Source organism: Herpetosiphon llansteffanensis (assembly GCF_003205875.1).
GTDB lineage: Bacteria > Chloroflexota > Chloroflexia > Chloroflexales > Herpetosiphonaceae > Herpetosiphon > Herpetosiphon llansteffanensis.
The window spans coordinates 1-47,513 of record NZ_PUBZ01000106.1 but is presented as its reverse complement, the minus strand read 5'-3'; the positions used below and the strand labels follow the sequence as shown (position 1 = coordinate 47,513).

General features: G+C 49.9%; 37 protein-coding genes. 28 read left to right on the top strand and 9 right to left on the bottom strand.

The window, feature by feature from the left end; genetic code table 11:
* Nucleotides 1–531: 531 nt before the first annotated feature.
* Together C5S61_RS16390 and C5S61_RS16385 are read right to left on the bottom strand one after the other, a co-directional pair.
* Nucleotides 532–1,509, bottom strand: a complete 978-nt coding sequence (locus C5S61_RS16390) for an ADP-ribosylglycohydrolase family protein (protein ID WP_110516519.1) — start codon at nucleotides 1,507–1,509, stop codon at nucleotides 532–534.
* Between the two features lie 415 nt (nucleotides 1,510–1,924).
* A complete protein-coding gene (locus tag C5S61_RS16385) occupies nucleotides 1,925–2,659 on the bottom strand; it encodes a DUF7873 family protein (protein WP_110516517.1) in 735 nt (244 codons plus the stop codon).
* A 210-nt stretch (nucleotides 2,660–2,869) separates the two neighbouring features.
* Here C5S61_RS16385 and C5S61_RS16380 point away from each other — a divergent pair, with 210 nt between their 5' ends.
* From C5S61_RS16380 to C5S61_RS16345, 8 genes are all read left to right on the top strand, one after another.
* Nucleotides 2,870–3,394 (top strand): DUF4405 domain-containing protein, encoded by a 525-nt coding sequence (locus tag C5S61_RS16380; RefSeq protein WP_110516515.1) that lies wholly within the window; start codon nucleotides 2,870–2,872, stop codon nucleotides 3,392–3,394.
* 2 nt (nucleotides 3,395–3,396) lie between these two features.
* A complete protein-coding gene (locus tag C5S61_RS16375) occupies nucleotides 3,397–3,732 on the top strand; it encodes a hypothetical protein (RefSeq protein WP_110516513.1) in 336 nt (111 codons plus the stop codon).
* Between the two features lie 75 nt (nucleotides 3,733–3,807).
* A complete protein-coding gene (locus tag C5S61_RS16370; RefSeq protein ID WP_110516511.1) occupies nucleotides 3,808–4,503 on the top strand; it encodes a response regulator in 696 nt (231 codons plus the stop codon).
* Nucleotides 4,503–5,879: a sensor histidine kinase gene (locus tag C5S61_RS16365; protein ID WP_240614530.1), complete on the top strand. Its 1,377-nt coding sequence runs from the start codon at nucleotides 4,503–4,505 to the stop codon at nucleotides 5,877–5,879. The genes C5S61_RS16370 and C5S61_RS16365 overlap by 1 nt, the downstream gene beginning before the upstream one ends.
* Before the next feature lie 53 nt (nucleotides 5,880–5,932).
* Entirely contained in the window at nucleotides 5,933–6,316 is a 384-nt protein-coding gene (locus C5S61_RS16360; RefSeq protein ID WP_110516507.1) for a VOC family protein, read from the top strand.
* Nucleotides 6,317–6,495: 179 nt separating this feature from the next.
* Nucleotides 6,496–6,948, top strand: coding sequence for a macro domain-containing protein (locus C5S61_RS16355; RefSeq protein WP_110516506.1), 453 nt, complete (start codon nucleotides 6,496–6,498; stop codon nucleotides 6,946–6,948).
* Nucleotides 6,949–7,128: 180 nt separating this feature from the next.
* A complete protein-coding gene (locus C5S61_RS16350) occupies nucleotides 7,129–8,595 on the top strand; it encodes an SNIPE associated domain-containing protein (protein ID WP_110516503.1) in 1,467 nt (488 codons plus the stop codon).
* A gap of 68 nt (nucleotides 8,596–8,663) precedes the next feature.
* Nucleotides 8,664–9,485 carry a nucleotidyltransferase domain-containing protein gene (locus C5S61_RS16345; protein ID WP_110516501.1) on the top strand — a complete coding sequence of 274 codons (822 nt, stop codon included), beginning with the start codon at nucleotides 8,664–8,666 and terminating at the stop codon, nucleotides 9,483–9,485.
* On the opposite strand, the gene C5S61_RS16340 is transcribed toward C5S61_RS16345, so the two are convergent.
* Both C5S61_RS16340 and C5S61_RS16335 read right to left on the bottom strand, forming a co-directional pair.
* Nucleotides 9,482–10,297 (bottom strand): hypothetical protein, encoded by an 816-nt coding sequence (locus tag C5S61_RS16340; protein ID WP_110516499.1) that lies wholly within the window; start codon nucleotides 10,295–10,297, stop codon nucleotides 9,482–9,484. The genes C5S61_RS16345 and C5S61_RS16340 overlap by 4 nt on opposite strands.
* Nucleotides 10,294–10,845: a sigma-70 family RNA polymerase sigma factor gene (locus C5S61_RS16335; protein ID WP_110516497.1), complete on the bottom strand. Its 552-nt coding sequence runs from the start codon at nucleotides 10,843–10,845 to the stop codon at nucleotides 10,294–10,296. The genes C5S61_RS16340 and C5S61_RS16335 overlap by 4 nt, the downstream gene beginning before the upstream one ends.
* 524 nt (nucleotides 10,846–11,369) lie before the next feature.
* Between C5S61_RS16335 and xylB the strand changes: the two genes are divergently transcribed.
* Nucleotides 11,370–12,869: a xylulokinase gene (gene xylB, locus C5S61_RS16330; protein ID WP_110516495.1), complete on the top strand. Its 1,500-nt coding sequence runs from the start codon at nucleotides 11,370–11,372 to the stop codon at nucleotides 12,867–12,869.
* Between the two features lie 45 nt (nucleotides 12,870–12,914).
* On the opposite strand, the gene C5S61_RS16325 is transcribed toward xylB, so the two are convergent.
* Nucleotides 12,915–13,409 (bottom strand): hypothetical protein, encoded by a 495-nt coding sequence (locus tag C5S61_RS16325; RefSeq protein ID WP_110516493.1) that lies wholly within the window; start codon nucleotides 13,407–13,409, stop codon nucleotides 12,915–12,917.
* Between the two features lie 376 nt (nucleotides 13,410–13,785).
* On the opposite strand from C5S61_RS16325, the gene C5S61_RS16320 reads away from it, so the two are divergent.
* The 10 genes from C5S61_RS16320 to C5S61_RS16270 all read left to right on the top strand — a co-directional run bounded on the left by C5S61_RS16320 (nucleotide 13,786) and on the right by C5S61_RS16270 (nucleotide 26,706).
* On the top strand, nucleotides 13,786–14,412 hold the full coding sequence (locus C5S61_RS16320; protein WP_110516491.1) for an NADPH-dependent F420 reductase: 627 nt from the start codon (nucleotides 13,786–13,788) through the stop codon (nucleotides 14,410–14,412).
* A gap of 572 nt (nucleotides 14,413–14,984) precedes the next feature.
* Complete coding sequence (locus C5S61_RS16310) at nucleotides 14,985–17,054, top strand: peptide ABC transporter substrate-binding protein (RefSeq protein WP_110516487.1); 2,070 nt, start codon at nucleotides 14,985–14,987, stop codon at nucleotides 17,052–17,054.
* A 152-nt stretch (nucleotides 17,055–17,206) separates the two neighbouring features.
* Nucleotides 17,207–18,193 (top strand): ABC transporter permease, encoded by a 987-nt coding sequence (locus tag C5S61_RS16305; protein WP_110516485.1) that lies wholly within the window; start codon nucleotides 17,207–17,209, stop codon nucleotides 18,191–18,193.
* Nucleotides 18,194–18,229: 36 nt separating this feature from the next.
* Nucleotides 18,230–19,123 (top strand): ABC transporter permease, encoded by an 894-nt coding sequence (locus tag C5S61_RS16300; protein WP_110516483.1) that lies wholly within the window; start codon nucleotides 18,230–18,232, stop codon nucleotides 19,121–19,123.
* Complete coding sequence (locus tag C5S61_RS16295; RefSeq protein ID WP_110516481.1) at nucleotides 19,123–20,166, top strand: ABC transporter ATP-binding protein; 1,044 nt, start codon at nucleotides 19,123–19,125, stop codon at nucleotides 20,164–20,166. The genes C5S61_RS16300 and C5S61_RS16295 overlap by 1 nt, the downstream gene beginning before the upstream one ends.
* On the top strand, nucleotides 20,141–20,998 hold the full coding sequence (locus tag C5S61_RS16290; protein WP_110516479.1) for an ATP-binding cassette domain-containing protein: 858 nt from the start codon (nucleotides 20,141–20,143) through the stop codon (nucleotides 20,996–20,998). Before C5S61_RS16295 ends, C5S61_RS16290 begins: the two co-directional genes overlap by 26 nt.
* 58 nt (nucleotides 20,999–21,056) lie before the next feature.
* A complete protein-coding gene (locus C5S61_RS16285; RefSeq protein WP_164689557.1) occupies nucleotides 21,057–22,136 on the top strand; it encodes a glycoside hydrolase family 5 protein in 1,080 nt (359 codons plus the stop codon).
* Between the two features lie 143 nt (nucleotides 22,137–22,279).
* Complete coding sequence (locus C5S61_RS16280) at nucleotides 22,280–23,497, top strand: cytochrome P450 family protein (protein ID WP_110516476.1); 1,218 nt, start codon at nucleotides 22,280–22,282, stop codon at nucleotides 23,495–23,497.
* Between the two features lie 59 nt (nucleotides 23,498–23,556).
* Entirely contained in the window at nucleotides 23,557–26,004 is a 2,448-nt protein-coding gene (locus tag C5S61_RS16275; protein WP_164689555.1) for an ABC transporter permease, read from the top strand.
* Between the two features lie 21 nt (nucleotides 26,005–26,025).
* A complete protein-coding gene (locus C5S61_RS16270) occupies nucleotides 26,026–26,706 on the top strand; it encodes an ABC transporter ATP-binding protein (RefSeq protein ID WP_110516472.1) in 681 nt (226 codons plus the stop codon).
* A gap of 55 nt (nucleotides 26,707–26,761) precedes the next feature.
* Here C5S61_RS16270 and C5S61_RS16265 read toward each other — a convergent pair whose 3' ends face one another.
* Nucleotides 26,762–27,784: a COG1470 family protein gene (locus tag C5S61_RS16265; RefSeq protein ID WP_110516470.1), complete on the bottom strand. Its 1,023-nt coding sequence runs from the start codon at nucleotides 27,782–27,784 to the stop codon at nucleotides 26,762–26,764.
* Nucleotides 27,775–28,920, bottom strand: coding sequence for an N-acetylmuramoyl-L-alanine amidase (locus C5S61_RS16260; RefSeq protein WP_164689554.1), 1,146 nt, complete (start codon nucleotides 28,918–28,920; stop codon nucleotides 27,775–27,777). The genes C5S61_RS16265 and C5S61_RS16260 overlap by 10 nt, the downstream gene beginning before the upstream one ends.
* 578 nt (nucleotides 28,921–29,498) lie before the next feature.
* Between C5S61_RS16260 and C5S61_RS16250 the strand changes: the two genes are divergently transcribed.
* From C5S61_RS16250 to C5S61_RS16225, 6 genes are all read left to right on the top strand, one after another.
* Nucleotides 29,499–30,890: an ethanolamine ammonia-lyase subunit EutB gene (locus tag C5S61_RS16250; RefSeq protein WP_110516464.1), complete on the top strand. Its 1,392-nt coding sequence runs from the start codon at nucleotides 29,499–29,501 to the stop codon at nucleotides 30,888–30,890.
* Nucleotides 30,890–31,666 carry an ethanolamine ammonia-lyase subunit EutC gene (gene eutC, locus C5S61_RS16245; protein WP_110516461.1) on the top strand — a complete coding sequence of 259 codons (777 nt, stop codon included), beginning with the start codon at nucleotides 30,890–30,892 and terminating at the stop codon, nucleotides 31,664–31,666. The genes C5S61_RS16250 and eutC overlap by 1 nt, the downstream gene beginning before the upstream one ends.
* Before the next feature lie 82 nt (nucleotides 31,667–31,748).
* Nucleotides 31,749–33,341, top strand: coding sequence for a right-handed parallel beta-helix repeat-containing protein (locus C5S61_RS16240; protein WP_110516460.1), 1,593 nt, complete (start codon nucleotides 31,749–31,751; stop codon nucleotides 33,339–33,341).
* A gap of 349 nt (nucleotides 33,342–33,690) precedes the next feature.
* A complete protein-coding gene (locus tag C5S61_RS16235; protein WP_110516458.1) occupies nucleotides 33,691–34,491 on the top strand; it encodes a hypothetical protein in 801 nt (266 codons plus the stop codon).
* Between the two features lie 9 nt (nucleotides 34,492–34,500).
* The gene (locus tag C5S61_RS16230) at nucleotides 34,501–35,337 is read left to right on the top strand and encodes an MbnB/TglH/ChrH family RiPP precursor modification enzyme (RefSeq protein ID WP_110516456.1); all 837 of its coding nucleotides are present in this window, start codon (nucleotides 34,501–34,503) and stop codon (nucleotides 35,335–35,337) included.
* Between the two features lie 204 nt (nucleotides 35,338–35,541).
* A complete protein-coding gene (locus C5S61_RS16225) occupies nucleotides 35,542–36,846 on the top strand; it encodes an MFS transporter (protein WP_110516454.1) in 1,305 nt (434 codons plus the stop codon).
* Here the strand turns inward: C5S61_RS16225 and C5S61_RS16220 are convergent.
* On the bottom strand, nucleotides 36,843–37,946 hold the full coding sequence (locus C5S61_RS16220; RefSeq protein WP_110516452.1) for a YfgM family protein: 1,104 nt from the start codon (nucleotides 37,944–37,946) through the stop codon (nucleotides 36,843–36,845). The two genes, C5S61_RS16225 and C5S61_RS16220, sit on opposite strands and share 4 nt — an antisense overlap.
* A gap of 526 nt (nucleotides 37,947–38,472) precedes the next feature.
* On the bottom strand, nucleotides 38,473–40,320 hold the full coding sequence (locus C5S61_RS16215) for a carbohydrate-binding domain-containing protein (RefSeq protein ID WP_110516450.1): 1,848 nt from the start codon (nucleotides 40,318–40,320) through the stop codon (nucleotides 38,473–38,475).
* A 168-nt stretch (nucleotides 40,321–40,488) separates the two neighbouring features.
* Between C5S61_RS16215 and C5S61_RS16210 the strand changes: the two genes are divergently transcribed.
* The 3 genes from C5S61_RS16210 to C5S61_RS16200 all read left to right on the top strand — a co-directional run bounded on the left by C5S61_RS16210 (nucleotide 40,489) and on the right by C5S61_RS16200 (nucleotide 47,489).
* Complete coding sequence (locus tag C5S61_RS16210; protein ID WP_110516448.1) at nucleotides 40,489–42,015, top strand: adenylate/guanylate cyclase domain-containing protein; 1,527 nt, start codon at nucleotides 40,489–40,491, stop codon at nucleotides 42,013–42,015.
* Nucleotides 42,016–42,287: 272 nt separating this feature from the next.
* Nucleotides 42,288–45,077: a hypothetical protein gene (locus tag C5S61_RS27450; RefSeq protein ID WP_205701416.1), complete on the top strand. Its 2,790-nt coding sequence runs from the start codon at nucleotides 42,288–42,290 to the stop codon at nucleotides 45,075–45,077.
* Between the two features lie 285 nt (nucleotides 45,078–45,362).
* On the top strand, nucleotides 45,363–47,489 hold the full coding sequence (locus C5S61_RS16200) for a serine hydrolase domain-containing protein (protein ID WP_110516446.1): 2,127 nt from the start codon (nucleotides 45,363–45,365) through the stop codon (nucleotides 47,487–47,489).
* The last annotated feature ends 24 nt before the right edge of the window (nucleotides 47,490–47,513 follow it).

Below are 47,513 nucleotides of genomic sequence, written 5' to 3'. Positions count from 1 at the left end.
GGTAATCATGGTCCCTCACCCCCCAACCCCCGCTCCCACTGAACGCGGGCGAGGGGGAGCCGACCATGGTGTATCACACATCGTGACAGAACCGCACGATTAAAGCCCCTCACCTGCGCACGGGAGAGGGGTTGGGGTGAGGGGATCAGGCGGTGGTTAACGTGATGTACCATTACATATAGGCTCTGGGCTATCGGAACATTGATTGAAATTTCCAATAATCTCCCATAGCCAAAAGCCAAAAGCCCATAGCCTTACTTTGTGTAATTCGTGTAATTCGTGGCTAAAATAATCTTCCTTCGTGCTCTTCGTGGATCAAAAACTGGCTCCGCGCCAGTATTATGGCTATGGGCTAGCGGAACATTGATTGAAATTTCTAATAATCTCCCATAGCCAAAAGCCTGTAGCCCATAGCCTTACTTCGTGGAATCTGTGGCTAAAATAATGTTCCTTCGTGCTCTTCGTGTCCTTCGTGGTTAAAAAAGGCCAAAAGATTGAGTTTCGCTGCAAACGTAGCAGTGGAATCTGTGGCTAAAATAATGTTCCTTCGTGCTCTTCGTGTCCTTCGTGGTTAAAAAAGGCCAAAAGATTGAGCTTCGCTGCAAATGTAGCAATTGTTTGTTTAAGCGCAATTCTATTGGCCCATGGCGAATGTAACACAACCTCGCCATAATACGCGCCTGCCAACTGGCCATAAATTGCGCCCGTCGTATCAGCATCGTTGCCCAAATTTACTGCCAATAAACAGCCTTGCTCAAACGAAGTGCTCTGGTAAAACGCCCATAATGCTGCTTCGAGGGTGCGTGGCACATAGCCCAAAGCCTCGATTTCTGGTGGCTGGCGCTCACGAAACGAGCCAGCAGCAATTTCGGCAATCTCAGGGCTGAGGGTTTGATGCTGCCAGTAGTTGGCTAATGGATGATAATTGGCTGCTAAAAGCTGCGTTTTTGGCACACCCCGTAATGCGCCAATGATTAAGCCTGTGAAATAACGGCAGGCATCGATCGCAATTTGATTGCCATGGGTGGTGCGCGAACTAGCAGCAGCGTAGTTATCAGCTAATTGGGGATTGTTGACATAGGCAAGGGCAATTGGTGCAATTCGCATCAACGAGCCATTGCCAGCCGACCAACGATCCTGATCGCCTGCATAGGCATCGCCAGTTTGGCTAAAATAATTAATCGCCTCGCGAATGGTGCGCCCGCTATCGATATAGCCACCAGTACTGCTGAGATGGCCTGCTTTGAGCCAACGCCGATAACGCTGCATTTGATCGACAGCATCAAAGCCTTTGGATTCGATTAAACTTTCAGCAAGGCAGAGCAGCATGGCAGTGTCGTCAGTCCATTGGCCAGCAGCCAAATTGAACACGCCACCACCAAGCATGTCGCTGATTGACACGAAACTGCCCGGGCGCTGAAATTCTAACGTTGCGCCTAGGGCATCGCCAATCGCTGCGCCAACCAAGCATGCCGCATAGCGTTGCCACGGAATTGTTGCTTGTTGCATTGGACTTCCAATTATTATAATGGCTATTGGCTGAAGGCTCTGGGCTAGCACAAACTGAATCACAATAATCTGTGCCAATCTGTGGCTAAAAAACATCGCATTTAACGCAGAGGCGCAGAGATTAATTATTGTTTGAAGGCTCTGGGCTAGCGGAACATGTGGTGGTAGCGCAAGAATCCCAATAGCCCATAGCCCATAGCCTTACTCCGTGCACTTCATTACTAACCAGTGGCTATTTTTAACGCAGAGGCGCAGAGAATGAAGGATGAAATCAAAAGTCAAAAGTCAAAAGCCTATAGCCACCAGCCCATAGCTTTACTTCGTGCTCTTCGTGCTCTTCGTGGTTTCAAGTCTTCGTGTGAAATTTGGTTCTCTGCGCCTCTGCGTTAAATTTCGCTCTGTTCTATGTTCTTTTTTACGCCCCAAACAAATAGCTCAAAAAGCGTTCGCCAACTTTTTGTTCAACTGCTTCAGTATTATTCGCTTCTTCGCGGGCAAATTTGACTGCTTGTTGCAATTTACTAATCCGTTCGAGCAATTCATTAACGCGGCGGGCTGGCAATGCACCTGAGAATTTAATTGTACGCCAATAGCCAACAATCACATCTTCATAATACACTTCAACTTGCGCTGGGTGTTTTTCGGTTGCTTCAGCCTTAACGTGGTTACGAGGAATTTTCTTCGTGCGCACGGTTTGCACTGGCTCGGTTGCCCATGTATCAGTCGATTGATCAAGGTTCCAGCTTTCTGCTGCATCAAGAGTTGGTAACTTGCGCACAAACGTTTGCAAATCAACTAATTGTTTTTCCAAAAAGAGCAAATAAGCAACTGGCACATCGTTGAGCAAGGTTTGGCCATCAACAACAACATTGGCTTTGGCAACACAATTTGTCCAATCTTTGGTCGCAGTAACATCAAATAAACGGGTTAAAATTGTGCTCGTTTGGCGAATAATTTCTTCAGCTCGCATTTGAACTTTGGTCGATTCTGGCGGTAATTGTTCGCCTTCTTCATCTTTTGGGCGATAGGTGCGGCTGATCCCTGCCAAGAGCGCTTGTTTTTGCAGCGCTTGGTGCGCTTCGGTCAACTCCGAGAATGAGCGGCTTTTGACCCCTTTTTCAACGGCGATAATTTGGTTTAATTTAGCCATGGTGTAATCCTCCAACTAATCATTAATGTGAATCTGCCCGCAGTATAGCCGATGTGCCTGCGCTTGAGCCATAGCCCTCAGACCGATTGCTATCCATCGTTGGGCTTAATCCCAATAGATTGTTGGCGAGTTCTTCATAATCTTTGAACAATTGTTTTCTATACTCCATTCAGCGATGTGAACAACCTTGATCAACAAAGGATACAGCGTATGCAGACGGTAACCAAGGCCAAAACTGGCAATCGAAGCAAAACAAACTATGTCGTCGATCTGATAATTGGAATCAGCTTTTTGCTGGCAACCGCCCCCAACGCCACTGGCGAGCCAATTCACGAATGGCTGAGCATGGGCTTGCTGGTGATGGTTGTGGTTCATTTGTTGTTACATTGGCAATGGATTGTGGCGATTAGCAAGAAACTATTTGGCAAGGTGGCATGGCAACAACGAATTAATTACATGTTAAATATTGGCCTGTTTATTGATCTGACAATCATCATGTTTACTGGCGTGATGATTTCCAAAACAGTTGTGCCATTGTTAGGTCTGCAATTACCCAGCAATCTGACGTGGCGCAGCTTGCACGGGCTGGCTTCTGATGTTGGCGTGGTGCTGATTGGCTTACATTTGGCCTTGCATTGGGATTGGATTGTGCGCACATCAAAGCGCTATCTGATTCAGCCAATTGTCAAACGTTTGCATAAGCCAGCCACTCAATTAGCCACCAAGGAGCAATAACCATGAACGTATTAGGCCGAATATTGATTATTGCGCTGGCTGCGGCTTTGGTGATTGGCGGTTTGCTGGCATTTGTGCCCAGTAATGCGGCGGCTGGTTTCGCCGATGGTCGTCCCGACCGCCAATTGACGCTTGATCCAGCGCAAGCTTCTGGCACGGCTGATCAATCAACCAGTGCTGCACGACCTGAATTTGCTGGCCGCGAACGTGGTGGCGATCATCATGAAGGCGGTTTTGGCCATATCATTCGCAATGCTGCTATCATGACAATTATTATTGCGTTGGTGGCGTTTGGCATGCGCTGGTTGCGTCGCCGCCGCGCTGTTGTCTGGCTCTAGCTGCTTGTTTGCAAGGCGCAACGCTGATATGTTGTGCCTTAGTTTGCACCCGCTGCGGGAGATTGGAAACGCCCAATGGCTCAAACAATTTTAGTGATCGATGATGAAGCAAAGCTGCGCGAATTGCTCCGCAGTTATTTGCAAAATGAAGGCTTTAATGTTTTTGAGGCCAAGAATGGTCGTGAAGGATTGTATGTGGCGCGTGAGGTCAAACCCGATTTAATTTTGCTTGATATTATGATGCCCGAACTTGGTGGGCTTGATTTTATGCGTGCTTGGAATAAAGAAGCTGAAACACCAATTATTTTATTGACTGCCAAAATTGAAGATCACGATAAAATTATTGGTTTGGAACTTGGCGCAGATGATTATATTACCAAGCCATTTAATGCTCGTGAAGTTATGGCACGGGTGCGGGCTGTGTTGCGCCGAAGTTATAAAGCGCCCACCCAAGCCGATATGTTGCGAATTGGCGAGATTGTGCTAGAGCGTTCGGCCTGTACATTGATGGTTGGCGAGCAGATTATCGATCTCACGCCATCGGAATTTGAAATTCTGGCAACATTAATGGCCTCACCTGGCCATGTTTTTTCGCGCTTAGATTTGCTTGATCGCACGTCGGGCCAAGCGTATGAAGGCTACGAACGCACAATCGATGTGCATATTCGCAATCTGCGTAGCAAAATCGAGCCCGACCCGAAAAACCCGCGCTATATTGAAACGGTCTATGGGGTTGGCTACCGCTTTGCCCGCCCGAAACGGCCTGAATGATGATGCTACGCTCATTGACGTGGAAATTAACCATCGCTTTTTTGGGCGTTGGCTTGATTGGCGCTTTAGTTGTGGCGTTGCTGGCCCGCCAAAGCGCACGCAACGAATTTGATCGCTTCATCTCGGAGCGTGATCAAACGGCCTTGATCACTGCCGTGACTAACTATTATGTGAGCCACGCCAGCTGGGATGGCTTAGAAAATGAGATCAATCAAGCGCCAGATTTGGCCTTTTATCGGCGTAGCGCAACCTTGTTTGATCGCGATGGCAAGGTGGTTTTGGCCAATGGTCCGTATGCTCCAGGCGTAATTGTTGATCAAGCTACCCTCGATGCGACCCAACCTTTGACCGTTGCCAACCAAACCGTGGGCTATATTGCCTTTGGCGTGATTCAGGGCGTACAACCACCAGCCCTTAACCCTGAAATGTTGACCAAAACTGGGCCATCACCAGGCCAGCTGGCCTTTGATCAACGGATTACCTGGGCGATTACCGTGAGCGCAATTTTTGCCACCAGCGTTGCCCTGTTGGTTGGCACATTGTTGGCGCGGCGGTTGACACGCTCGTTGCGCGAGTTGACGGTAGCAACCCAAGCCATGGCTGCTGGCCAGTTGGAGCAACAGGTGGCGGTGCGTTCAAATGATGAAATTGGCGATTTGGCGCGTTCGTTTAATCATATGAGCGCCGATTTGAGCAGGGCTACCCATTTGCGCAAGCAGATGACCGCCGATCTTGCGCACGATTTGCGTACACCGCTGAGCATTCTGCGCGGCTATGCAGAAGGCTTGCGCGATGGCATTTTGCAGCCCTCAGAGACGATCTACACCGTGATTTTTGATGAAGTGACGCATCTTCAGCGCTTGGTTGACGATTTGCGAGTGCTTTCGTTGGCCGATGCTGGCGAACTCTCGCTCAATCGGCGCTTGGTTGATCCAGCGGCCTTATTGGAACGCACAGTTCTGGGAGCGTTTGTGCAGGCTGAGCGCCAAAATATCGAGCTAAAACTCGAAACCGAGGAAGGCTTGCCATCGGTGTCGGTTGATACAGATCGCATGGCACAGGTTTTGAATAATTTGGTGAATAATGCCTTGCGCCACACCAAAGAGGGCAGCATTAGCCTCATTGCCAAGCGCCAAGCGCAACAGGTGCAATTGATTATTCGCGATACTGGCAGCGGAATTGCTGCTGCTGATGTGCCCTATATTTTCGCCCGTTTCTACCGTGGCGACAGCTCGCGCCAACGTGAAGATCAAGCGTCGACAGGCTTGGGTTTGGCAATTGTCAAAGCGATTGTTGAAGCTCACGATGGCCAAATCGAGGTCGAATCGGTTTTGGATGAAGGGACAAGTTTTATCATTAGCTTGCCTATTGCTTGACAACAGGCGTATACTTTATGGAACATGTGTTCGTATAGTTAAGGGTGAATGGTATGCAAATCAAGATGACCAGCGTGTTTGTTGACGATCAAGCCAAGGCCTTGAAGTTTTATACCGAAGTGTTGGAGTTTATCAAAAAAGTTGAAGTGCCAGTTGGCGAATTTTTATGGCTAACCGTCGTTTCGCCCGAGTCACCAGATGAAATTGAACTTGTGCTCGAACCCAACAATCATCCAGCAGCTAAAGCCTACCAAGCTGCGCTCAAAACCGATGGGATTCCCTGTTTGAGCTTGGCCGTTAAAGATATTGATGCTGAATATAAGCGCATGCAGGGCTTGGGCGTTGAATTTCGTAGCCCACCCACTGATATGGGGCCAACCCGCGCTGCGATCTTCGATGATACCTGCGGCAATTGGCTTCAGATCTATCAAAGCTAATGGGTATTGGTTGTTGGTGGCTGGGGGTCGGGAGCACGAAGAATATGAATGCTAGTAAAATTGAACGATCTTCATAATCCACCAAATGAATTTTAGGGAGTGCAGGGGGATGAAAACCCCCTGCGTTTCCCGCCGATGGAGGGACGGAAGGGAGGCAAACGATAGAAGCGAGAAATTGAATGCTTGAATATTGCCAAGGAAATATATTAGCCGCGCAAACTGCGGCGTTGGTCAACCCAGTTAATTGTGTTGGGGTCATGGGCAAAGGCTTGGCTCTACAATTTCGCCAAGCGTTTCCAGCCAATTATCAAGCCTACGTCAAGGCATGTCGGGCTGGGGCGGTGCAACTTGGCTCGATGTTTGTGTTTGTTGAATCAAACGCTGAGCAGCCAATGACGATTATCAATTTCCCTACAAAGCAACATTGGAAGCAGCAATCGTATTTGGCTGACATTGCGAGCGGCTTAGACGACTTAATCGCTGTGCTTGCGGATCGTTCGCTTGATTCGGTGGCTGTACCTGCCTTGGGCTGTGGCTATGGCAGCTTGGCTTGGGCCGACGTTGAACCGCTGATCATCAAGGCGTTTGAGCGCTTGCCAAACCTGCACGTTCAATTGTACCCACCGCAATAAACCCCAAAACCCAATTTCTCGGCCTAAAACACGCTTTTGGCGTGTTTTTTTTCTGTTAATCCTGAGCATGCAAAATTTGGCATTTAATTGCAGCTAATAGAGATAAGCAACTATAGCTATACGTTACTAGAGAATGCTATTTAGATTTTATGTACCTAAGTATTAAGGAGATTGCACCAAATGGCTATTTCCGATGTTTTTAAGATCAATCAAATCAAGCTGGAACGTGATCAAGCAATATATGCCAGGGATCAATTGTTGTATGAGCGAGATCAATTATTGCAACAGGCTGCACAACTTAGGTATGAACGCGATCAATCAAGCCAAGATGCAGCATTATTGCGTTCAACCTTAGCTGAAACCGACCATATGCAATTCTATCAATTAAAACAAGCTATTGCTGAATTAACTGCTCAACGTGAGTCAATTCGTCAAAGTGTTAATGTAACAGCATATGAAATTAATCAAGCGAAAGAGCAATTACACTTGAGTTTTGTTGCTTATGATCGTGATATGCAGCAAAAGCGGGCAACTATTCAAGCTGACCTTGATGGATTGCACAAGCAAATTGAACAACGCCGAAGTGAATTAGTTGTTTTAGAAGATGAATTACTCCTTCAATCGTTTGGCCTCTATACCCCACGCTATGATTTATCCAATAGCGAAGCCTATAAACAACGAATTGAGCAAGTTCGCCGTGAGCAAGCTGCAAAAGTAAAACAAGGCTTAGCCGCACATTGTCCAACCAATTGGACGGTTAATAATAGCCTTAAAGAAGGCCAGAAAATGATTAAGGATTATACGAAACTTATTATTCGTTCATTTAATAATGAGTGTGATTCAACTATTATTAACGTTAAGTTTAATAATATTGATTCTTTGGAAAAGAAAATCCGTAAAGCATTTGAAACATTAAATAAACTTGCTGTAACCATGAATATTCTACTGACAAATGAATATCTAAATAGTAAGTTGGAGGAATTATACTTATGTTATGAATATCAATTAAAGAAACAACGGGAAAAGGAAGAGCAAAGGGCATTGCGCGAACAGCTGCGCGAAGAAGCAAAACTTTTACGAGAGATGGAAGAAATAAAAATTAAGCTTGCAAAAGAAGAACGCCATTTCATAAAAGCATTAGAGTCGATCGAGTCGCAGTTATTGAAAGTCAATAATGAAGCTGAAAAGAATTTATTAGAACAAGAAAAAATCGCTATTTCCCAACAATTAGTTAAGCTTGAGCATGAAAAGCAGGATGTGATTAATCGTGAGCATAATACACGAGCTGGCTATGTCTATATTATTTCAAATATTGGGGCCTTTGGCGAGAATATTTATAAAATTGGCGTAACTCGACGGCTTGACCCGCAAGATCGAATTGATGAATTGGGTGATGCCTCAGTGCCATTTGAATTTGATGTTCATGCGTTAATATTTAGTGATGATGCTCCTGCTTTGGAAAATGCTTTGCATCGAGCATTTGAAGCTCGCCGATTAAATATGATAAATCGGCGACGTGAATTCTTTCATGTAACCTTGAAGGAGATTGAGCACGTGGTTAAAAATCATTTTAGCAAGCCGGTTGAGTTTGCTGAATTAGCCGATGCTGCTGAATATCGCCAATCATTAATCCTGCGTAAAGGTTGAAATGTCGATTTTCTGAATTTGAGTGCTGCTTTTGTGCTATAAACGTTGGTGAAAGGAGCACTCAATTGATGCCTGTACAGATTATTGATTTGGTGGTGGAACGCTTGCGGACGGTGGCTGGGGTTGAGGCCTTGGTGCTTGGTGGCTCGCGAGCACGGGGCACGCATCACGCTGAATCGGATATTGATATTGGCATTTATTATCGCAGCGATTTGGATGTTGCGGCCTTGCAAAGCCATGCTCAGGCCCTCGATGATTTGCAGCGTGAGCAATTGGTAACCGAAATTGGCGGTTGGGGGCCGTGGATCAATGGTGGTGGTTGGTTGACGATTCAAGCAATGCCGGTCGATTGGCTGTATCGCGATTTGAACAAGGTTGAGCAGGTGTTGGCTGCTTGCCAGGCGGGCCAAGTGACAATTGATTATCAGCCAGGCCATCCCCATGGCTTTGTTTCGGCGATGTATCTGGCTGAAGTTGCGCTTTGCCAGCCCTTGTATGATCCATATTCGAGTTTGGCCAACCTCAAGCAACAGCTGCACGCCTACCCACCTACCTTGCAAGAAGCATTGATTGGGCGTTTTTGGGAAGCTGATTTCGCCCTCGCTAATGCGCGCAAAGCAGTGAAACACGGTGATTCGGCGTATATTGCAGGCTGTTGCTTTCGGTCGGTGATGGTTATGACCCAGACGCTCTTTGCCCTCAATCAGCAATATTGGATGAACGAAAAAGGGTCGGTTGCGCTGACACGTGGGTTTAAGCACGTGCCAGCTGCTTACGATCAGCAGGTTGCGCGGATATTTAGCCTGCTTCAGCCGCAGCCCGAATCAATTGCTCAAGCCTTAGATGAGCTAGAACGTTTGATTCGAGCGACAGCAGCCTTGTTGGATTAGTTGGCTTGCAAGCCTTCGGCAATTTGCACGAGATCTGCTTGACCCAAGATGTAGCTTTCAACCGTCACAATTTGGCCATCTTCTTCCCACACGATCAAGTTGACTGAAACGGTCTCGAGATCTTCTTGATACATTGGGCGACCCAAATCTTTGATGTACAACGGTGCTTGCTCAACGTACAAGCCTTGTTTGTTGCGCACGGTGATTGGGGTGGTGCTGGCTGCGCCAACGCTTAAGGTATCGCCTTCTGCGATCGATCGGACATGGATCGAAATCGAATCAGCTGCGCTTTCGTTAGCATAGTAGCGGCCATTGTAGCCAGGTTTGGCAACGTAACCAGCTGGCATATAGCTAGGCTCGTAGGCAATATCGTTGCTCAGCACTGGTGGCACGGCGGTTGGCTCGTCTGGAATTGGTGTCGTCTCGGGAGCCGCAATCAATTGTTCAACCTTGGTTGGCTCATTATTCACCGTCAACCAGCCAATTTGGTGCAAAATTTGGCTTGCATAGCTGCGTAATGGTGGCACGGCCACGGTTGCAACAACGAGTGCCATCATGAGCGCTAAGCCGATTCGCAATTTTGATTTCAACATAAAACCTCCATAGTGTGGTTTGGGCGTGCCAAGCAGCTGCTGTACCCGTTGGGCGGTAGCCGCCTGCTGAGTGCTGTTTGGCTGCAAACCGATTTGGCCTAACTGTTGGGCCAGTTGAAGTAGGGCTTGATGATCAGAGTCAGCGGACGATGGTAGTTGACCAGTGTCAAGCAAATGGTCAACATCAGCATTAAATTGCTGGATTTGCTTATCGATCATTGTTCGTATCCTGTATTTGGCAACCATTGGCGGAGGCGTTGCAGGCTGCGATAAAGCATCACTCCTACATTGCTTTCGCTATGGCCGGTAATTTCGGCAATTTGGCGATTGTTCAAACGCGCCCCAAATTTCAAGGCAATCACGTCGCGTTCATGGGCTTTGAGTTTGCCCAAGGCTTGGTGCAATTGCTGATGGGTTTCGCCGCGCACAGTATCGGCCAGCAGGTCGCTGTTGTCGGCAGCATCCTCACGAATAAAATCCAATGAGAGCCAGCGTTGGCGGCGTTGGCGCTGAAAATGGCTGTCAACGCAGTGCCGAGCAATGCCAAAAATCCATGCTCCCAGCGTGCCACGATCGGCGCGATAGGTTTCGATCCTGGTCATTGCCCGCTCAAAGGTATGGGCAACAAGATCATCGGTGATACTGGGGTCGCGCACGCGATAGTCAATGTAGCGATAAATTGCCGCGTAATGCTGTGCGTACAGTTCACCAAAATCAATTTGGGTTGTGCTTGTATCAAGCGTTGGTTGCTGAATCCTAATCATCATTGCCTCACTTATCTGACGCACTTAAACTACACCCAACCAGCAAAAGTATTACAAGCACTTTTCAAATTTGGTTTGAATTGATTCACGAAGGGCCTGTAACCGCGAAGGTCGCGAAGAGCACGAAGGACGAGGCTATAGGCTTTTGGCTATCGGGGATTTGTTGGGAACTCCAACCATTGTTCCGATAGCCGATAGCCCTGAGCTGTAATGGTTTATTGGATTGGTAATCGTATTCCCTCACCCCCCAGCCCCCTCTCCCACTGGACGCGGGCGAGGGGGAGCCGACCATTGTTTCACCACAAATCATGCAAAACCACGAAGTTAAAGCCCCTCGCTCGCGCCACGGGAGAGGGGTTGGGGTGAGGGGATCAGATGGTGGTTAACGTGATGAACCATTACACTTAGCCTATAGCCATATGTTCTTTGTTCTATGCTCTGTGTTCTTTTTTGCCTTTTGACTTTTGATGGGTGTTCGTTAAACTGCCTATAGTCAATAGCCTAGAGCCTTTTATTGGAGCATCAGCATGGCATATGTACTTGGTTATGATATTTCGACGACCGCGACCAAGGCCCTGTTAATTGATCAACAAGGCACGGTGGTGGCCATTGGTCAGGCAACCTACGATTATGCAACGCCGCGCCCATTGTGGAGCGAGCAAGCGCCGCATTTGTGGTGGCAGGCTTGCTGCGAAAGCACCCAAGAGGTTTTGTCCAAAGCAGGCGTGGCCGCCAACGAAATTGTGGCAATTGGTTTGGCGGGCCAAATGCACGGTTTGGTGTTGCTCGATCAAGCTGGTGCGGTGTTACGCCCAGCCTTGCTTTGGAATGATCAGCGTACTGCTGAGCAGTGCGCGCAAATTACCGATCGGCTTGGCGCACAACGCCTGATCGAATTGACTGGCAATCGGGCATTAACTGGCTTTACTGCGCCCAAAATTTTGTGGGTGCAGCAGCATGAGCCGGAGCTTTATGCCCAAATTGCCCATATTTTGTTGCCCAAAGATTATGTGCGCTATTGTATGACTGGCGAGTTTGCCAGCGATGTGTCCGATAGTGCAGGCACGTTGTTGTTGGATGTGCGCAGCCGCCAATGGTCGGCGGAAGTGGCGCAGGCGCTTGAGATCGACCTTGCTTGGTTGCCACGCTTGTTTGAAGGCCCCTCGGTTACAGGCCAATTGCATGCCGAGGCTGCCGCAGCTTTGGGTTTGGTGGCTGGCATTCCGGTGGTTGGCGGCGGCGGTGATCAAGCAGCCAATGCAGTTGGCACTGGCGTGGTCGAAGCTGGCTGCATTGCGCTGAGCCTTGGCACGTCGGGCGTGGTCTTTGGGGCGACAGCTAGCCCAATTATCGAACCAGAAGGCCGTTTGCACGCCTTTTGTCATGCAGTGCCTGGGCGTTGGCACTTAATGGGTGTGATGTTGAGTGCTGCTGGTAGTTTGCGCTGGTATCACGACACCTTTGCCCCACAATTAAGCTACGATCAATTGCTGGAGCCTGCCGAAAACGTGGCAGTTGGTAGTGCTGGCTTGTTCTTTGCGCCCTATCTGACTGGCGAACGCACGCCGCACCCCGACCCCTTGGCCCGTGGTGGTTTTATTGGCTTGACTGTGCGTCATACTCAAGCGCACCTTACCCGTTCGGTGCTCGAAGGTGTGGCCTTTGGTTTGCGCGATAGCCTTGAATTGATGCGCCAAGCTGGAATCGGTACCATCGGCGCGATTCGGGCCTCTGGTGGTGGCACGCGCAATCGGTTGTGGCGGCAAATTTTGGCCGATGTGCTCGGCGCGCCGTTGGTTGGGGTGAGTACAACCGAAGGGGCTGCCTATGGTGCGGCGTTGTTGGCGGCGGTTGGAGCTAGCTGGTTTAATGATGTTGATCAAGCGGTTGCGGCGACCGTGCGTTTGAGCGACCCTACCGAGCCAAGCGCCGATCAAGCGCGCTATGCAGAATTATATGCAACCTATCGCGCAATTTATCCCGCGTTGCAACCATTGTATCCAGCTTTGGCCGCCGCCGAAGCCTAAATTTAACTAAAAGTTGCGCTGCTTGAATTTCAGGCAGCGCAACTTTTAATAGCGTATTTTGTTGCGGTTAGGAATAACTATTAATACGATCATCCCCAAAACCCCTAAGATTGATACCAAACCAAGCCATGGCGAATAGCCCTTGCTTTTGGTGGAAAAACACCATGCAGCCACCCATGCAATGGTGCTAAGTATAAAAAAGATGCCGGCTATTGCAGGATCAACAGTGTTGGGATTGCGGCTAATCAGAAAACCGCCAATGAGTAACAGCACAATAAATACTCCAAAGGCAATATTCGAACGCCGCCGATCAATTCTGGGATCAGTTTGCAGCAGATTTGGCACATGATAAGGATAATTAATTGGCTGATATTGGTCTTGGTATGGGTTTTGGCCATAGGGCGCTTGCGGCTGATATTGGCCTTGATACTGATTTTGGCCATAAGGTGCTTGCGGCGGATACTGGCCTTGATAAGGATCTTGGTAATTTGGTTGGTTGTTGGGTGGCGTTGGTGGGTAGTAATTGGGCTGGTTGCTCACGATTATTCTCCTCAAAGCAGCGAATAGCTCACTATAACATTGTTGCGTTGCCAGATTAATCCCAGTTAGTGTTGATTGTTGGCGCTATCTTTTTTGGGACGATAGTTTCAGGGTGGGGTGTTGGGGATTGGGGATCGGGGATCGGAATTGAGAAAAGCCATAGTGCTTTTTTTAACCACGAAGAACACGAAGGGCACGAAAGGCTATAGGCTTTGGGCGATAAGCTTCATCCTTCATCCCTCATCCCTCATCCTTCATCCCTCATCCCTCGCCCCTGTGCCAATGGACAGGCCCTTGCTCCACCTGAATATTGAGCAAGCCTGCTCTTCGCCACGTTATAGTGAGGGCAGCACATAGTTTTGGCGTGGAGGCAACGATGTTAATTGGGGTTTTGGGTGCTGGTAAAGTTGGCCAATTGTTTTGTGAATTGTTGGTTGAACGCGGGCATACGGTGTTGTTGGCAAATTCACGTGGTCCGGCCTCGTTGCAACCACTGATCGAGCAACTTGGGCCACAGGTTACGGCGGTTGTTCCAACAGAATTGCAACGAGCCGAAATGATTGTATTGGTCGTGCGCTGGCAGCATATTCCAGCAGCCTTGGAACCATTGGCTGATTATCAGGGCATCGTAGTTGACGTAATCAATAATCGTTTTGGGCCGAAGCCTAGTGATTTTTATGATTTGGCTGGGCGCGGCTCAAGTGAAATTGTGGCTGAACTCTTGCCCCAAGCGCGTTTGGTGAAAGCCTTTAATCATCAGCCATTTGCCGATTTGGCTCATCTGCAAGCAGCGCCAACGCCCAAAGCATTGTTTGTGGCTGGCGATGATCAGGCAGCCAAACAGGTTGTGATTAAGTTGATCGAATCTTTGGGTGCAACTGCCATGGATTTGGGCAACTTGCGCGAAGGCGGGCGCTTGTTCTCGACTGGAACAGGGCCGTTGGCTGGCCATGGTCGGGTTTTAAGCGTGGCGGAGGCAGAGGCGATTTTAGCTCAGCAATAAAGGGCGTTTTCGCCTGTTTCAACCCCTCGCTAACTGCTTGGCGAGGGGATTTTTGGTTTAATACCGTGAGGCGCTTGATTGGTTTAATCAAATCTAAAGAATATGTCTCAAATCTTTTTCTAAAATTTTTAGTAAAAAAACAACTTGACATTTAGAGAGATTCTTCTATAATAAGCACAAATTTCAATAACTCTTCAGTGAATTTCACGTTTGCGGGACATTTAGCGACTATGGCAGTGCTAAATCGGCGGTTATCGGGCTGAGAGACCGGTCTATCGCTCATAATAAAACTGCAATAGCCTCCAGAGAACTTATTTTCTTTACTAAAAAAAGTAGTTAATCTCCTACCTAAATGTTCAGCAGCAATGACCCAGCATGCACCTGCTTGCTTCGACAACGGCATCAGAAGCACCTATCTAGCTAGCTTCTCGGTTGGAACAGGCTTGTGAGAATGATCAAGTTTGATTGTCTCTAGCTAAGGAGGCTCATCGACGATCGAATTAGCAACCCAAACGCTTAACATTGTAGTACGTCGTTTTGGATTCAATTTGCTCAAAGAAGAGGAAATTCCCATGGTAAAGAAGCCAAAAAACTTGTGGGGCCTAATTGCGCTCCTGATTCTCGTTTTGCCAATCCTCGCAGCCTGTGGCGGTGCCGCCTCAACTGCAACCACGACCGGTTCAACCCAAGCCACTCCTGCTAGCGATTCTTCAGCTACCACTACTGCACCAACCGCTGGCACTGATGTCCAAGCTTCGCCTGCGAGCACAGATGTCAAAGATGTAACCGTCACTTTGCCATTCCAACAAGGTGGGATTACCAGCCTTGACCATGCCTACTGGTCAGCTCAATTGTTTGTCTCACAAGGCGTTGTCTTCGAAGGCTTGTATGGCTACGATCAACAATTGAATATCGTGCCAAAAATCGCCGAAAGCGCTACGCCTTCAGCAGACAACACGGTTTGGACGATCAAGCTGCGCAAAGATAAAAAATGGTCGAACGGCGACCCTGTTACGGCTAAAGATTTCTATGCTGCCTGGGTTCGCGCAGCTGGCCCAGAATTGAAAGATGCTCCAATGTGGGCAGGCATGATGGGCTACGTCAAAAATGGCTATGCTTTCAAAGCTGGCGCAGTTGGTATTGATGAAGTCGGCTTCAAATTGGTCGACGATTACACCATCGAAGTTACGTTGAGCCAGCCAAACGCTGCGTTCATCAACTTCTTGCCAGTTATGAACGCCATGCCAATCAATGCCAAAAACTTGGAAGCTCATCCAAGCGATTGGTTCGACCCCAAGAATGCTGTCTACAACGGCCCATACGTTGTTGAATCGTGGGTCAGCGGCGGCGATATTGTGCTCAAGCGTAACCCCAATTATGTTGGCGATGGCATTGGCAACGTAGGCACGATTGTGTTGCGCCCATACGCCGATGCAAACGCCCGCTTGCAAGCCTTCGAAAACCAAGAAATTCAATTCACCTTCCTTGAAGATGCAAGCCAATTGGCCTACGCTCAAGGCAACCCCGACATCAAAGACAACATCAAGAGCGAAGAAAACCCAATCGTTTGGAAGGGTATCGAATACAACCGCTCATTAGATGCTGGTCCATTGCAAGATGTGCGCGTGCGCCAAGCATTCGCCTTGTCAATTGACAAAAAAGCTATCACCGACCAAATTTTGAAGGGCTTGGCTGTGCCAACCGACACCTTCAACAGCGATGTTCGGGTGAAGGATAAAGTTAAGAGCTTGAGCTACGATGTAGCCAAGGCCAAGCAATTGCTGGCCGAAGCTGGCTATCCCGATGGCGCTGGCTTCCCAGAATTGACCTTCTACGCGCCACCATCAAACGACCCTCAAATGCCTTGGATCGAAGCCGTCGTCAAGATGTGGCAAGATAACTTGGGCGTGAAGGTTGTGATTCAAAACAACGAAGGCCCAGTTTATTCAAACATCCAATGGGCAAACTACAACAAAGATATTCAACCAGGCTTCGCCACCCTTGGCGGCCCAATGAACTGGTTCCAACCACTCGACTTGACCTTGGCTACCAACCACATTTGGTACTTCATGGATTACAAAGAAGGTGGCATGGCCAAGTACGCTGAATATCAAACCCAAATCGATGCTGTCAGCAGCACCGAAGCTGTTGGTGATTGGGCTGCTTTGACCACCCGCGCCGAAGCTGCTTGGACCAAGCGCCAAGCAATCAACAAAATCGAAGAGCCAGAAATGGCCAAAATCTCGGCCAAAGCTGCTGCTGCCCCAAGCTTCAAAGAGCAATGGGATGCAATCAACGAACGCTTTACCGCTGCCAAAGACGATGCTGAAAAGCTGACCGCCTACAAAGATGGCTTGTTGTTGCTCTTGAAGGAAGAACAAGACGCAACGTGGTATGATTATCGTACCGACGAAAACAAACAAGCCCAACGCTTGATGTTGAAATTGGGCGGCCAAACCCTCGACGAAGCTTGGGAAACCTTGCCCGCAATTCAACAATTGGCAATCGACTCAGCTTGGATGATCCCCATCTACTACGACAAGTTGTACTACGCAACCGATGCACGCCTCTCAGGCATTGTGATTAACAAACTGGCTTGGGGCGGGATCTTCCAATATCAATACTTACAGTGGACTGAATAAGCTCCGCACAACTGGCGGGTGTGTTAGCACACCCGCCAGCAACCACCACTGTACGCATTCTTCCTGACACACGGCAGTAAGATTTGATCGCCGGCTCTGCCATGATGGAATGCACTGTTGATTACTTGTCATTTAGCAATGGTAGGGTCGTTATGCGAGTCAATTTTATCTTCTTCTTACTCAAGCGCTTGGCGATGATGGCAGTCTCGCTGGTGGTGATTATTGCAATCTCCTATACGCTGCTTGCCAAAGCGCCTGGCAATTTTATGGATGTGCAGCGAGCAGTGGCCGCGATGACCACATTGTCAAATAGCAATAGCGAAACCTTCAAACTGCAAAAAGCGCTTTTCGACGAACGCTATGGCCTCGATAAACCACTGTATATGCAAATTTGGACGTACACCAAAAATGCGGTGACCTTCGATTTTGGCCCCTCGTTTCAAAGCCCAAGCATCTTAATTCAAGATATGGTGCGCGAACGCTTGCCACGAACCTTGCTGATCGTTTTCCTTGGGATTGGCCTCGCGCTGATTGTGGGGATTCCGCTTGGTGTGATTGCTGGCTTCCGCCGTAATACCTGGGTTGATTATATTGTGACTGGCTTTTCGATGGTCGGCCAAGTTGTCCCCGTCTATGTCTTGGCAATTGTACTGATCTTAGTTTTCTCTGGTCAGGTTTGGAAGGTCTTGCCCAATGGGGGCTGGGATACGCCATTTCCCACGATTAAGCAATTGATTTTGCCAGTGCTCACCTTGGCGCTGGGGCCAATTGCTGGGATTGCCCGCTTTACCCGTAACCAAGTTGCCGAAACCATGAGCCAAGAATTTATTCGCACTGCGCGCTCGAAAGGTATTTCTGAACGCCTGGTGATTATGCGTCATGCCCTCCGCAACTCCTTGATTCCTGTGGTAACAACGACTGCGCCCCAAATCGCTTATGCCTTGGTTGGCTCAGTCTGGATTGAAAATATCTTTCGGATTCCAGGGATTGGCCAATTGTTTGCCACCGCGCTTGGGGCCCGCGATTACCCGCTGGTGATTACGAGCACGGTTATTTTGGCCCTTGGGGTGATGTTGGCCAACCTTTTAGCCGACATCCTGTATAGCATCCTTGATCCGCGGATTAAGCTCGAAGCCTAATTTGTTGCACGCTAGTCTCAAAGGAGAGCTTGTATCATGGCAGTTAATCAGCTTTCACAATCACAAACCCAAGACGAGCTTCCGGCGGCGGAATCGCTACTCAAGGTGTTTTGGCGGCGCTATAGCCGTAATACCATGGCCTTGGTTGGCTTAGTGTTGGTTATCATCTTTGTCATCCTCGCCATTTTCGCGCCATTAATCGCTCCCTATCACTATAATGATCAGAATTTGGCGGCAACATGGCAACTGCCTTCCAGCGAGCATTGGTTTGGAACTGATGATGTTGGCCGTGATCAATTAAGTCGGATCATTTATGCTGTGCGCACGGCGGCGATTGTTGGCCTTGGCACCTCGATTCTCTCGCTGATTATCGGGGCGGCGATTGGCTCAGTCTCAGGCATGCGCGGTGGCTTAGTTGACACCTTTTTGATGCGCTTGGTTGAGATTTTCAATTCGTTTCCTTCCACTTTGTTGGCGATTATTTTGGCAACCACCCTTGGCCAAAAAGTAACCACGATTGTGATTGCCTTGGCGATAACCAACTGGGCTGGCTATGCGCGGTTGATTCGCGGTCAAGTGCTTTCGCTGAAAAATCAGGAATATGTGCAGGCTGCCCGCACCTTGGGGGCAAGCGAATGGCACATCATTACTAAATATGTGCTCCCCAACATTCTTGGCCCAATCGCAGTGGCGCTGAGCTTTGGGATTCCCTACGCCATGGTTGCCGAAGCAGGGCTTTCGGTGATTGGGGTGGGGATTCGGCCACCAGAGCCATCGTGGGGCAACTTGATCAACTTGGGGATTAACAAAATGCGTGGTTTTCCCCACTTGGCAGTTTGGCCAACCCTTTTGTTTAGTATCACGCTCTTAGCCTTCACATGGTTTGGCGATGGCTTGCAAGAAATCTTCAACACGAAAGGGGAACGCTAATGAATGCGCCATTGTTAGAAGTCACGGATCTCAAAGTTGAGTTCAAACGGCCTGGTGGCGTGGTGCATGCAGTCAACGGGGTCAATTTTACGCTTGAGGCTGGCCAAAGCCTTGGCATCGTCGGTGAATCTGGCTCGGGCAAATCGGTGACGATGCTTTCGTTGCTTGGTTTGATTGGCCGCACCGGACGAGTTGTCGGTGGCTCGGCGGTGTTCAATGGCGTTGATTTGGTCAAAATGTCGCCACGCGAGTTGCAAGATGTGCGTGGCCGCGATATTGCGGTGATTTTTCAAGACCCGATGACCAGCCTCAACCCAATTATGAAGATTGGTGCGCAAATTACCGAAAGTATGCGCATGCGCAAAATCTATTCGCAAGCAGAGGCCAACGAACGGGCGATTGAACTCTTGGATCGGGTCGGGATTCCCCAGCCTGCCAAGCGGCTCAACGATTACCCGTATCAATTCTCTGGCGGCATGCGCCAACGGGTAATGATTGCACTGGCGCTGGCACTCAAGCCCAAATTGCTAATTGCCGATGAACCAACTACTGCCCTTGACGTAACCGTGCAAGCCCAAGTGCTGGATTTGCTGGAATCGTTGCAGGAAGAAACCGGCATGGCCATGATTATTATTACCCACGATTTGGGCGTGGCCACCAACTATTGCGATAAATTAGCCGTGATGTATGCTGGCGAAATTGTCGAAATGGCGACGGTTGATCGCTTGGTTGACCACACATCGCACCCATATGCCTTGGGTTTGCTCAACAGCACGATGGAAATTGGCCATGGCAAAACTGCCATCCAGCCGATTCCTGGCAACCCACCAAGCGCTTTGAAAAAGCATACTGCTTGCCCATTTGCGCCCCGCTGTAGTTTCAAAACCAGCGTTTGCCAAGAGCGCAAGCCAGAATTAGCCACAATCGAACCGAATCACCTAGTTGCTTGTTTCCACGCTGATGAAGTGGTGAAGGCAGCCCAACAAGGTGATGCTGCAGCAGCGGAGGTGATGCTCAATGTCGCTCAACCAATCCACGCCTAATTCAGGCCAGCCCTTGCTCAAAGTCGAGGGCGTTTCCAAATATTTTATGCGCGACAAAAGCCGCTTTGCCGCTGTCGAAGATGTTTCCGTAACCTTGAATGCTGGCGAAACCTTAGGCATCGTCGGCGAATCAGGCTCGGGCAAATCGACGCTTTCGCGCTGTATCATTCGCTTGTACGACCCAGAAAAAGGCCGTATCTTCTTCGATGGGGTTGATTTTACCGCGCTCAAACCCAAGGCTTTGCGTGCCAAACGCCGCAACATCCAGATGATCTTCCAAGATCCATTGGCGAGTCTCAACCCAATGATGACCGTGCATAGCGCGATTGAAGATCCGATGCTGATTCATAATATTGGTTCAGCTCGCGAGCGCACCAAGCGCGTGCACGAATTGCTAGAATTGGTGGGGCTTGATGTTGGCGCTGCCAATGCCTTCCCTTTTGAATTTTCTGGCGGCCAGCAACAACGGATTGGCATCGCCCGCGCTTTGGCCTTGAATCCCAAATTGTTGATTTGCGATGAAGCGGTGAGTGCGCTTGATGTGTCGATTCAGGCTCAGATTTTGCGCTTGCTGCAAGATTTGCAAAAACAATTGGGCTTAGCCTACCTGTTTATCTCGCATAACTTGGCCGTGGTTGAGCATATGAGCGACCAAATTGCCGTGATGTTTAACGGCAAAGTCGTCGAATACGATACGGTCGAGGAAATTTTTCGCGCACCCAAGCAAGAATACACGCGTAATTTGATTGATAGTGTGCCGAAAATTCCGCGCTCGGATACACTGCGCTTCAAACGCCCACGCTTGAACAAAGATGCAGCGGAAGCCAAATAGTTTATCGTTCAAACACGAAGCCTGAGTTGCTTCGTGTTTTTTTGTGTGAGGAATGATCATGACAACGTTGTCGAACCCACAAACTGCGATTAGCGATGCTCGGTTTGCCAAATTGGCGCGAGGCATCAATTTAAGCCATTGGTTTGCCCAAGATTATAGCAACCAGTATAGTTTGGAGCATTTGCGCAACTACAACACCGAAGCTGATATTGCGCTGTTGGCCAAAATCGGCTGTAGCCACCTGCGTTTTACGCTCAACCCAATTCTGCTGTTGGATGAAAGCAACCCAAGCGGGTTGAATCCGGTCTATTTGGCCGAAGTTGATCGCGCAATCGATCTGATGTTGGCGCATAATTTGGCAGTCATTGTCGATTTGCACCCTGAGGACGATTTTAAGCAGCGCTTGTTTAACTCGCCAAGCTTGGTCAAAACCTTTGCGCGTTTTTGGCAAGCCTTGGCAGCACATTTGGCCCAGCGCGACCCAGAAATGCTGTTTTTAGAGGTTTTGAACGAGCCAGTTGTGACCGATGCGCAACAATGGGCTTTTGTACAGGCCGAATTATTGGCCGCCATGCGCGCTGGCGCACCCAAGCATACCCTGATTGCGACCGGCCACAAGTGGTCGAGCATCGCCGAATTGATTGAACTTGAACCCTTGGCCGACCCCAACATTATCTATAATTTTCACTGCTACGATCCCCACACCTTTAGCCATCAAGCGGCAACATGGGGTTCGCCCTACTGGCCGCATCTCGAATATTTGCCCTATCCATCAAGCCCCGAAGCCCTCGCGCCAATCGTGGCCAAGATTCAGGATGACGTTGCGCGTGATGCTGCAACGCTGTATGGCAACGAGCGCTGGAACCGCGCGGCGCTGCGCGAGTGGATTGGCCAAGCGGTGGCATGGGCTGAAAAGCATCAAGTGCGCCTGACCTGCAATGAATTTGGAGTTTATCGCTTCAAAAGTAAGCCAGAAGATCGCGCTGCGTGGTTGGGTGATCTGCGCAGCGTGCTCGAAGAATTTAATATTGGCTGGACAATGTGGGATTATGCTGGCGGATTCAGTGTGGTCAATCAAGTCAATGGCCAGCGCGAAATCGATGTGCTGACAGTTGAAGCTTTAGGCTTGCAGCAATAAGTTGCATCTGACCTCAACCCCTCGTCTACTTCACGCGGACGAGGGGCTGACAAAAGCATATATTTAGGCAATCTGCCCACTTGATCTTTATCAAAAGCAGCATAAGATAAGGCAATGGATTAGTCCTATGTAGAGGAGGATCGATGATCCATTCGACCTACGCAGAGGTATTTAATCAGCAATTCGTCCAAGATCCCTTCCCAACCTATGCTGCACTCCGTACCGAAGCCCCTGTTCACCGCATTACCCTACCCGATGGCCGTGGTTTATGGATGATTACTCGTTTTGAAGATGTTAAGGCGGCGCTGAAAGATCCACGTTTTATCAAAAATTGGCGCAAAGTGCTGACCCCTGAAGAGCAAAAGCTCATGCCCGTGATGCCGCCAGTCGTTCAATTGTTGTTCAAACATTTGCTGGCGATAGATCCACCAGATCATACGCGGATTCGCGGCATGGTGCATAAGGCGTTTACACCGCAATTGGTCGAGCAATTACGCCCGCGCATTCAGCAAATTGCCGATGAGTTGCTTGATGCCATGCTGGCAGGCCCACGTAGCACCGATTTGCTCACGGCCTATGCCTTTCCCCTGCCGTTGACCGTAATTGCCGAATTGTTGGGCATTCCCTTGGATCATCGCGAGAAATTTCGCTATTGGTCGGGCTTGGTGGTGACTGTCGATCCCTCGCCAGATCGTTTTACGCGCATGGCTGGTGAGATGGAAGAATTTGGCAATTATCTGCGTGAGTTATTTGCGATCAAACGCGCCAATCCGACCAACGATTTGACCAGTGCTTTGGTGCAAGTTGAAGAAGCTGGCGATAAACTGACCGAGCAGGAAATGTTTTCGTTGGTGTTTTTCTTGTTGATTGCAGGCCACGAAACCACAGTGAATTTGATTGGCAACGGCATGTTGGCCTTGTTGCAACATCCTGAGCAATTGAAATTGCTGCGCGAAAACCCCGACATGATTCGCAATACCGTCGAAGAATTGCTGCGCTTCGATAGCCCAGTCGAAACCTCAACCCTGCGTTGGGCACGCGAAGATGTAGAATTTGCAGGAGCAACAATTCCGCGTGGTGAGCAAGTGCTGGCCGTAATTACCTCGGCCAATCGCGACCCCAACTTTTTTGCCGAGCCTGATCAGCTTGATATTACGCGTAGCGAGCACAACCACATTGCCTTTGGCCATGGCATTCACTATTGTTTGGGAGCGCCATTGGCCCGTCTCGAAGGCGCAATTGCGATCAATTCGTTGGTACAACGGCTGCCAAATTTGCGTTTGGCCGTGCCAGCCCAAGACCTCATTTGGCGACCTGGCATGCTCATTCGCGGGATGATCGAGCTGCCAGTTGAGTTTTAGAGAACCTAGGATAAGCCACTATCAACCCCTGATAGTGGCTTATGAGAGAAGGGACTGCCATGGCTTCATTGAAGTCGCTGAATACGATTCGCTTGTCAGTAACCGTGTTCAGCATTGCCTTAGCAGCAGGTTTGCTAACCTTGCTCATCGGCATGTATCGTGGAATCGAGTTGCAATATCGCCAACTTGTTGATGGTGCAATTGGCGAACGAATTACGGTGATTCTTACCTCTGATTCGGTCAATGCTGGGGTTGACGAACTTAATCGCTTGAAGCCAGAAGGGCTTGATTTATTGACTAGTCCTTTTGCTGGCTCCTACGTCGATCTCAATATGGCAACGCTCCAGCAGGCAAATCTCGATATTCAACAGATCAAGCGCATCGTAGGAATCAAGGCGGTTGCTTGGTCAAATTATGCCGAACCATTTGGCATTAATGGCACGATTAATCTGCCGGTGCGGCGCGTGCCAAGCGATTTCTTTAGCGTTCAAAAGCTGCCATTCGCTGCTGGAAGTTTTGATCCAACTGCTGATCATGTTGTCATTGGGGCAACGATTGCGACGTATCTCTTTCCACAGGCTGATCCAATTGGGCAGGTGATAAGCTCAGACCCTAATACGCCGCCACCTGGTGCCTTTCCAAGTGTTGCTAAGATGCATCCTGGGGTCGCAACTGCAGTCGTAGGCCATAGCTATAGTTTGACGGTAACTGGGGTATTGGCTCCTTTGAATCCAGCACGCACGGTATTCGATCGGGCCTTCGATAGTACAATTTTCTTGATTGATCCTACGCTGCCGATCGGTTTGGCGAGTGTTGTTGTCGAGCCAGAGGCTGGCCAACAAGCTGCAGTAATAAGGCAATTACAAACCCAATTGGCTGAAAATTTGCCTGAAGGCTGGCGGGTTGTTGTTGAAAGTGAACAAGCAAGCTATCAGCAAGCCCAAATGCGTGATTTACAACAACTGGTCAACAGTAATTTCCTCTGGATTGTAGCAATTGCCCTGATTCTGATGGCATGCACGGTTGGCATTAGTAGTTATTTGGCAATTGTGCTGAAACGCCGAAGCTTAGGAATTCAGCGCAGCCTCGGGGCAACCAAAATACGTTTGTTTGGCTCATTAATTGGGGTTGGCTTATTGATTGGTGGGATGGGTGTTGCTGGCGGTTTACTCCTTGCTTGGATTAGCCAAGGTTTTTTTGCGCGCTTAAGTGGCATTCCGCCGTTGCTTGACGTACAAACGTTTGCGGTGAGTTGCTTGGTAATGCTAGCGATGGTGGTTGGCTCTTTTGGCCTAACAAGCTGGTATTTGCTCCGCGCAGCCCCAGGTACCATGATGCGTGAGCAACTTGGCACGACATTGGCAAAACATCGCTGGTTGGTTGGTGGGGCTAATGTGATGCTGGGCATCATTGCCTTGATTATGCTTTTAGGGTTACGCAGCGGCTTGGTCGCCCGCATCGATCAAATTCTTGGCGGCACAGGCGCTAAAACAATCAGTGCCGTTTCATGGACATCCGGCTTGGAGCCATTTAAACCTGCCATCTACCTAACTCATGAAGATTATGCCGCAGTTAAGGCCGAATTTTCCGCTTGGCAGGTTGCTTGGCGACGTTCACCGATGTACACCGTGATTGAGGCAAGTGCGAATCTGGCTGATTTGCAGCCAATTACGTTGGCATGTGGACGTTGGTTGAATGCAGAGGAAGAAACTAAAGCCCGTCAGGTGATTGTTTTGGGCTATGATCGGGCGCTCGAAATTGCCAAAGAGCGTAAACTGGCAGATGTTTGCGAGCTAAAACAATGGCGCAACATGCCAGTCGTTGGGATTTTGGCTGGCCTTGATTCATGGCCATTGATGATTGCGCAAGGCTTCTCGCCGCGAGCGGTTTATGCGCCATTGCAGAGTAATATCAACCCAACGATCGACGATCCTCAAAGCTACTTTCCCAAGGATATGTATCTGATCAACGGCGAAATTTTGGTGCAGATTCCCGCGACGACCGAGCTTGATCAAGCAGCCAAGCGCTTAGAGCAATTTTTAGCTGCTCGGCATCCTGAGGGCGTGCCAACTCTTATTTTGCCAGCAGGCATAACCCAGGAACTTTTAGCGCAACGAACCCAGATCTATTTGCTCGCTGGCCTGATGGTAAGCTTATGTTTATTGATCAGTGGCGTTGGCTTGATGAATCTCACCTTTATTAGCATTCTGAGCCGAGCGCGTGAGATTGGGATTCGGCGGGCAGTTGGCGCGACCAAACATACCATTTTACGCCAAATTTTGGCTGAAACAATCAAGATCTGTTTGGGTGCTGCGCTGCTTGGGGGGGTGATTGGCCTCCTGCTGGCACGAGTGTTACAAACCCAGTTGGGTTGGCCGCCAACGATGCCTTGGCATTTGCTGGGTGTAGCTGGAGTTACCGCCTTGCTCATTGGTGCTACGTTTGGCGTTTTGCCTGCATGGTGGGCTGCCAATTTGCCACCAACTCGCGCGATTAATGTTCAATAATTGATAGGGAAGGAGTTCAGAGTGGGAAGTGCGATTCAACTCGATAAGGTAGCCAAAATATTTGCTAAAGGTTCAAGTTCGGTTGTAGCTGTTGATCATGTGTCATTACAGATTGAGGCTGGCGATTTTTTGGCGATTATGGGTTCATCAGGCTGCGGAAAATCAACATTATTGCAATTATTGGGTGGGCTTGATACGCCAACCAGTGGCTGTATTCATTATGGCTCGGTTGATATTGCGCAGATGAATGATGCTCAGCTATCCCAATTTCGTAATCGCCAAGTTGGGTTTATCTTTCAAGCCTATAATCTCTTGCCTGAATTGACTATTTTGGATAATGTGGCCTTGCCGTTGAAATATGCTGGCGTATCCAAACCTGAGCGCCGCAAACGCGCGGCTCAAGTGCTTGAACAGGTGGGTTTGGCTGAGCGAATCCAGCATATGCCTAGCGAATTAAGTGGTGGTCAAGAGCAACGCACTGCGATAGCTCGCGCCTTGGTTACCAAACCAGCAATTATTTTGGCCGACGAGCCTACTGGCAATTTAGATAGCCATAATCGTGACCATATACTTGAGCTATTTCACACGATCAATCAGGCTGGCACGACCTTTTTGATCGTGACCCATGATCCGGTGGTTGGGGCTGCTGCACAACGCATCCTGCCAATGCACGATGGTAAACTTGGAACATCTGCCCAGTAACGAGCTTTTAAGCAAAAAGCACCCATGAGGATATTCATGGGTGCTTTTTTGTTGCTTATTTGCCAACGACTGGTAAGAAGGTTGGCAGTCCAAGTCGTGAACGTAGTAGCAAGACGGCGTTACGTTGAGGGTCGGCGCTGGTTTGCGCTTTAACCCAAACCTGATCGCTGCTTGGGCTTTGGCCTGCTGGCAGATCGACGCGCAGCGTGATCGTTTGGCTGGCGTTTGGCCCAAGGCTGCTTGGCACTGCGCTGGTAAGCGTGGTTGGCCATGTATTGCCTGTGAGGCTCAGGCTAATTGGCACAGTTTGTTGGCTAAGATTGCGCAAGGTTAGGGTGTAGGTGATGCTGTTGCCACTGATGCTGCCTTGCTCAGCTTGAGGCGTGGTTAAGCTGATGATGCTCGATTGCACTTCAACATCGCTTGCTTTGACAAAGCCAAACCGATGATTGAAATTGATTTGATAATACTTGGTTTGGCCGCTCACCACGACGTGCGAACGTGGATCAAGGGTTGGCGTGTAGACTGGTGATGAGTAGTAGGTGCTGGTGTAAAGTTTGGTCGCAACCACCACATTATCAGCAGGCAGGGTGTAAATTGGCGTGATTGCTTGCGGCGTGATGCCTTGTGGATAGGCGGCTGCCTCAGGATAGGCCCGCCCATAGACCGGAATGCTGGCTTGGCCAACTTTGGGCCGAACTTTTAGCCCTTGGCCAGCAGTGGTGTGCACACCATTTGGGTTATGAAACCATGCTTTTTGACCGCCAAAATAAATTGCTTGCCACGCGTCTTGTTGCCCAGCCACAACATAGGTTTGGCCAGTAACCGCTTTATTGGCCCAGTTGTTGGCATGAGTTGGTGTTGAGCCAATGTATTGATTGCTAATTAATGGCGAATTAGCGTTGGGTTGGGTGTGCAAATAGAGAAAATTAGCGCTTTGGGTTGGCACAGCGCGGCAATCATTGCTCGTGTAACAGTAGGTCATGGCTGGCATGTTGGTTTCAAAATCAGGGTTGATCGTTACCAATTGTGGGTCGGGATTGTTAATTTGGGCGGGGCCGCCACGAACTAAATCCATATAATGCGCCCAATCCCAAAACGGACCTGGGTCCCAGTGCATGCCTGCTTGATGCTGTGGTAGCGGGCCGAGGCTTGATACATTGCTTCGCTATACCAGCTTGCGCCTTCGATCGCATAGCCTTCGTGTTCAAGGCCAATCGCATGACCATTGACATCCCAATTGCCTGCATGCCATGGCACATGTTTGTTCTCGACCATTTGAGCAATGTGGCCATCGCTGGCGCGAACAACATAATGCGTCGAGGCTTTGGTTAATGGGTTTTGAAACACGTTGATGGTTTGGGTATAGGTAATTTCGGTGTCGTGGATCAAAATGTAGCGATAATCCAAGCCATCAACTGGACGATTGGCTAAATCATAATTGCCATAATCGCCGCGATCGTCGGGATCATTCAAGGCATAGGCAGCAGGAACGACTTCGCAATCAAGCGTTGCTGGACAATCCAAGGGAAAATCATCGCCCTGCAAGAGTTGCAGATTGGCGGCGCTTTGACGATTGAGCGTAACTGCGCTTGGCGCAAGGCTCAACTGCTCGCCATTTTCAAGCTGGCGGTTTGCCCCTTGTTGCAACGTCGCATACACCCGATCGGCGAAGCCAAATGCGGTCGAACGCTCTTTGCTGCCGCTATACAAAACGACAGCGCCATACCAATCGGCGAGATTGGTTGGCAATTTGGGGTTGATGCTGCGGCTATATTCGGCCAGCAGCGCTGCACCACCACGAATATTCTGCACTGGATCGTTGATCAAGGCACTGGTTGGCTGATCAATCAATCTGGCAGCTTGGGCGAGGGTTTGAAATTCGGCAGGCTGTTTGAATGGTGTCGCCCAATCAAGCCCTTTGCTGGTTTGCCAATGGCCAAGATCGATGTCGGTTAAGTGCATAACCCCATAGCCGCCGCTAGTGCTTGGTTGGCCTGAATGATGCTCCCAGCGCGAAAGATTGTAGCTCAAGGCCAACAGCAATTCGCTTGGCACATCAAACTCGGTGGCAGCCTGATCGAATGCTGCTTGCAGCGTGGTTGGGGCGGGTGTTGGCGTGTTGGCGAAGGTTGGCAGCGGCAGATAGGCGGCTATCAGGCCTAAAACCATAACAACGATCACGATTCTTGATCGTAACCACAATCGGTTCATCATGACTTCCTCAACAACTAAAAGACCCTACTCATGCAATTAAGTATAACTGTTAAAATCAATTAATAACTGAGAACTTGCTGAGGGGTTTTGATCCACGAAGGACACGAAGAGCCGAAACCGCGAAGCACGCGAAGGCTTTTTTAGCCACGAATTCCACGAATTGCACGAAGGGCACGAATGAGTATTTTAGCCACAGATTGGCACAGATTATGAGGATTAGGTTCGCGCCAGCCGATAGCCAACAGCCATGCGTTCCTCTGCGCCTCTGCGTTAAGAATTTGATCCACGAAGAGTACGAAGAGCACGAAGAGCTGAAACCACGAAGAACGCGAAGATCGCGAAGACTCGGTTTTTTAGCCACGAATTGCACGAATTGCACGAATAAACTTCCGATAGCCCATAGGCCCATAGCCCATAGCCATCATTCCTCTGCGCCTCTGCGTTAAAGCTCCATTCTCTTTATTGCTAGTTGCATTTCTGACCCCCAGCCCCCGACCCCTGATCCCTACTCGTAATTGCAACTGATAAAAAAGAATGCCATAATTGACCATTCTCGCGCTGTAGGAGGCTGTTTTATGACCAGCTATCAGCATACAATTCGCCAAAACCGTTATCAATTTGATTCGCTTAAAACCCTGTTGGCCAAGGCAACCCCTGAGCGTTCGGGCGATGATTTGGCTGGCTTGAGCGCCGCCAATGCAGAGGAACGGGTGGCGGCTCAATGGTGTTTGGCCGATCTGCCATTGACTACATTTCTCAACGAGGTGGTGGTTCCTTACGAAGAAGATGAAGTTACACGCTTGATTATCGATAGCCATGATCAACTGGCGTTTGCGCCAATTCGCCATTTGACGGTTGGCGGTTTGCGCGAGTGGTTGCTCGATTATCGCACCGACAGCCAGCAATTGGCGGCGGTGGCGGCTGGCATTACGCCTGAGATGGCGGCAGCAGTTGCCAAAATTATGCGCAACCAAGATTTAATTGCGGTTGCCAAAAAATGCCAAGTGATTACCCGTTTTCGCAATACCTTGGGCTTGGTTGGCCGTTTCTCATCGCGCTTGCAACCGAATCATCCTACCGACGATCCACAGGGCATTGCGGCGGCAATTTTCGATGGCTTGTTGTATGGCTGCGGCGATGCAGTGATTGGGATCAATCCGGCGACCGATAGCCCGCAAGCCATGACCAGCCTGCTGCATTTAATTGATGAATTACGTCAGCGCTATGCCATGCCCGTGCAATCGTGTGTGTTGGCTCATGTCACCACTGCCTTGCAAGTGATTGAGCGTGGCGCACCAGTCGATTTGGTGTTTCAATCGATTGCTGGTACCGAGGCTGCCAATCGTAGTTTTGGCATCGATTTGGCCTTGTTGAACGAGGCCAATCAAGCAGCGCGTTCGTTGCAGCGTGGCACAGTTGGCAATAATGTGATGTATTTTGAAACTGGCCAAGGCAGTGCGCTTTCCGCTAATGCCCATCATGGTGTTGATCAACAGACTTGCGAGGCGCGGGCGTATGCTGTGGCGCGGGCCTTTGAGCCATTGTTGGTCAACACGGTGGTAGGTTTTATCGGCCCCGAATATCTCTATGATGGCAAGCAAATTACCCGTGCAGCCTTGGAAGATCATTTTTGTGCCAAATTGTTGGGCTTGCCGATGGGATGCGATGCCTGCTATACCAACCATGCAGAGGCCGACCAAAACGACATTGATAATTTGCTCGTGCTCTTGGCCAGCGCTGGCTGTACCTATGTGATGGGTGTGCCTGGCGCTGACGATATTATGCTGAATTATCAAAGCACCTCGTATCACGATATTCGGTTTGTGCAAACAACGCTGGGTTTGCGGCCTGCGCCTGAATTTGAAGCATGGCTGCAACAGCTTGGCGTGGTTGATCAGGCTGGTTTGTTGATTGCCAATGAGCGCCATCGTTTGCTGCAATCGGCGGCGCAGCTAGGAGGTTTGTAATGGCCGAACAACCAGAAAGTGCGCAACTTTGGCAGCGCTTGCGCCAATTCACCAATGCACGGATTGGGCTTGGTCGAGTTGGTGATGGCTTGCCAACCAACGCCCATTTGGCCTTTCAACAAGACCATGCCTTGGCCCGTGATGCAGTGCATGCGCAAGTTGATTTTGCGGCGCTTGCTAGTGAATTGCAGGCAGATTTTCCGCACATTCTTAGGCTCAAAAGCGCAGCCGTGGATCGTGCTAGCTATCTCAAGCGGCCAGATTTGGGCCGAATGCTGCATGCTGATTCGCGCCAACAGCTTGAGAGATTAGAGTCTGCGCCAGCGACTATAGCCTTGGTAGTTGCCGATGGCTTATCGGCGGTGGCGATTGAGCGCCATGCTGCGCCCTTGCTCAAGCTGATCAAGCACCAATTGAGCGAACTTGGTTGGTCGCTAGCTCCGTTGACCTTGGTTGAGCAAGGGCGAGTGGCGATTGGCGACGAGATTGGCGAATTATTGCGCGCGGAGTTGGTCGTGATTCTGATTGGCGAGCGGCCTGGTTTGAGCGTTGCCGATAGCTTGGGCATCTATTTAACCTATGCGCCGCAGCGGGGCCGCAACGATGCTGAGCGCAATTGCATCTCCAACATTCACCAACAAGGCTTGAGCTATGCATCTGCCAGCGAGTTATTGCTCTATTTGTTGGGCCAAGCGCGGCAGCGGCGCTTGACTGGAGTTGGCCTCAAAGATGAGCGTCATCAGCTGAGCCAGCCCACAAATCCAAGCCTTGAATAACGCTTGGTAGAAAATGTCAACTTTTGCGAGCGCCTGTTTGCTATCCTGCATTCATCACTTGAATGCAAAAGGAGCAACCACGATGCTACGGCGCAAAAAAATCTTCTTGAGTGGATTGATCGTGCTTGGTTTGGCCCAACTTTGGCAGAGCCAGCCAGTTGCCGCCGATAGTGTGGTGGTTGGCACTGGCACGCCTGCTAGCTGCACCGAAGCAGCGTTTGATGCTGGCTTGGCCCAGCTTTATCCAGGTGAGCAAGCGCCTGGTGGCACATTAAGTTTTAATTGCGGCCCGAATCCCCATACGATTGTGCTCAGCAGCCAAAAATTTTTGCACGATGGCTCGGTGATTGATGGCGGCAGCAAAATTACGCTCTCTGGCGGCAATACCACCCGCATTTTTTGGGTTAGCCAACAGGCGCGGGTCGAGATCCAGCGCATTACCTTGAGCAATGGCTTTGCTGACCATAGCGCGGCGATTTTTGCCGAGCCAAATTGGAGCGGCGATTTTACCAATCTCACCCTCAACCAAGTGACGATCAAAAACAATCGAGCAAGCCAGTTTGGCGGCGGAATTGGATCGCAACATACCAACATGCTCATCATCGACAGCCTGATTGAAGCCAATCAATCGAGTGGTAGCGGTGGCGGCCTGAGCTTTAATACGGGCACGCTGACGGTTCGTAATAGTAAATTTACTAGTAACAAAGCTGAAACCGAAGGTGCTGGGCTGGAGGCATGGACGGCAACTTTAGATATTAGCCAAACAAATTTTGACATAAACGAGCTGCTGGGCCATGAAAACACCGATTTTGGCGGCGGCATGGTTATTCGGCAAAGCCATGGCGTAATTCAAGCTGGGCGTATCTGGGGCAATACTGCTGGCCAAGGCGGCGGCATCTATCTGCGCGAAGGCGGCGTGCTGGAAGTAAACACCAGCAACCTTGTAGGGAATGTGGCGTTTTATGAAGGCGGCGCAGCCTATGTTGCCACCAATGCAGGCTTGACGATCAAACATAGCACTGTTGACATAAATTTATCGGCGCTATCAGGCGGCGGTATCAGTAACAAAAGCAGCCTAATCATCGAACGCTCAACCTTGACCCGCAATGATGCCTTGAGTGGCGATGGCGGAGCGCTCGATAATAGTGGTTTTGCGGTGATTAGTTATAGCACAATTGCCAGCAACGATGCTCAGCGTGGCGCTGGCCTGAGTAATCGCCCGAATGGCACGATTGGCATTGATCATGTGACCATGACCGCCAATGCTGCCGAAAGCACTGGCGGCGGAATCTATCACGCTGGCACGCAATTTACCGTCAATAACAGCATTATTATGGGTAATGGCGCTTCGGCAGGAGCACAATGTGGCTATGCCAGCCAAGCACCCAGCATGAGCTTCAGCATGTGGAACGACGGGAGTTGTGGAACCCAAGCTAGCAATGGCAATTTGCCAAATACCTGGCCTGTGTTGTATAGCTTGGGTTGGTATGGCGGCCCGACCCAAACCTACTTGCCACGCGCAGATAGTGAATCGGTTGATGCTGGCTCGTGCTCAAGTTCCAACATCACCGATCAGCGTGGTTTGGCGGGCTTTATGGGCGCTGCCTGCGATATGGGCGCGGTCGAAAGCGGTGCGTTGTGGTATCAAGTGGCGCTGCCCATGACGATGAAGTGAGAGCAAAGTCAAAAGTCAGAAATCAAAAGTCTAACGCAGGGAACGTATGGCTATAGGCTATGGGCTATGGGCTATCGGAACATTAATTGGTGAAATTCGTGGAATTCGTGGCGAAACATCGTGCTTCGTGTCCTTCGTGCTCTTCGTGGATCAATTTCAACGCAGAGGCGCAGAGAACCGAAGGATGCGGCTCTTGCCAGCCTAAACCCTATAGCCAATAGCCAATAGCCCTCATAGCGTAAATATCCCCCCTAATGTGCTCAACAGCTATATAGACATTTGGATTTCAATCAAGTATACTGCTGCCTGTCCCTTGAGAGATAACCCAACTTTTTCAATCGGTGAGCCTATGCAGCACGATTTCGAAGCCCTTCTTTGCCGTTTGATCGCCAACCCAACCAGTTATCAATTATTTGGGTTTCAGCCCGAATTATTGCTGCATCAGTATGCGCTTTCGAGCAGCGAACAAGCTCAAATTCAGCTTGCCTACCCCGATTTAGCTGATATTCATCAGCAATTTACTGCTCGCCGAATGCGCCGAATGCGCCGCCCTTTGGCCCGAACTCTCGATTTACTGGGCGAACTTGGCGAACAATTGCTTAAACGCTACCTTGATCTCTATCCTGCGCCGCTTGATGCCAGCAACGATCTCTTGCATTTGAGTGCATTTTTAACCGAGTCGTTGCATGTTCATGCTGATTTGCCGCAAATTGAGTTGATTGCTGCGGTGTTGCAGGCTGAAACTGCAATCTATCGGGCGCTGCGCACGCCCTCGGATTATGAAGCTGTGGCTGATTATCAAACGCCGCAAATTACTGCCAGCAGTGTATTGCGCTGTGATCGCACGGTCAATTTTGCCACCTATGCCTATCCCTTGACCACTATTTTGCAGCAGCAAGCTGCCGATTTGGTTGAATTAGCGCCCCAGTCAACCCATTTAATTATCTATCGACGGCAGGGCCAGCGCGATATTCAGCTGATGCAGGTTAATGCGGCGGTGATTCAAGCCTTAAAGTATGTTGATGGCGTGCGTAGCATTGCCCAAATTGCTGAAGCGCTGAGCAGCGATCAAGCAAGTTTGGAGCGCACGCGTGATGGCTTGGTGCAGTTGTGCCAACGCTTGGCCCAAGCAATGATTTTGGTTGTTTGAGGAGCAGCAATGAGCAAATTAGTGAGCCAACCACAGGGCATTGGCATGGGCTATCGGCCTGAGTTACGCCAATTTATCCTCAATCCCGCCACGCCAATTGATGTGCTGGAAATTACGCCTGAGCACTATATTGAAGCTGGCGAATTGCTCTACCATCAAGAATTGGCGGGCCTGCGCGAGCAATTCAAGCTGGTTTTACATGGCGTAACGGCGAATCTTGTTTCGATGGCCGAGCCTAATTGGCAATATTTTGCCGCCATCAAACAACTGCTTAATCTGACTGGCTCGCCCTATTTTAGCGACCATATGGCGATGACCGCTAGCGATGGCTTTCAGGTTGGCTTTTTTTGCCCAAATAGCTATAGCCAAGCTTTGCTGAAGCGCGTGATCGATAAAATAAAACGGATTGAAGATTTCTTGGAAGCACCGATTGTCCTTGAATATATCGCCTATAGCGTGCGGATTGCAGATTCGCCGTGGACTGCTGAAGAATTCTTTTTGGAACTAGCAAATCAATATGATAGATTAGGCGTTTTGCTTGACCTGAGCAATGTTTGGTACAACAGCTTGAATTTTGGCTTTGATTGTTGGGATTTTATCAATGCCTTGCCGCATGATCGGATTGTACATGCACATTTGGCTGGTGGCGAACAAATCAATGGTTTCTGGCACGATTCCCATTCAACAGCTGTACACCCTGAAGTCTTTGAATTATTTGGCCAGCTAAGCCAAAAAGCTGCAATTGATTGTATTATTATTGAGCGTGATGCCAATTATACAACTGCGCAACACGATTTGATTAACGATATTCAACAAGCCCGCAGATTATGGTCGCCTGCGATCTAAACGCTGCTTGTCATTTAATTTTCTTTTGAAAGGAGGTGATCCGCATGGATTTTGAAATCATCGTTACAACTGAAGGCTCAGCTAGCGAAGTTGAACAAGGCTGCAAAGGCTAATTTAATTCGCTAACACCGTTGAGAATCCACCAGTGAGATCAGTTATTGCTGTTTCTGGCTGGTGGATTCTGATTTGAGCAAGGAGTTTTGGATGCAATCAAATGCGAATGGGCTGCGCACGTTTTTTTGGATTTGGCTAGGCGAATTAATTTCACTGCTTGGTTCTCGCTTAACCAGTTTTGCGCTTGGGGTTTGGGTGTATCAAACAACTGGCTCAGCTACCAGTTTTGCATTAAATTTATTTTTTATTATGGTGCCTGGAATTATTTTAGCGCCATTTGTGGGGGTTTGGGTTGATCGTTGGAATATACGCACCGTGATGATTCTTAGTGACTCAATTTTGGCTCTCAACACAATTGTATTATTAGTGCTCTTTTTAACCAAAACAATGTTCATAGAATTTATTTATATTTTTGGGTTAATTAATTCAATTGGTAGTATGTTTCAACAACTGAGTTCAACTGTTGCTTTTTCATTAATTATTCCCAAACAGCATCTTAGCCGCTCAAGCGGCATGATTCAGTTTTCTGAATCGCTGACCGATATTTTAGCCCCGTTGCTTGGTGGTTTTTTGGTGCTGTATTTGGGAATAATTGGGATTATTGTGCTCGATTTGCTGACCTTTGGCGTGGCGGTCATCACGCTCATGCTGATCAACATTCCTGGGCGCGAGCAAACTACGGCGGTGGCGCGCTCGATTTGGCGTGAATTAGGCGAAGGTTGGCAATTTATTCGCAGCTATGCAGGATTATTTGGCTTATTGATTTTTTATAGCCTGAATAACTTGCTGTTGGGAATTGTCGATGCCTTGACTGGGCCATTGGCCTTGACGCTTGGCAGTTCTGCTGATTTTGGGTTTGTAGTTTCGGCTGGCGGCTGGGGCTTATTATTTGGCAGTTTGTTGATGAGTACGTGGGGCGGGCCGCAACAACGGATTCACGGCGTAGTTGGCGTGCGCTTGATTTTTGCGCTAGGTTTTATTGCGGTGGGTTTGTATCCTACAATTTGGGTTTTGGCGCTGGCAAATGGGCTTTATTATTTTGGCATCGCCGTGGCAACCTCATCTACTCAAGCAATTTGGCAAACCAAAGTGTCGCCAAAGTTGCAAGGGCGGGTGTTGGCCTTTCGGCGCATGTTGGCCCAATCAAGCTTGCCGGTGGCATTTTTACTGGCTGGCCCGTTGGCTGAACGCCTTTTCGAGCCAGGTGTACAGGCCGATGGCTGGATTAGCAATTTAACCAACCTTTCTTGGAGCCAAACAACGGGGCGTGGCACGGGGTTGGTCATTAGCTTAATGGGCGTGTTGATGTTGGGTTTGATTACCTTGACCTATGCCAATCCTCGGGTGCGGCGGGTTGAAAGCGAAGTGCCTGACTTTCGTCAAGCGAGCAGCTAAACTGTGGTGAGTGATTGCAATTGAGCAGCGAAATGCTCAGCCTGAGGCGCTTTGACCGCTTGAAGATAATTGACATAAGCATTCATTAATTGCAATGCTGGTTCTGTTTGGCCTTGTTGCCAGAATATGTTGCCCAAATGCCAGCCCGCCAAATGGAAAATTGCCAAATCGTTGCGGCTTTCGGCCAATTGGCGCGTGCGTTCGAAGCAGGTGATTGCCGCAGGTAATTGACTTAATTCGACATAACGCAGGCCAACTGTGCCAAGCGCATAGCCTTTGCCAAAGCCATCAGCCTCATTGGTTGCTGCTTGGCTGGCCTGATCGGCATAAATTTGTTGGGTTAGGGCCAATTTTTGTTGATAATAGGCGGCTGAACCTTTGGCATGGCGATTGTGGCGATAGCCCCACATCCAGCGACCCCAGCGCAAACTCATAATCACAATAATGTCGGCAATTACATAGCACACAAACGCCCCAACCGGCGGATTAGTGGTATGCAACAGCCCATTGAGCGGATTCAGATCCCAGCGCCAACAGTCAAGCCATGTGCCCATTAATTCGATGTAGAGCACCAAAAAGCCCATGATGAGGTGCAAAAGCTGCGCCCGAAACAGCAGTAGAATCAGGCTAAAAACGAGGCCAAATATCGCACTCAGGCTATCATCAAACAGCAGCCACGCCCCAAGAAACAGACTTGCATGGCCGAATAGCAAGCCCCAACGGAGCTTTTGGGTGCGTTGCTTAACCCAATCCAATTCGCTGATCAGCAGACCTGTGCTGAGCAAAATTGCATGGCCAAACGGCACATAGATGGGAATTGCCGCAAATTTATAGCTATAGAGTTCGAGCAGCAAACTAAATACATATTCGCCAAGCGCCGAGAATGGCACAAATACCAGCGCAATCAGCCGCTGGTCGGGGCGCAAATGGTAGAGCATCAAGCCAAAATAGAGTGGTGCAGCTAGGTTGCTAATAATTTGGCCGTTGAAGCCTTGCGCGTTGAGCCATGCCGAATCGTTGAATAAGGCGAAGAGCACAATTGGCCAAAATCCGAGGATCAGGCCAATCTGCCAACGTTGGGTTTTGCTGCTTGCCGCCATATGTGCTCCCTAGCTAACGAACTAGGCCTATTTTAGCCGAATTTGATAATTAAAGAGCGCAAAAGCACGTTTTAACGCAGAGGCGCAGAGAACATAAGGGCTTGCTGTTGGAACCGCGAAGATCGCGAAGAGCACGAAGGATGGCTATAGGCTTGTGACTTTTGGCTATTGGCCTACGAAACTTCCGCTAGCCCAAAGCCTCTAGCCATATTCATATGTTCTATGTTCTAGGTGCAATGGGTCATTCGATGAGCAATCATGTTCCCTCACCCCCCAGCCCCCTCTCCCACTGAACGCGGGCGAGGGGGAGCACCGGTTTTCACCACACATCATGCAAAAGCCACGCAGTGAAAGCTCCTCGTTCGCGTTTCCCCCGACGCATTGCGCAGAACCAGCGTGTTAAAGCCCCTCGCCCGCGCACGGGAGAGGGGTTGGGGTGAGGGGAGCAAGCCGTGGTTAACCAGATGTACCATTACATCTATGTTCTATGTTCTATGTTCTATGCTCTTTCATCCTTCATCCTTACTTAGCGTTGCCGCCCCATGCGTTGGCCAACTTGGGTCACGATGTCGCTGACGCTGAAGGTAGCGTAGGCCGTGCCGCCAGCATTGGCAGTCGTTTCTCCATAGCCACTGGCGCTGGTTTCGAGCGTGCCGCCGCTATTGATCGTATAGCTTGCGCCTTGTTGTAAAGCAGGCGACGAGAAGACAAAGGCTTGGTATTGTTTGCGTGGCGTAAAGCTCACAATTGCTTGCCCCGATTGATCGAGAATTTGCACAAGGTTGGCTGCTGCTTGCGCTGAGCTATAGTTGATCAGCACTGAAGCTTGGGTTGAATTGCTATCAGGTGCTTGCACCATGCCTGCGCTGCCAGCTGCAACCAAGGTTCCACCATTCAAGGCAAAACCGCCATCATAATCCAATGCGCCGTTCATTTGCGCGGTTGGCCCGTGCACCAGCACCAAACCAGCGTTCATCACAATCGAGCCGTTGGCATCCAAGCCATCGCCAGTTGCATCGACGACCAACGTACCGCCGTTGATATATAAAAAGTAGGTGCCAGCAGCAAAACTATCGTTGCGGCTTGGCCGCCCCATACCACCGCCTTGCATGCTCGATCCATCGCCACCAGCCACATTCACGCCATCGTCTTGGGCCACGAGGCTAATGTTGCCAGCGTTGATGGTGATGACGGCGCTTTCCAAGCCCTCGTAGGAGTTGCTGATCGTCAGATCGCCGCCGTTGATCGTCAGGGTTGCATCTGCATGCACGCCATCGTCGCCAGCAGCGAGGCCGATTGTGCCGCCATTGATCGTGACATTATTATCTGAATGAAGCGCATCTTCTGCTGCATCAATCGTAATTGTTGCCTCGGCAATCACCAAATTTTGGCCCGCCTTCAAGCCTTTGGCTGAGGCATCGGCGTTAATGCTAGTGCTACTGCCACCACCTGCGCTAATCGTCAGTTCGCCAGCATCGATCAAAATATCGGTGATTGCGCTCAGGCCATCGCCGCCAGCAGTAACATTCAACCTGCCGCCAGTGATCGAAATATAGCCTTTGGTTGCATCTTCTTCGTTATCGGCGCTGAGGCCATCGCCTTGGGCATTGATGCTGATCGTGCCGCCGTTGACCACCAGATAATCCTTGCCACGCAAGCCATCATCTAACGCAGTGATGTTGATGGTGCCGCTGTTGACGACCAAGCCATCTTTGCTGGTAATGCCATCGTTGCCATTGGCCTGAATCGTCAAACTGCCATTGCCATCAATCGAAAGATCGGCCTTGCTGTAGAGGGTAGCATTGGGCAAATCTTCGCTCGTGGTGGCATTGGCCGAAGCATCAACTGTATCTGAAAGTGTATTTTGCGTGCCATCGGCCAAAATGACCGCCACTTGTTCAGCTTGCATAATTGCAATTGGTGCGCTGGTCGAGCTATGAATCGTTACGCCATTCAAAATCAAGCGCACTAAATCCTGATCGGCGGTATCCACAATAATTTGGCCATCGCTCAAATTGCCACTTAGTTGATAGCTGCCTGCTGCGCTAATCGTTGCGGTCGTGCCGTCGATCTTCACGTTGGGATTACTGGCCGTGATGCTATTCGCGTTGAGTTTAATCTCAACCAGATCGGCATGTTGCCAAGCCAAATCAGCTGATGTGTCGTGAGGCGTGGCTTTGCTGGCCATTGCTTCGTCGATTGATGCGACGGTTGGTACGACAATGGTTGGGTTGCTTGCTGCAACGGAATTTGAACTGGTTTCTTGGCCGCTACTAACCGAATTAACGCTGGTTGTGGTCGTTTGATTGCTGGAACAGGCCGTTAATATGGCAACCAGCATGCTGGTGATTAATGCTCGGGCAAATGGTTTCATACGAAATCTCCAAGAATCTGTGGTTGAGCAAATTGGCTGCTCAAACGTTTAATCTATGAGCAATTCTAGCCAGCAAGTGTGAGGAACTAATGAAGAGATTGTGTGGTTGATGTGTGGGATGCGCTGTATACTTGAGTTGCAGCTATCCTGTGGTCAAGGAGTCGGACTATGCCAACCCATCCATTAACCTTGCTAGAGCCGCGCCTACGTTCATTGTTGCCAGCAATGTTGTATGCCTCAGTGTGGGTCGAGCCAATTCCTGAGCGCTTGATTCAGGTATTTGAGCATCTGCGCACGTTGCGGCGTATGCTTGGCGATTATGTGCCGCGCTTTGTGGCTGAAACGCCGCCAACGCCAGGCATCGCTCGTTCTGCCTGGCAAGAAGGCACGTTAATGTTTACCGATTTGGCAGGCTTTACCAGCTTGATGGATGCTCATGGCGATGCCCAGGCCACCGACCAAGTGCTGAATGTGTTGAATACCTATTTTGCCCAGATGGTCGAAATTATTAGTAAATCTGGCGGCAATTTATTGGAATGGACTGGCGATGCGATGTTGGTGCAGTTTCCTGCTGATGGCGAGCGCAACCATACCGCGCTGGCTGTACGCGCAGGTCTGCGGATGCAGCGGGCAATGAGCCAATTTCATCAATTAACCACGCCGCAAGGAATTATTTCGCTTGGCATGCGGATTGGCCTGCATCGAGGGCGTTTTATTGCCGCCGATATTGGCACACCCAAACGCATGGAATATGTGTTGTTGGGCGAGGCGGTTCAAATCACCAAATATGCTGAGGGTGCTGGCGAAGTTGGGCGCGTGTGTTTGAGCCAAGCTGCACAACAGGCGATTGCTGGTTTGTATCGTTGCGAGCCGTTGGCCGATGGCTATGCCTTGGTCTGTGATGATTTGGCCGAGCAAACATTGGGCGAATACGATATTGCGCCAACCAAACGTCGCCAAGCAGGTGGATTTTTGCTCGATCGCAGCGTTGAGGCGCTGGTGCGCGAAATTGAAGAAATGCTGACCGCAATTGAGCCATTGGCCAGTTTTCTACCGTTATCGGTGTTGAGATTGTTGGTTGAAACTGCTGCCCAGCGCAAAGTGCCGCCGCAATGGCTGCAACTACCAGTAATTTATATGAACCTAAGCGGCATCAGCGACGCGCCCGAATACCTCGACCCCGCCGAAGAACCATTGTTGATCACCGCCTATTCGCGGATTTTTGCCTTGATTAACGCAGCGGTGGAAACGACTGGCGGCATGCTCAAAAACGTCACCTACGATAAATCTGGCTCGAATATTTTGATTCATTTTGGGGTAACTGGGGCGCATGTTGATGATGCGCTGCGGGCGGCCCAAACTGCGCTGACAATCCAGCGCTTAGTTGAACAATCCCCAGCCTTAACATTTCGCCAATATCAACAACGGATTGGTTGCAAAATTGGCTTAGCCTATGGCCCAGCCTTTGCCGCCGAAATTGGCGAGCCGCGTGGGCGGCGCGAGTTTAATTTGCTTGGCGATGTGGTTAATACTGCTGCGCGCTTGATGGCAGCCGCCGAACTTGGCCAGATTTTGCTTGAGCCTGGTTTGCAGCAGTTAATTCATACTCAGTTGCGGTGTGTCGATTTGGGGACGATCGGTTTAAAAGGCAAAGCTAACCCAACCCCGATTTTTAGCCTGCACCCTGCCGAGTAGGCTAGGCTGCGATAGGTTGTCGTAGCTCTTGATTGGATTTGGCCGCTTGAGTTTGAAATCTGCTGCTGTATGCGCGGCCAAGCTATGCTACGATGGCTTGGCCCAAAGCATTGTTAATCTCCGGTTCGCTTATTAATTCCAGTATTTCTCAGTTTGATCGTTAAGTTGATGATCGCTGTTTGGAATTGCTGTGCTGCGCGCTGCGATCTGAGAGAGCATGCGCTTTTTTCGACCATTATCGAATGCTCATCCACTGTGTAAGGAGAATCTTCATGCGGTTGAAGCCGGTTCATTGTATTATCCTAACTTTTCTGCTCGTGACCATGGCCTACACCGACACCAGCGTTCGTGCTCGGGCTGAGTTCGATGCTCCGCCTCGCTCACTTGCTGCTGGCGAAACGCGCGGCATGCCGCAAACTGGGGCGCGTGGCGTGCAACGTACAACCGCTGCAATTATGGCTAGCCAAGCCATCGCCGATACATTGCCAGCAGCTTCACGCCATCCCAAGCCACAATTACAGGTTAATCGCCAGCAACTGGCCGAAAATCCTCAAGCCCTTGTTGTAGGCCAATGGCCGCCCATGATTGGCCCTGCTGCTCCAATCCAGACTGAATCTCGTGCAACAGCCTTGGCTAGTTTGAGCACCAATTTTACTGCTGCAACGCTGGCCGATAGCAATAGCTTTCCGCCAAGCACCATGGGCACGGTTGGGCCAAGCCAATTTGTGGTTGCAATCAATGGGCGAGTGCGCAGCTTCAACAAAGCCACCGGAGTTGCCGATGGCGTGATCGATAGCAGCTTGGATAGCTTTTTTGCCTCAGTCATGACCCCACCGATCTCGAATAATCTAACTATGGAACCACGCATTCGCTATGATCGCCCAACCCAGCGCTGGATCGTGACAGCGATCGATCTGCCTGGTCAAACCGGCAATCAGCCCAATCGAGTGCTGCTTGCAGTGAGTGATGTTGCTAGTGGTGGGGTGATTAGCTCTAGTACTGTCTGGACGTTCTTCTTTTTTCAAGGCAGCGCCACCGATATTATGGACAATCCCAGCCTAGGTGTTGATGTCAACGCGCTTTATATCGGGGCCAATCTGTTTTCGGCTAGCGGGGGCTTTGTGGGAACGAATGGCTATGTGGTGCGCAAAAGCTCAATTCTTGAAACTGGGCCAATTGTCGTAACCCCATTCAATGGCTTGGTTGCCTCTGGCACTGGCGCCGGCCCATTTGCGCCCCAAGGCGTTGATAATTTTGACCCAACCGCAACCGAAGGCTATTTTGTTGGCGTTGATAATGCCACTTTTAGCACGATCATGTTTCGGCGGGTGAGCGATCCTGCTGGCACGCCGAGCATATCGGGCAACATCGCGGTTACTGTTCCAACCACTACCTTTCCTACGCGGGTTCCCCACCTTGGCAATACTGGCGGGACGAATGGTCAGCTTGATGGAATTGACGATCGCTTGTATTCTGCCATGATTCGTAATGGTCGCCTCTGGACGGCGCATAGTTTTCGCACAAATAGCGCTGGAGTTGCCAGCACAGCAACCGGTGCGCGCAACTCGGTGCGTTGGTATGAGTTTCAGAATCTCACCACAACCCCAAGTTTAAGGCAATCAGGGACTATCTTTGATTCGACGGCAACAAACCCGATTTTTTACTGGGTACCAACGGTTGCTGTATCTGGTCAAGGCCATGCGGTGTTTGGCTTCAGCCGAGCAGGAATTAACGCCCGCGCCGATGCAGCCATGACCAGTCGTCTAGCAGGTGATACGCTTGGAACGGCCCAAGCGCCAACCCCCTATACTGCTACCACGTTTAATTATAATCCAGCAGGCGATCCTGGCAGGGCTACCGGACGATTCTGGGGCAATACTTCATACACCAGCCTCGATCCCAGCGACGACATGACCATATGGACGATTCAGGAATTTACCAATGCAACCGATTCGTATGGGGTGCAGGTTGTTAAGGTGCTCGCCCCACCCCCAGCCACTCCTTCAAGTAGCAGCGTAGCCTCGATCGAACAAGGCTCAACCGCCACGATTACGATTAATGGGACAGCAACCAATGGCTCAGGCTTTTATGATCCTGGAGCTGGCTTTGCAAACCGCATTGCAGCGAGCATTAACGGCGGTGGCGTAACGGTAAATAGTGTCAGTTACATCAGTCCAACTCAGCTTTCATTGAATGTGAGTGTTGCGGCAGGAGCCACTTTGGGCACACGCACCGTCACGGTAACCAACCCTGATGGTCAGAGTGCGACCAGTGCTGGTGGAATTGTGACCATTGTTGCCCAAGCGGCAACCCCAACCAGCACACCGACCAATACGCCAACGAGCACGCCAACTAACACACCAACCAATACGCCGACCAACACACCAACCAATACACCAACCGACACGGCAACCCCAACCAATACACCAACCGACACGGCTGTGCCAACCAATACGCCGACCGACACGGCAACCCCAACCAATACACCAACCAACACGCCGACCGACACGGCAACCCCAACCAATACACCAACCGACACGGCTGTTCCAACCAACACGCCGACCAACACACCAACCAACACGGCTGTGCCAACCAACACACCAACCAACACACCAACCAATACGCCAACGAGTACACCAACCAGCACGCCAGTTAGCTATATTCAATATTTGCCATTGGTAACTCGTGGCCAGCCTACTGTGATTGCCACGCTGGAAACGTCTGCAGTGCCAACTAGCCCAGCGCCAATCCCAGGATTTCTCTTTGCTACGACTACAATCACCTTGCCAAGTGTGCTGCCACGTACTGGCACGTATTGGCTCTCCGCCGATTCGAGTAGCCTTGTGCCTGGTTTAGTCGATGATGCGGTGCTATTAAAAGTTGGTTCAAGCGAGATATTCCGCCACGAATATGGCATCAACGGGCAACCACAGCCAACCTTGGTGGTAGTGCCAGCGAGTGTACTGCTGCCAAGGGCTGGCCAGACCCTAACTGTGGAATTTACCGATCTGCATGGGGTTGTCTATGCTGCAACCCCACTCTATCTTGTTTGGACACCCTAAACAATGAGTAGATTGCCCCCAACTCTTTGCTTGCGTTATAGGCAAGGGGGTTGGGGGCTTTGTGCTGATAACCTGCCAACCAGATGAGCCAAGCTCGATCTTTGGTACGAGAGCCTACCTGCTAGATTGAGTGGTTCGGCTTGTATTTTGAGCGAGCGCAATTCAGCATTATTAACCTAGCCCTAACGACCTTCAACCAATTATCCTACCATCAATCACTGCACTGTTCATAAACGTTCTTCTGGAAACGTGATTGTTGTACTATGTTAGGTTGAAAGGTAGTTTATGGCGAATTTTGCTAAATTTTTGCCCCAATGGCAACGCTGGATTTTGCTCACTGGCATGGGCGCAATGCTCTTAACCAGTTGTACTTCTGCCAATCCCCAACCAACCGCTATAAGCGCCGTTACTGCGACTGTTGCACCAACCAGCGTTAGTGCGGCAACTGTTGCACCAACCAGCGCCGCTACGGCCACCGCTGCGCCAACCAGTCCAAGCGCTGGCGTTGAAAGCTCAACGATCTATACTAGCACCAGCCAATTATTCTCAGTGCCAATTCCTACCAACTGGCAACTCGCCGAAGAAGCGGGGATTGTGCGGCTCAACGATCCTGAGCAGAAAATCAAAATTGCTCTGCTGAGTGTTGAGGAAGCCGACCTTGCCAAAGCAATTGAATTGGGCTGGCAACAAGCTGACCCAAGCTTTAAACTCACGCCCGATGATAGCCAAGAAGTGCCTTCGCCCAACGGAGCAGAAAAAGCCTTCGTTGCTGCCTACGATACCAAAAATACCAGCCAATCAACAGTGGCAATGGCGCAATTGCACGAAGGCGTAGCCTATTTGATGTTGATTCAAGGCGATAATGCGACGATTACCAAACGCCAATCCCAAGTTGGCATCATTCAATCGGGCTATACGATTTTGGCAATGAACCAAACCACCGTCACTGCTGATCAACGGGTTGATGTTGGGCCGGAATTAATTAGCGAATTAGAAAACTTTATTCAAACCGAACAAGCCAAATATAAGGTTCCTGGCGTGAGCGTGGCGATTGTACAAGATGGCAAAATCGTCTACAGCAATGGCTTTGGCGTGCGCGACGTTGTTTCGCAAGCACCAATTGATGCAGACACGCAGCTGATGATTGGCTCAACTGGCAAAAGTTTGACCACCTTGTTGATGGCAACCTTGGTCGATCAAGGGAAGCTCGCTTGGGATACGCCAGTTGTCGATATATTGCCAAACTTCAAAGTTAAAGATCCTGAGCGAACCAAGCAAATTACCGTGCGCCACTTGGTTTGTGCCTGTACTGGCGTGCCGCGCCGCGATTTCGAGATGATTTTCAACGCTGAAGATTTGGATGCCCAAGGCATTATCGCCTCGGTTGCTGATTTTGAGTTTTTCACCGATTTTGGCGAGGCCTTCCAATATAGCAATCAGATGGTGGCAATTGGTGGCTTTGCGGCAGCAGCTGCCAGCGGCGGCGATCCAACTCAGCTTGATCAAACTTTTGCCCAAGCACTGACCGAAGGCGTGCTCAAACCAATGGGCATGAATAACACCACGCTTGAGCAAGCAGTTGTCGAAGCCAGCCCCAACCATGCCTTGCCGCATGGCTTGGATCTGACCAGTTCGACCTACCAAACCTTGCCAATTAGTATGGAATTCGCGATCAAGGGTGTGGCTCCAGCTGGCGCAACCGAATGGTCGACGGCCAACGATATGGGCAACTATTTGATTACCCTGCTCAATCATGGCATTACCCCCAGCGGCAAGCGCTTGGTCTCCGATCAGAATCTTGATGTGTTGTGGGAGCCACAAGTTGCGATCGATGCCAAAACTAGCTATGGGCTTGGCTGGATGATTAGCGATTATCATGGCTTGGAATTTATTGCCCACGGCGGCACAACCTTTGGCTTCTCATCGGAGTTTGCCTTTATTCCAGAGGCCAAGATTGGGATTGTGGTGCTGAGCAATGGTCAATATGCCAATCATTTTGTCACCAGCATTAGCGACCGCTACTTTGAATTGGCCTTTGATCAGCCAAGCAAGGCCGCAGAAACCGCAGCCTATAGCGCGCAAAGTATCGAAGAATCGCTGGGCGAAATCAGCAAACAAATTGCGCCCGAGTTTGATCCTGCTAGCGCTGAAGCATTGTTGGGCAGCTATACCAACCCTGCCTTGGGCGATGTATCCTTGATGCTCAATGGCGAGGAATTGTGGCTCGATATTGGCGCGATTCAAACTCAATTCAAGCCCTTGTTGAACGAACAAGGCGAGCCTGATGGCTACCTCTCAGTAACGCCACCATTCACTGGCATTCCCTTCAAAACAGGCGTTGATGCCAACAACCAGCCAACCTTGACCATGGATATTGGCACAGAAACCTATCTGTTTACCCGCAAGCCATAATGCTGAGGGGTCAGGGGTCAGGGG

Coding starts and splice junctions, on each gene's coding strand:
- C5S61_RS16335 (WP_110516497.1), bottom strand. CDS start 10,845: ATGATGATTAGGATTCAGCAACCAACGCTTGATACAAGCACAACCCAA.
- C5S61_RS16220 (WP_110516452.1), bottom strand. CDS start 37,946: ATGGCGGCAAGCAGCAAAACCCAACGTTGGCAGATTGGCCTGATCCTC.
- C5S61_RS16320 (WP_110516491.1), top strand. CDS start 13,786: ATGTTAATTGGGGTTTTGGGTGCTGGTAAAGTTGGCCAATTGTTTTGT.
- C5S61_RS16370 (WP_110516511.1), top strand. CDS start 3,808: ATGGCTCAAACAATTTTAGTGATCGATGATGAAGCAAAGCTGCGCGAA.
- C5S61_RS16380 (WP_110516515.1), top strand. CDS start 2,870: ATGCAGACGGTAACCAAGGCCAAAACTGGCAATCGAAGCAAAACAAAC.
- C5S61_RS16290 (WP_110516479.1), top strand. CDS start 20,141: ATGTCGCTCAACCAATCCACGCCTAATTCAGGCCAGCCCTTGCTCAAA.
- eutC (WP_110516461.1), top strand. CDS start 30,890: ATGGCCGAACAACCAGAAAGTGCGCAACTTTGGCAGCGCTTGCGCCAA.
- xylB (WP_110516495.1), top strand. CDS start 11,370: ATGGCATATGTACTTGGTTATGATATTTCGACGACCGCGACCAAGGCC.
- C5S61_RS16345 (WP_110516501.1), top strand. CDS start 8,664: ATGCCTGTACAGATTATTGATTTGGTGGTGGAACGCTTGCGGACGGTG.
- C5S61_RS16360 (WP_110516507.1), top strand. CDS start 5,933: ATGCAAATCAAGATGACCAGCGTGTTTGTTGACGATCAAGCCAAGGCC.
- C5S61_RS16265 (WP_110516470.1), bottom strand. CDS start 27,784: ATGGATTTAGTTCGTGGCGGCCCCGCCCAAATTAACAATCCCGACCCA.
- C5S61_RS16295 (WP_110516481.1), top strand. CDS start 19,123: ATGAATGCGCCATTGTTAGAAGTCACGGATCTCAAAGTTGAGTTCAAA.
- C5S61_RS16230 (WP_110516456.1), top strand. CDS start 34,501: ATGAGCAAATTAGTGAGCCAACCACAGGGCATTGGCATGGGCTATCGG.
- C5S61_RS27450 (WP_205701416.1), top strand. CDS start 42,288: ATGCGGTTGAAGCCGGTTCATTGTATTATCCTAACTTTTCTGCTCGTG.
- C5S61_RS16210 (WP_110516448.1), top strand. CDS start 40,489: ATGCCAACCCATCCATTAACCTTGCTAGAGCCGCGCCTACGTTCATTG.
- C5S61_RS16340 (WP_110516499.1), bottom strand. CDS start 10,297: ATGATCGATAAGCAAATCCAGCAATTTAATGCTGATGTTGACCATTTG.
- C5S61_RS16300 (WP_110516483.1), top strand. CDS start 18,230: ATGGCAGTTAATCAGCTTTCACAATCACAAACCCAAGACGAGCTTCCG.
- C5S61_RS16260 (WP_164689554.1), bottom strand. CDS start 28,920: ATGAACCGATTGTGGTTACGATCAAGAATCGTGATCGTTGTTATGGTT.
- C5S61_RS16365 (WP_240614530.1), top strand. CDS start 4,503: ATGATGCTACGCTCATTGACGTGGAAATTAACCATCGCTTTTTTGGGC.
- C5S61_RS16215 (WP_110516450.1), bottom strand. CDS start 40,320: ATGAAACCATTTGCCCGAGCATTAATCACCAGCATGCTGGTTGCCATA.
- C5S61_RS16280 (WP_110516476.1), top strand. CDS start 22,280: ATGATCCATTCGACCTACGCAGAGGTATTTAATCAGCAATTCGTCCAA.
- C5S61_RS16250 (WP_110516464.1), top strand. CDS start 29,499: ATGACCAGCTATCAGCATACAATTCGCCAAAACCGTTATCAATTTGAT.
- C5S61_RS16355 (WP_110516506.1), top strand. CDS start 6,496: ATGCTTGAATATTGCCAAGGAAATATATTAGCCGCGCAAACTGCGGCG.
- C5S61_RS16225 (WP_110516454.1), top strand. CDS start 35,542: ATGCAATCAAATGCGAATGGGCTGCGCACGTTTTTTTGGATTTGGCTA.
- C5S61_RS16390 (WP_110516519.1), bottom strand. CDS start 1,509: ATGCAACAAGCAACAATTCCGTGGCAACGCTATGCGGCATGCTTGGTT.
- C5S61_RS16310 (WP_110516487.1), top strand. CDS start 14,985: ATGGTAAAGAAGCCAAAAAACTTGTGGGGCCTAATTGCGCTCCTGATT.
- C5S61_RS16375 (WP_110516513.1), top strand. CDS start 3,397: ATGAACGTATTAGGCCGAATATTGATTATTGCGCTGGCTGCGGCTTTG.
- C5S61_RS16305 (WP_110516485.1), top strand. CDS start 17,207: ATGCGAGTCAATTTTATCTTCTTCTTACTCAAGCGCTTGGCGATGATG.
- C5S61_RS16240 (WP_110516460.1), top strand. CDS start 31,749: ATGCTACGGCGCAAAAAAATCTTCTTGAGTGGATTGATCGTGCTTGGT.
- C5S61_RS16350 (WP_110516503.1), top strand. CDS start 7,129: ATGGCTATTTCCGATGTTTTTAAGATCAATCAAATCAAGCTGGAACGT.
- C5S61_RS16385 (WP_110516517.1), bottom strand. CDS start 2,659: ATGGCTAAATTAAACCAAATTATCGCCGTTGAAAAAGGGGTCAAAAGC.
- C5S61_RS16235 (WP_110516458.1), top strand. CDS start 33,691: ATGCAGCACGATTTCGAAGCCCTTCTTTGCCGTTTGATCGCCAACCCA.
- C5S61_RS16275 (WP_164689555.1), top strand. CDS start 23,557: ATGGCTTCATTGAAGTCGCTGAATACGATTCGCTTGTCAGTAACCGTG.
- C5S61_RS16285 (WP_164689557.1), top strand. CDS start 21,057: ATGACAACGTTGTCGAACCCACAAACTGCGATTAGCGATGCTCGGTTT.
- C5S61_RS16200 (WP_110516446.1), top strand. CDS start 45,363: ATGGCGAATTTTGCTAAATTTTTGCCCCAATGGCAACGCTGGATTTTG.